55 protein-coding genes (2 of these 55 cut by a window edge) are annotated in these 57094 nt (G+C 63.1%); 33 read left to right on the forward strand and 22 right to left on the reverse strand.

What is annotated here, in order from left to right; genetic code table 11:
• The 4 genes in view from IB235_RS09705 to IB235_RS09720 are tightly spaced (at most 16 nt apart) and all read left to right on the forward strand, a layout consistent with a single transcriptional unit that may run on beyond the window.
• On the forward strand, window positions 1–130 hold the 3' end of the coding sequence (locus IB235_RS09705; RefSeq protein WP_192336539.1) for a creatininase family protein. 581 nt of this gene lie to the left of the window's left edge; only the last 130 of its 711 coding nucleotides appear in the window; its start codon lies beyond the left edge, outside the window; the stop codon is at window positions 128–130.
• A 16-nt stretch (window positions 131–146) separates the two neighbouring features.
• On the forward strand, window positions 147–1118 hold the full coding sequence (locus IB235_RS09710) for an ABC transporter permease (RefSeq protein WP_192336540.1): 972 nt from the start codon (window positions 147–149) through the stop codon (window positions 1116–1118).
• A 1-nt stretch (window position 1119) separates the two neighbouring features.
• On the forward strand, window positions 1120–2016 hold the full coding sequence (locus IB235_RS09715) for an ABC transporter permease (RefSeq protein ID WP_192336541.1): 897 nt from the start codon (window positions 1120–1122) through the stop codon (window positions 2014–2016).
• Window positions 2013–3701 (forward strand): ABC transporter ATP-binding protein, encoded by a 1689-nt coding sequence (locus tag IB235_RS09720; protein ID WP_192336542.1) that lies wholly within the window; start codon window positions 2013–2015, stop codon window positions 3699–3701. The genes IB235_RS09715 and IB235_RS09720 overlap by 4 nt, the downstream gene beginning before the upstream one ends.
• A gap of 1625 nt (window positions 3702–5326) precedes the next feature.
• Here IB235_RS09720 and IB235_RS09725 read toward each other — a convergent pair.
• From IB235_RS09725 to IB235_RS09745, 5 genes are read right to left on the reverse strand one after another with little or no spacing between them, the layout of a single operon-like run.
• Window positions 5327–6835, reverse strand: coding sequence for a tripartite tricarboxylate transporter permease (locus IB235_RS09725; protein ID WP_192336543.1), 1509 nt, complete (start codon window positions 6833–6835; stop codon window positions 5327–5329).
• A gap of 27 nt (window positions 6836–6862) precedes the next feature.
• Window positions 6863–7324 carry a tripartite tricarboxylate transporter TctB family protein gene (locus tag IB235_RS09730; RefSeq protein ID WP_192336544.1) on the reverse strand — a complete coding sequence of 154 codons (462 nt, stop codon included), beginning with the start codon at window positions 7322–7324 and terminating at the stop codon, window positions 6863–6865.
• The gene (locus IB235_RS09735; RefSeq protein ID WP_155039284.1) at window positions 7324–8280 is read right to left on the reverse strand and encodes a tripartite tricarboxylate transporter substrate binding protein; all 957 of its coding nucleotides are present in this window, start codon (window positions 8278–8280) and stop codon (window positions 7324–7326) included. The genes IB235_RS09730 and IB235_RS09735 overlap by 1 nt, the downstream gene beginning before the upstream one ends.
• Window positions 8281–8311: 31 nt before the next feature.
• Entirely contained in the window at window positions 8312–8995 is a 684-nt protein-coding gene (locus IB235_RS09740; RefSeq protein ID WP_192336545.1) for an RraA family protein, read from the reverse strand.
• A 19-nt stretch (window positions 8996–9014) separates the two neighbouring features.
• A complete protein-coding gene (locus IB235_RS09745) occupies window positions 9015–10010 on the reverse strand; it encodes a hydroxyacid dehydrogenase (RefSeq protein ID WP_192336546.1) in 996 nt (331 codons plus the stop codon).
• 91 nt (window positions 10011–10101) lie between these two features.
• Here IB235_RS09745 and IB235_RS09750 point away from each other — a divergent pair, with 91 nt between their 5' ends.
• Window positions 10102–11016 (forward strand): LysR family transcriptional regulator, encoded by a 915-nt coding sequence (locus IB235_RS09750; protein ID WP_225612149.1) that lies wholly within the window; start codon window positions 10102–10104, stop codon window positions 11014–11016.
• A gap of 460 nt (window positions 11017–11476) precedes the next feature.
• Here the strand turns inward: IB235_RS09750 and IB235_RS25845 are convergent, their stop codons facing one another.
• The gene (locus IB235_RS25845; protein WP_370576868.1) at window positions 11477–11752 is read right to left on the reverse strand and encodes a DDE-type integrase/transposase/recombinase; all 276 of its coding nucleotides are present in this window, start codon (window positions 11750–11752) and stop codon (window positions 11477–11479) included.
• Between the two features lie 411 nt (window positions 11753–12163).
• Here IB235_RS25845 and IB235_RS25095 point away from each other — a divergent pair, with 411 nt between their 5' ends.
• From IB235_RS25095 to IB235_RS09770, 4 genes are all read left to right on the forward strand, one after another.
• A complete protein-coding gene (locus IB235_RS25095) occupies window positions 12164–12421 on the forward strand; it encodes a hypothetical protein (RefSeq protein ID WP_225612150.1) in 258 nt (85 codons plus the stop codon).
• A 512-nt stretch (window positions 12422–12933) separates the two neighbouring features.
• Window positions 12934–13509: a hypothetical protein gene (locus IB235_RS09760; protein WP_192336548.1), complete on the forward strand. Its 576-nt coding sequence runs from the start codon at window positions 12934–12936 to the stop codon at window positions 13507–13509.
• A gap of 171 nt (window positions 13510–13680) precedes the next feature.
• Window positions 13681–14196: a DMT family transporter gene (locus IB235_RS09765; RefSeq protein WP_370576869.1), complete on the forward strand. Its 516-nt coding sequence runs from the start codon at window positions 13681–13683 to the stop codon at window positions 14194–14196.
• On the forward strand, window positions 14193–14609 hold the full coding sequence (locus tag IB235_RS09770) for a DMT family transporter (RefSeq protein ID WP_192336550.1): 417 nt from the start codon (window positions 14193–14195) through the stop codon (window positions 14607–14609). The genes IB235_RS09765 and IB235_RS09770 overlap by 4 nt, the downstream gene beginning before the upstream one ends.
• Before the next feature lie 274 nt (window positions 14610–14883).
• Here IB235_RS09770 and IB235_RS09775 read toward each other — a convergent pair whose 3' ends face one another.
• A complete protein-coding gene (locus tag IB235_RS09775; RefSeq protein ID WP_155039290.1) occupies window positions 14884–15351 on the reverse strand; it encodes an Lrp/AsnC family transcriptional regulator in 468 nt (155 codons plus the stop codon).
• A gap of 117 nt (window positions 15352–15468) precedes the next feature.
• Here IB235_RS09775 and IB235_RS09780 point away from each other — a divergent pair, with 117 nt between their 5' ends.
• From IB235_RS09780 to IB235_RS09825, 10 genes are all read left to right on the forward strand, one after another.
• Window positions 15469–17841: a transketolase gene (locus tag IB235_RS09780; RefSeq protein ID WP_192336551.1), complete on the forward strand. Its 2373-nt coding sequence runs from the start codon at window positions 15469–15471 to the stop codon at window positions 17839–17841.
• 249 nt (window positions 17842–18090) lie between these two features.
• Window positions 18091–18891, forward strand: a complete 801-nt coding sequence (locus IB235_RS09785) for a creatininase family protein (protein WP_192336552.1) — start codon at window positions 18091–18093, stop codon at window positions 18889–18891.
• Between the two features lie 4 nt (window positions 18892–18895).
• On the forward strand, window positions 18896–19669 hold the full coding sequence (locus IB235_RS09790) for an ABC transporter ATP-binding protein (RefSeq protein ID WP_155039293.1): 774 nt from the start codon (window positions 18896–18898) through the stop codon (window positions 19667–19669).
• Complete coding sequence (locus IB235_RS09795; RefSeq protein ID WP_225612152.1) at window positions 19650–20516, forward strand: ABC transporter permease; 867 nt, start codon at window positions 19650–19652, stop codon at window positions 20514–20516. Before IB235_RS09790 ends, IB235_RS09795 begins: the two co-directional genes overlap by 20 nt.
• Window positions 20513–21709, forward strand: a complete 1197-nt coding sequence (locus tag IB235_RS09800) for an amidohydrolase family protein (RefSeq protein WP_225612153.1) — start codon at window positions 20513–20515, stop codon at window positions 21707–21709. The genes IB235_RS09795 and IB235_RS09800 overlap by 4 nt, the downstream gene beginning before the upstream one ends.
• Window positions 21703–23082 carry an FAD-binding oxidoreductase gene (locus IB235_RS09805; protein ID WP_192336553.1) on the forward strand — a complete coding sequence of 460 codons (1380 nt, stop codon included), beginning with the start codon at window positions 21703–21705 and terminating at the stop codon, window positions 23080–23082. Before IB235_RS09800 ends, IB235_RS09805 begins: the two co-directional genes overlap by 7 nt.
• Window positions 23083–23115: 33 nt before the next feature.
• The gene (locus IB235_RS09810) at window positions 23116–24126 is read left to right on the forward strand and encodes an ABC transporter substrate-binding protein (protein ID WP_192336554.1); all 1011 of its coding nucleotides are present in this window, start codon (window positions 23116–23118) and stop codon (window positions 24124–24126) included.
• A 96-nt stretch (window positions 24127–24222) separates the two neighbouring features.
• A complete protein-coding gene (locus IB235_RS09815) occupies window positions 24223–24840 on the forward strand; it encodes a TetR family transcriptional regulator C-terminal domain-containing protein (protein ID WP_155039296.1) in 618 nt (205 codons plus the stop codon).
• Window positions 24841–24873: 33 nt separating this feature from the next.
• On the forward strand, window positions 24874–26070 hold the full coding sequence (locus IB235_RS09820) for an NAD(P)/FAD-dependent oxidoreductase (protein WP_192336555.1): 1197 nt from the start codon (window positions 24874–24876) through the stop codon (window positions 26068–26070).
• A 28-nt stretch (window positions 26071–26098) separates the two neighbouring features.
• Window positions 26099–26482, forward strand: coding sequence for a RidA family protein (locus IB235_RS09825; protein WP_192336556.1), 384 nt, complete (start codon window positions 26099–26101; stop codon window positions 26480–26482).
• Window positions 26483–26489: 7 nt separating this feature from the next.
• Here the strand turns inward: IB235_RS09825 and IB235_RS09830 are convergent, their stop codons facing one another.
• The 11 genes from IB235_RS09830 to IB235_RS09880 form a co-directional block, all read right to left on the reverse strand.
• Window positions 26490–27782 carry a hypothetical protein gene (locus tag IB235_RS09830; RefSeq protein WP_192336557.1) on the reverse strand — a complete coding sequence of 431 codons (1293 nt, stop codon included), beginning with the start codon at window positions 27780–27782 and terminating at the stop codon, window positions 26490–26492.
• Window positions 27779–28387, reverse strand: a complete 609-nt coding sequence (locus IB235_RS09835; protein WP_192336558.1) for a hypothetical protein — start codon at window positions 28385–28387, stop codon at window positions 27779–27781. The genes IB235_RS09830 and IB235_RS09835 overlap by 4 nt, the downstream gene beginning before the upstream one ends.
• A gap of 379 nt (window positions 28388–28766) precedes the next feature.
• A complete protein-coding gene (locus IB235_RS25100) occupies window positions 28767–28970 on the reverse strand; it encodes a hypothetical protein (protein ID WP_225612155.1) in 204 nt (67 codons plus the stop codon).
• Window positions 28971–29712: 742 nt separating this feature from the next.
• Window positions 29713–30195, reverse strand: a complete 483-nt coding sequence (locus IB235_RS09845; RefSeq protein WP_192336559.1) for a carboxymuconolactone decarboxylase — start codon at window positions 30193–30195, stop codon at window positions 29713–29715.
• Window positions 30196–30220: 25 nt separating this feature from the next.
• Window positions 30221–30928: a hypothetical protein gene (locus tag IB235_RS09850; protein ID WP_192336560.1), complete on the reverse strand. Its 708-nt coding sequence runs from the start codon at window positions 30926–30928 to the stop codon at window positions 30221–30223.
• A gap of 19 nt (window positions 30929–30947) precedes the next feature.
• On the reverse strand, window positions 30948–31802 hold the full coding sequence (locus tag IB235_RS09855) for an alpha/beta fold hydrolase (RefSeq protein ID WP_192336561.1): 855 nt from the start codon (window positions 31800–31802) through the stop codon (window positions 30948–30950).
• Between the two features lie 96 nt (window positions 31803–31898).
• Window positions 31899–32828 carry an AraC family transcriptional regulator gene (locus tag IB235_RS09860; protein ID WP_192336562.1) on the reverse strand — a complete coding sequence of 310 codons (930 nt, stop codon included), beginning with the start codon at window positions 32826–32828 and terminating at the stop codon, window positions 31899–31901.
• Between the two features lie 16 nt (window positions 32829–32844).
• The gene (locus tag IB235_RS09865) at window positions 32845–34326 is read right to left on the reverse strand and encodes a catalase (protein ID WP_192336563.1); all 1482 of its coding nucleotides are present in this window, start codon (window positions 34324–34326) and stop codon (window positions 32845–32847) included.
• A 27-nt stretch (window positions 34327–34353) separates the two neighbouring features.
• On the reverse strand, window positions 34354–34983 hold the full coding sequence (locus tag IB235_RS09870; protein WP_192336564.1) for an isochorismatase family cysteine hydrolase: 630 nt from the start codon (window positions 34981–34983) through the stop codon (window positions 34354–34356).
• A gap of 105 nt (window positions 34984–35088) precedes the next feature.
• A complete protein-coding gene (locus IB235_RS09875) occupies window positions 35089–35649 on the reverse strand; it encodes a cysteine hydrolase family protein (protein ID WP_192336565.1) in 561 nt (186 codons plus the stop codon).
• Window positions 35650–35679: 30 nt separating this feature from the next.
• A complete protein-coding gene (locus IB235_RS09880) occupies window positions 35680–36510 on the reverse strand; it encodes an alpha/beta fold hydrolase (protein WP_370576872.1) in 831 nt (276 codons plus the stop codon).
• A 273-nt stretch (window positions 36511–36783) separates the two neighbouring features.
• Between IB235_RS09880 and IB235_RS09885 the strand changes: the two genes are divergently transcribed.
• From IB235_RS09885 to IB235_RS09895, 3 genes are all read left to right on the forward strand, one after another.
• Window positions 36784–36984 carry a hypothetical protein gene (locus IB235_RS09885; protein ID WP_192336567.1) on the forward strand — a complete coding sequence of 67 codons (201 nt, stop codon included), beginning with the start codon at window positions 36784–36786 and terminating at the stop codon, window positions 36982–36984.
• A 566-nt stretch (window positions 36985–37550) separates the two neighbouring features.
• Entirely contained in the window at window positions 37551–40358 is a 2808-nt protein-coding gene (locus tag IB235_RS09890) for a winged helix-turn-helix domain-containing protein (RefSeq protein WP_370576870.1), read from the forward strand.
• A gap of 311 nt (window positions 40359–40669) precedes the next feature.
• Entirely contained in the window at window positions 40670–40831 is a 162-nt protein-coding gene (locus IB235_RS09895; protein WP_192336569.1) for a hypothetical protein, read from the forward strand.
• Between the two features lie 181 nt (window positions 40832–41012).
• Here the strand turns inward: IB235_RS09895 and garD are convergent, their stop codons facing one another.
• Together garD and IB235_RS09905 are read right to left on the reverse strand one after the other, a co-directional pair.
• A complete protein-coding gene (garD, locus tag IB235_RS09900) occupies window positions 41013–42560 on the reverse strand; it encodes a galactarate dehydratase (RefSeq protein ID WP_192336570.1) in 1548 nt (515 codons plus the stop codon).
• Window positions 42561–42644: 84 nt separating this feature from the next.
• Window positions 42645–44009 (reverse strand): MFS transporter, encoded by a 1365-nt coding sequence (locus IB235_RS09905; protein ID WP_192336571.1) that lies wholly within the window; start codon window positions 44007–44009, stop codon window positions 42645–42647.
• Between the two features lie 350 nt (window positions 44010–44359).
• On the opposite strand from IB235_RS09905, the gene IB235_RS09910 reads away from it, so the two are divergent.
• Window positions 44360–45097, forward strand: a complete 738-nt coding sequence (locus IB235_RS09910; protein WP_170297634.1) for an FCD domain-containing protein — start codon at window positions 44360–44362, stop codon at window positions 45095–45097.
• A gap of 6 nt (window positions 45098–45103) precedes the next feature.
• Here IB235_RS09910 and IB235_RS09915 read toward each other — a convergent pair whose 3' ends face one another.
• Together IB235_RS09915 and IB235_RS09920 are read right to left on the reverse strand one after the other, a co-directional pair.
• A complete protein-coding gene (locus IB235_RS09915; protein ID WP_192336572.1) occupies window positions 45104–45871 on the reverse strand; it encodes a pyrroline-5-carboxylate reductase in 768 nt (255 codons plus the stop codon).
• A complete protein-coding gene (locus tag IB235_RS09920) occupies window positions 45868–46494 on the reverse strand; it encodes a TetR/AcrR family transcriptional regulator (protein WP_192336573.1) in 627 nt (208 codons plus the stop codon). Before IB235_RS09920 ends, IB235_RS09915 begins: the two co-directional genes overlap by 4 nt.
• A 113-nt stretch (window positions 46495–46607) precedes the next feature.
• Between IB235_RS09920 and IB235_RS09925 the strand changes: the two genes are divergently transcribed.
• The 10 genes from IB235_RS09925 to IB235_RS09970 all read left to right on the forward strand — a co-directional run.
• Window positions 46608–48644 carry an NADH:flavin oxidoreductase gene (locus IB235_RS09925; protein ID WP_192336574.1) on the forward strand — a complete coding sequence of 679 codons (2037 nt, stop codon included), beginning with the start codon at window positions 46608–46610 and terminating at the stop codon, window positions 48642–48644.
• A gap of 68 nt (window positions 48645–48712) precedes the next feature.
• On the forward strand, window positions 48713–49171 hold the full coding sequence (locus IB235_RS09930; RefSeq protein WP_155039317.1) for a MarR family winged helix-turn-helix transcriptional regulator: 459 nt from the start codon (window positions 48713–48715) through the stop codon (window positions 49169–49171).
• Window positions 49168–50271: an FUSC family protein gene (locus IB235_RS09935; protein WP_192336575.1), complete on the forward strand. Its 1104-nt coding sequence runs from the start codon at window positions 49168–49170 to the stop codon at window positions 50269–50271. Before IB235_RS09930 ends, IB235_RS09935 begins: the two co-directional genes overlap by 4 nt.
• 118 nt (window positions 50272–50389) lie before the next feature.
• The gene (locus IB235_RS09940) at window positions 50390–51640 is read left to right on the forward strand and encodes a sorbosone dehydrogenase family protein (RefSeq protein WP_192336576.1); all 1251 of its coding nucleotides are present in this window, start codon (window positions 50390–50392) and stop codon (window positions 51638–51640) included.
• Window positions 51637–52212: a cytochrome c gene (locus tag IB235_RS09945; protein WP_192336577.1), complete on the forward strand. Its 576-nt coding sequence runs from the start codon at window positions 51637–51639 to the stop codon at window positions 52210–52212. The genes IB235_RS09940 and IB235_RS09945 overlap by 4 nt, the downstream gene beginning before the upstream one ends.
• Window positions 52213–52314: 102 nt before the next feature.
• The gene (locus tag IB235_RS09950) at window positions 52315–53217 is read left to right on the forward strand and encodes a LysR family transcriptional regulator (protein ID WP_155039321.1); all 903 of its coding nucleotides are present in this window, start codon (window positions 52315–52317) and stop codon (window positions 53215–53217) included.
• A gap of 121 nt (window positions 53218–53338) precedes the next feature.
• On the forward strand, window positions 53339–54493 hold the full coding sequence (locus IB235_RS09955; protein WP_192336578.1) for an ABC transporter substrate-binding protein: 1155 nt from the start codon (window positions 53339–53341) through the stop codon (window positions 54491–54493).
• 54 nt (window positions 54494–54547) lie between these two features.
• Complete coding sequence (locus tag IB235_RS09960; RefSeq protein WP_155039323.1) at window positions 54548–55531, forward strand: ABC transporter ATP-binding protein; 984 nt, start codon at window positions 54548–54550, stop codon at window positions 55529–55531.
• Window positions 55528–56469, forward strand: a complete 942-nt coding sequence (locus tag IB235_RS09965) for an ABC transporter permease (RefSeq protein ID WP_192336579.1) — start codon at window positions 55528–55530, stop codon at window positions 56467–56469. Before IB235_RS09960 ends, IB235_RS09965 begins: the two co-directional genes overlap by 4 nt.
• Window positions 56459–57094, forward strand: the 5' portion of a protein-coding gene (locus tag IB235_RS09970; RefSeq protein WP_192336580.1) for an ABC transporter permease. It continues 174 nt past the right edge of the window; only the first 636 of its 810 coding nucleotides appear in the window; its start codon is at window positions 56459–56461; its stop codon lies off the right edge, out of view. The genes IB235_RS09965 and IB235_RS09970 overlap by 11 nt, the downstream gene beginning before the upstream one ends.

The raw sequence follows: 57094 nt of genomic DNA on the forward strand, positions 1-57094 counted from the left end.
GCGCAAGCGCACCCGCATTGCCGAGGGCAATTATCACGGCGTCTTCCAGCGCCCGGATGCCGAGATGCTGGCCATCTGGCAGGTCGGCGTTGCCGAGACCCGTCACGAAATCGAACACGGCTGGCACTGACGGCCAGGAGCGCGCTATGGCATCCTTCATCATCCGCCGGTTCGCGCAGGCGCTGATCGTCCTGCTGGTCATGTCGCTGCTGGTCTTTGCCGGCGTCTATGTGATCGGCAATCCGATCGACGTGCTGATCTCACCCGATGCGACACAGGCGATCCGGCAGCAGGTGATCGAACAATATGGGTTCGACCTGCCGATCTGGCAGCAATATCTGCATTTCCTGCAACGGTTGCTGACCGGCGATCTGGGCAGTTCCTTCGTCTTCAACATGCCGGTCGCCACGCTGATCGCCCAGAAGCTGCCCGCGACGCTGGAACTGACGCTGATCGCGGTGCTGTTCGCGTCGGCGGTGGGGATTCCGCTGGGCATCTATGCCGGTTACCGGCCCGACAGCATTGCGGCGCGCGTGATCATGGCGGCCTCGGTCCTTGGATTTTCGGTGCCGACCTTCTGGATCGGGCTAATGCTGATCATGGTCTTTGCAGTACAATTCGGCATCCTGCCCGCCGGTGGCCGCGGCGAGACGCGGGCGCTTTTCGGGGTGCCCTTTTCATTTCTGACGCTTGACGGCTGGTCGCATCTGATCCTGCCCGCGCTGAACCTGTCCCTGTTCAAGATGTCGATGATGTGCCGGCTGGCCGCCTCGGGCACGCGCGAGGTCATGCTGACCGACACGATCAAATTCGCCCGTGCCGCCGGTATTTCGGAACGCACGATTCTGCGGCGGCATGTGCTGAAGCTGATCTCGATCCCGCTGGTCACGGTCTTTGGGCTTGAGCTTGGCTCGACGCTGGCCTTTGCGCTGGTGACCGAGACGATCTTCAGTTGGCCGGGACTGGGCAAGCTGATCGTGGATTCGATCACCTCGCTCGACCGGCCGGTGATGGTCGCCTATCTGATGCTGGTCTCGGCGCTGTTCGTGGTCATCAACCTGTGCGTGGATCTGGCCTATGCGGCGCTTGATCCCCGACTGCGCCACGGGGGGCAGTAAGATGTCGACAGCACTATCCACCGGGGCCGTTTCACCCTTCGCGCAATTTTGGCACGACTTCCGCCGCAACAAGGTCGCCGTGGTGGCACTGGGTGTCGTGGCGCTGATCGTCTTTGTCGCGATTTTCGCGGCGCTGATCGTGCCGCAGGACCCTTATGATCTGAAATCCTTGGTGCTGCGCGATGCCCGCAGGCCGCCGGGTTATGTCGGGCGCGACGGGATGCTGCATCTGCTGGGTACTGACAGTCAGGGCCGCGATCTGCTTTCAGCCATCGTCTATGGGCTGCGAATTTCCCTGCAAATGGGCCTGATGGCGGGCGCCATCGCCTTTGCCATCGGGGCCGTGGTCGGCTGCTCGGCAGCCTATATCGGTGGCCGGCTTGAGGCGCTGATCATGCGCATCGTCGATCTGCAACTGTCCTTCCCCGCGATCCTGCTGGCCTTCGTGGTGGCGGCGATCCTTGGGCAGGGGAAACAGCAGCTGATCCTTGCACTGGTCTTTGCCCAATACGCTTATTTTGTGCGCACCGCCCATGGTGCCGCCGCCGCCGAGCGGCAGAAGGATTACGTTCAGGCCGCGCTTTCCGTGCCAATGGGCGGCTGGTTCGTCATCACCCGCCATATCCTGCCCAATGCCCTGCCGCCGCTGATCGTCGTGGCGACCGTGCAGGTCGCCTCGGCCATCTCGCTGGAGGCGACTTTGTCCTTCCTTGGCGTCGGCCTGCCCGCGACCGAGCCCTCGCTGGGCATGCTGATCGCGAACGGCTTTCAATACCTGATGTCGGGCCGCTACTGGATCGCGATCTATCCCGGGGTGGCGCTGATCATCCTGATCATGGCGATCAACCTTGTCGGCGACCAGATCCGCGACCAGTTGAACCCGAGGCTGCGCAAATGACCGACCTTCTTGAGGTGCGCGACCTGCGCACATGGTTCCACACCGACCGCGGCATCGTGAAGTCGGTCGACGGCATCTCATTCTCGCTGAAACGCGGCGAGATCATGGGCCTTGTCGGCGAATCTGGCTCGGGCAAGTCGATCACCGGATTTTCCCTGATCGGGTTGATAGACAGGCCGGGCCGGATCGAGGATGGCAGTTCCATCCGCCTTGAGGGCCGCGAGCTGGTCGGCCTGCCTGACCGCGACTTGCGCGGCATCCGGGGCAAGGACATCTCGATGGTGTTTCAGGACCCGATGATGACGCTGAACCCGGTGGTCAGGATCATCGACCAGATCGGCATGGCGATCCGCGCGCATGAGCAGGCATCCGACGCCGAGATCCGCCGCCGCGCCGTTGAGGCGCTGGCACGGGTGCGCATCACCGATCCCGAACGCAAGGTCGATCAATATCCGCATGAGTTTTCCGGCGGCATGCGCCAGCGCGTCGCCATCGCCATCGCGCTTTTGCACCGCCCGCGTCTGGTGATCGCGGATGAGCCGACGACGGCGCTGGATGTCTCGGTGCAGGCGGAAATCCTGAAGGTGGTCAAGGCGCTGGTGTCCGAGATGGGCACTTCGCTGATCTGGATCAGCCATGATCTGGCCACCGTGTCCTCGATTGCCGACAAGATCACGGTGATGCGGCGCGGCCAGATCGTCGAAGCGGGGCCCGTGCGCGCGGTGCTGGACAATCCGCAGCATCCCTATACGCAGGCGCTGCTGGACGCGCTGCCTTCCCGGTCAAAACCGGGCGAATTGCTGGCCTCGGGCGCGACCGAGGCGGCGGGTAAGCTGGACCCCTCGACGCTTGGCGGATCGGCCGTGGGTGCGCCTGCCGATCCGGGCTTCGTGACCGCGCAGGGCATCGACAAGACATTCGCCCGCCGAGCCGGCAGCCTGCGGCAGCTGGGGGTCCGGCTGGGGCTGGCGTCTGAACCCGCGCAGGTCCATGCGGTCAAGCAGGCCGCGCTGACCATCGCGCGGGGCGAAATTCTGGGTCTGGTCGGCGAGTCCGGGTCGGGGAAATCGACGCTGGGGCGCATTCTTTGCGGGATCATTCCGCCAACTGCGGGCACAGTGACGATCGGCGGCGAGCAGGTGATGGACGGCCTGCGCAAACGCAGCACCAAGGTCCAGATGATCTTTCAGGACCCCTTCGCCTCGCTCGATCCCCGGCGCAGCATCTTTCAGACCGTGGCCGAGGGGCCGGTCGCGCATGGTCTTTGCACCCGTGCTGGCGCGCGCGCCTATGTCGATCGCTGGCTGCGCGCCGTCGCCTTCGATCCGGCGCTGGCGAACCGCTATCCGCATCAGTTTTCCGGCGGGCAGCGGCAGCGTATCGCGATTGCCCGCGCCTTGGCGATGCAGCCCGAGGTCTTGATCTGCGACGAACCAGTGGCCTCGCTGGATGTCTCGATTCAGGCGCAGGTCATCAACCTGCTGATGGAGCTGCGCCGTCACCTGAACCTGACGCTGCTGTTCATCAGCCACGACTTGTCGGTGGTGCATCATCTGTGCGACCGCGTGGTGGTGATGCGGCATGGCGAGATTATCGAGACCGGCACGGCGACCCAGATCTTCCACACACCAAAGCAGCCCTATACGCGGATGCTGCTGGACGCGATCCCGCGATTGCAGCCGTGATATACCGGCCCAGGCACAGGGATAACAGGGCATGCGAGGTCCGACGCAGACATTCCCCTCCGGCAAGATATGTCATGGGATCGTCGGAATATGCGGTTATTCACACGTAATCCGATAACTGTTTGGTATATGCAGATAACATGGTGTTGTATGGTGAGCGACATTTATTAAAGATAAGGAAATTATCGATTATATGCTCATAGAGCTATGACCAGTACTCCGATCGACTCTAGTTGAGAGAACTTTTAGTCGACCAGCTATAGATTATATGGTGACTCGAATGTGTCTGATTATGTTGCGCCGCAGTGATCTAACCCGGCGTCAAGCGTATCTCCTTCGTGATGCAATCTAAGGAGATACGTATCCGTATAATATCGCATAACCATTTTCAGATTAATCTCATCCACCGTCAGGAATGTCCTTGAACGTGATGTCTAACAGATGCTGTGGCCACTTTCCGCTTTTGATCAGGTCGGCATTCTGCGTGAGGTAGTTCTGGATAAGTGTCATTTTCGAGATCGCGACATCGACCTGATCGCCCCCTCTGGAATTGCCTGAGCAAGGAAGTAGCTACCTTTAGGATACTGTTTTTTGTATCCTTGATGATGAATTTCATTCTCATCACCAAAATAGTGGGCCGTGAGTGTGCCCGCGAGGCTGGCGGCACACAACTTTGATTCTATATAGTATTCGAAACTCGGCCTAGACCTCGTCGGCAGCAGCAGCCTCGCTCCCCTACCCTACTACCACGACCGAGCCCGTTGGCTACCTACATGGGCTAGCCGCACCAGACTTCCCGGCATAGACTTGGCCGCAGCCACCAGCGCCGAACTCAGCAGAGGACAGAACCCTGGAAAAGGCCTTCCGGGCAGCATCAGGCTCGCCCTGGTTGGGAAAGGTCGACCATAATTCATTGAAATGAACGCCACCCACCCGGCACCCGTCGGGGGCTTACGGGGTTATGTCTCGCTTATCATTAAGTATGATTCAGGGCGTGGAAACCGGTAAGTATTGTTGAAGCCCCTGCCCTGGGAAATGGCCACACACCAACTTTTGGTTGCTTCTTTGATGTCGGCAGCTCATGCAAGATCGGTCTGCGAAAAATCGCCACCCTTATGCAGCAGTGGAACGTCGAGCACCTTGGCACAGGCATTGGAGAACCCGTCGCCCATATTGAGTTGCGCTGGATGTCCAACCACCTTCCCATACCGCGCAAGGGCTCTGCTCGCAGTTATCCCGACGTCGGAACTAATGTCGATTTCTAGCGCTCCGAACGCCACAATGAGATCATGAACGAGATCGGTGGCGATCCTGTAGTCATCTTCGCTTGCAGGCTCCTACCCCGCGCCTGAACGCGCATTCGACTAAGGCAAGCACTGCCTCAAGACGCATGATCGGCGGAAATTGCACGTCAGTCCGCCCCGCCTCAATAGCCCACATGAAATCAAGCAAACACCCCCGGTCCGAACTGCCGTGGAACCATGACGGTTTAGTATCGGCGTGACGAGCGAAGTGCAAAGTTCCGCCTCAACTCGATTGAGTGGCCATCGGACCGGTTCTGATAATGGAGAGGGGGCAGACACGGCCCGCCCCCTCATACTTAACCTTGTAACTCGTTTCGCTTCTTAAGCCTCTTCTTCCTGAAAGGCTTCTTCTCGGGTGCGGCGGAAGGAGGGAAGGATCATCAGGGCTAGCAGGATCACCGTGGCAATCAGCATCACCAGGCTGATCGGGCGCTCGACGAAAATGCTGGGATCGCCCTGGGTGATCAGCAACGTCCGGCGCAGGTTCGATTCCAGCAACGGCCCCAGGACAAAGCCCAGAAGCAGCGGCCCCGGCTCGCATTTTGCCTTGCGGAAGGCATAGCCCAGCAGCCCGAAGCCCGCAGCCAGGATCACGTCGAAGATGCGGTTGTTCATCGAATAGACGCCGATGCAGCAAAACAGCAGGATCGCCGGATAAAGCAGCCGGTAGGGCACCGTCAGCAGCTTCACCCACAGCCCGATCATCGGCAGGTTGATGACGACCAGCAGCAGGTTGCCGATCCACATGCTGGCGACGAGGCCCCAGAAGATCTCGGGCTGGTTGGTCAGCACGGTCGGGCCGGGGGTGATGCCGTGGATCATGAAGGCCGACAGCATCATCGCCATCATGTTGTTCGACGGAATTCCCAGCGTCAGCAGCGGGATGAAGGATGATTGTGCGGCGGCATTGTTGGCGGCTTCGGGGGCGGCCACGCCCTCGACCACGCCGGTGCCGAATTTCTCGGGGTGTTTTGAGACCCTCTTTTCCAGCGAATAGGCGCTGAACGAGGCCAGCGTCGCGCCGCCGCCGGGAAGCAGACCCAGAAGCGTGCCGATCCCCGTGCCGCGCAGGACCGCCGCCCAGGAATTGTGGAAATCCTCACGCGTGGGCCACAGGCGCGACAGGTGCGCCAGTTTTACGCCTTCGGAGCCGGTGCGTTCCAGATTGGCGATGATCTCGGAAAAGCCAAAGATGCCGATGGCGATGACGATGAAGTCGATGCCGTCGAACAGTTCGATCGCACCAAAGGTCAGCCGCTCGGCCCCGGTCGCCTGATCCGTGCCGACCATGCCCAGAAGAAGCCCGATCAGGATCATGCCAATGGCCTTCACAACCGGCCCGCTGGCCAGGATCGTCGCGGCCAGAAGGCCAAAGACCATCAGCGAGACATATTCGGCAGGCCCGAAGGACAGCGCAAAGCTGGACAGCGTCGGCCCCGCCACGGCGATGGCGAATGTCGCGACGGTGCCCGCAAAGAACGAGCCGAGCGCCGCCACGGCAAGCGCCGCCCCGGCCCTGCCCTGCCGTGCCATCTGATAGCCGTCGAGTGTCGTCACAACCGCCGAAGCCTCGCCCGGCAGGTTGACCAGCACGGCCGTGGTCGATCCCCCGTATTGCGCGCCGTAATAGATGCCCGACAGCATGATGATCCCCGCCAGCGGCGGCAGGAAGAACGTGATCGGCAGCAGAACGGCGATGGTCGCGGTCGGGCCGATGCCGGGCAGGACGCCGATCAGCGTGCCAAGCAGTGCGCCCAACAGGCAGAAGGCCAGGTTCGCGGGCGTGATCGCCTCGCTGAAGCCGAGAAAAAGCAGGTCAACGAATGTCATTCGATCCTCCCCAGGCGATGACGGTTGTCAGAAGGGCCACAGGGGGACTTGCACGCCCAACCCGTAGACAAAGACCAGGGCGCCGAACAGCGTCAGCCCGGCTGCCAAGGACAGCACGTGGCGCCATTTGCCACCCGGATCGGCAAGCGAGCCTGCAATGACCAGCCACAGCGAGGCCAGTACGAAGCCCGCATGTGTGGCCGCAAAGGCAAAGCCCACAACGGCGATGGTAATCACCAGAAGTGGCCGCAGCCGGATCGCCTCGATCGCCTGTGCGGGCCGTTTCAGGGCAGGCAGCCCGACGGCCAGCCCGACGGCGATCAGCAGCAGGCAGACCACGCGGGGCAGAAAGCCCGGCCCCATCTGCGCAAGCGTGCCGAAGTCGAGGCCCCGGCTCATCCACAGACCAAGCGCGCCGAAGCCGATGAACAGGCCCGCTGACAGCAGGTCGGGCCTGTCGCCTTTTGCGGTGTCCTGAAGGCGGGCCATTACTGGCCGCCCTCGATCATCTTGAAGATTTCGGTAAAGCGCTCCAGCCGTGCAGGCATGTCGGCCTGCCAGTCCTTGCCGGACTTGAAGGACAAGGGCAGCGCCTGTTGCTTGGCTTTTTCCTGAAACTCGGGGTTGGCCAGCGCGGTATCGACGGCGGTAGCCAGCTTTGCGCGGATATCCTCAGGCACGTCACAGCGTGCGGCAAGGCCACGTTCGGACGACATCAACACGTCGAAGCCTTGTTCCTTGGCGGTCGGCAGGTCGGGGGCCAAGGTCGAGCGCTGCTCGGCGAATTGTGCCAAGGCGCGGAAGGACGACCGATCGCTGGTGGTGTATTCGCCGACATTCAGGCCGATCATCGCGACATGGCCGCCCAGCAGCGCGGTCTTGGCCTCGTTCGCGCCGCCAAAGGGCACCGCGGTCAGGTCGATCCCGGCAGCCTGCTCCAGTTGCAGCATCGCCAGATGTTCGTCGGTGCCCACGCCCGTGGTGCCGACCGAGACGGCGCCGGGGTTCGCCTTGGCAAAGGCCACCAGATCGGTCAGCGACTTATACTCAGAACCCGCCTGGACGATGAACGTGCCGGGGTCTTCGACAATGCGGGCGATCGGGCAGATATCGGCGGGATCATAGCGCAGCTTGCGCCCGATCTGCATGGTCAGGAAGCCCGGCGTATTCAGCGACGACACCGTGTAGCCGTCGGGACGGGCCTGCGACAGCGCGGTATAGGCGATCTCGCCCGAGGCGCCGGGACGATTCAGCACCGGGAACTGCGCATCCAGCTCGGTCTCAAGGAACGGCGCCAGAGTGCGCAGCATGATGTCCGTTCCGCCGCCGGGTGCAAAGGCCACGATCAGCTCGATCGGGCGGTCTGTCGGCCAATCGGCCAAAGCGGCGCCCGTCCCGGCCGCCAAAAGGGTCGCGGTCAGGACCGCAGTCTTCGTGATCGTCATGATTGTCTCCTCCCAGAAATCTCGCCTGCGCTCAGTTGCCCTCGGGCATGGCGCAACCCAGTCGTTTCAACGCGGCATCCACCCAAGACCGGTCGTTGGTCCCGGCCTCGATAGCGGCCATCTGTCTGGCCTCGGCATCCTGCTTTGCGGCGGTCTTTGCATAGACCTCTTCGGCCGCGTCAATGGGCACGGCAAGAACACCGTCGCTGTCACCCAGCATCAGATCGCCCGGATGGATCACCATGCCATCCAAGGCAATGGGTACGTTGATCTCTCCGGGGCCGTCCTTGTAGGGGCCGCGATGCGTGATGCCCACGGCAAAGACCGGCAAGTTCATCGCGATGAACTGGTCCGCATCGCGGATCGCACCGTTCAGCACAAAGCCCGCGACGCCGCGACGGATCGCATAGGCCAGCATCAATTCGCCCATCAGCGAGTTGGTCAGATCGCCGCCGGCATCGACCACGATCACGTCGCCCGGCTGCGCCATGTCGATGGCCTTGTGCAGCATCAGGTTGTCACCCGGCCGCGCCTTGACGGTCAGTGCCGGACCCGCCAACACGCCCTCGCGGTGCATCTTGATCAGCCGAGGCCCGCCGGCAGTCATGCGATGCATGCTGTCGCTGACATTGGCGACGGGCAGTCTGGCGAATTTGGCGACCAGATCGCTTGATACGCTGCGTTCGCGGTTGAGGATGCGAAATCCCGTGGACATGAACTTTCCCTCCCAGATGTCAGGCGTCTGATTTGCTGTGCGCCAGCGCCGGGCCGTTGATGATGCGGGCGGGCGGCACCGGGCGACCCGCCAGAATGTCGATGATGCCTTGGGCGGCCTCGACGCCGACGCGGGTATTGGCGGCCTCGGTCACGCCGCCGATATGCGGGGTCAGGACCAGACGCGGTTCGGACCAGAATGGATGGTCGGCAGCGGGCGGCTCCTGAGCAAAGCTGTCGAGACCCGCCCCGGCGATGCGCCCTTCGGCCAGCGCGGCGGACAAGGCAGCCTCATCGATCAATGCGCCGCGGGCGGTATTGATGATGATCGCGCCGGGCTTCATCAGGGTCAGCCGTTCAGCATTGATCATGGCCCGCGTCTCGGGCGTCAGGGGCGCGTGCAGGCTGATGACGTCGCAGCGCGACACCAGATCGTCCAGGCTTTCGATCCGGGTGACGCCGGTTTCCATGAACGCCGCATCGGACGCGAAGGGGTCATAGGCATAGACCTCCATCCCGAAGGCCTTGGCAAAGACCGCCGTCTGCCGCGCGATAGCACCAAAGGCGACCAGCCCGATGCTGGACCCCGCCAGTTCGCGCCCCTTGAAGCCCGGCTTTTCCCAACGGCCCGCGCGCAGTCCCGCATCCAAAGGCACCAGCTTCTTGGCCACCGCGAAAAGCAGCGCCATCGCATGTTCTGCCACCGACACGGCATTGGCGCCCGTCGCGACCAGCACCGGCACGCCATAGCTGCTGGCCAGCGCGATATTGATATTGTCCACGCCGACGCCGTGCTTGGAAATGACGCGCAGATCCGGCGCGGCCTCGAAGACGGGGGCATCGATGCGGCCCATACGTGAGATGATCCCCACGGGACGCGCGCCACGGACGGCGTCGATCAACCCATCGCCCTGGCTGTAGGCGGGCACATAGACAGGTTCGAGACCTGCTGCCTCAAGCAACGTGACCGCGGTCGGCGCAAGGCTCGGGCCGGTTATCAGAACTTTGTCGGTCATTTCTCCCCCTTGGTCAGCGCAGGCATGGCCGCGCCGATAGGTCAGAGTGAATACCAGTAGATTTTCTGAAAAAAAGCGCTTAATTCTTGATATGATCTTAAGGAAATCTGGAATAGTGGACACGCGTCAGCTTAAGACACTGTTGGCCGTCGTGGAGTTCGGCAGCTTTTCGCGTGCAGCGGATGCCGTTCACCTGACGGTTTCTGCCGTGAGCCAGCAAATCCAGGCCCTCGAGCAGGAAGTCGGGGCGTCCTTGTTCGACCGGACATCGCGGCCCGCACGCCTGACGGCGGCCGGGCAGCAGATGGCGGAACTTGCCGATCAACTGGTCCGAGCGGCTGAAAACGCCATCGACGCGATTTCGGGTCGCAAGCTGATCGGGACGCTGTCGATCGGTTCGGTGCGCACCAGCGCCCTGTCGCTGCTGCCGCGCGCCATGGTCAAGATGAATGCCACACATCCCGACCTGCACATCAAGCTGCGGGTCGCCTCATCAGAGACGCTGTTGCAGGATGTCCTTGCCGGTCGTATCGACGCGGCCATGATCGCCGAGCACGGAAATTTTCCGTCTGCTCTGCGCTGGCGCCCCTTCCTGCGAGAGCCGCTTTGGGTCATCGCGCCCCCGGGATCGCCACCCTTGTCCGCCAAGACGTTCCTGACGACCTATCCGTTCATCCGGTTTCGCGCGAATGTGCCGCTTGCGCATATTGTCGACCTGGAACTTGCCCGCCTCAACCTGACATTGAACGAGGTGGCCGAAATCGACACGATCGCCGCCATCACGTCTTGTGTCGCCAATGGTCTGGGCGTCTCTGTCGTGCCGCAAGTGGCCATCGACGACACCGCCGCTGAACTTGTCCGGACCCCCTTTGGCGATCCGCAAATGTTCCGGCAGATCGGTCTGGTCGAGCGCCGCAGCGCTTCGCGGGTCGTGCTGATCGCGGAACTTCACAGACTGCTGGTCGAGATCTGTGGTCCGAACGGAGTTTCGAGCGACCCCCAGTAACAGCGGCCATTCTGAGATACTGTATGCCCTTCACCCGCGACGGGCGGAGCAAACGTATTGGACCTAGCAAGCTGCGGTGCTGCGGCCTGATACCTTCCCGACTGGAAACTATAGGTCGCCCTGTTCCGCGCGACCTCCGACTGGCCCAGACGGCCATAACTGGCCGGGCTTCATCTGCACCCTTGAGCATAGCCACGAAGGCTCAGGCCTATGGACGTGCTTAAGCTGTCGGGGTTTTCGCCCATTTTGCCGCTTAGCTAAGCGCTGGCATGGGTTTCATGTCAGGCGGAGGCTTTGAGGTGCTGGCTGGAGGTATCCTAGGCCTCAGCGGGCGTCAGCAGCCCATGCGATAAGTGAGGACGTCTTTCGATGTAATAGCTGATCCAACGCCGATCCTCCTGCGCGCTTCCGATCCGGTCTCGAAGGCGTTCCGGTAGACGCATTCGTATTTGAGCGACCGCTAAAGCCTTTCGATCATCCGGTTGTCGATCCAGCGACCGCGGTCATCCATGGAGACGTACACCTTGGCGCCCGGCAGCATCTCGATGCACTCGGTGCTGGTGAATTGCGAGCCCTGATCGGAATTGACGATCTCGGGTCGGCCGTATCTGGCAAGCGCCTCTTGCAAAGCCCCGACGCAAAAGCCCGCATCCATGGAGTTGGAACGCTGCCAGCTCAACACCTTGCGGCTGTGCCAATCCACGATGGCCACCAAGTAAAGGAACCCTCGGCGCATGGATGTAACTCGTGTCGGTGCACCAGACCTGATCGGGACGGGTGATAGCCAAGCAGTTGAGCAGGTGAGCCGTCAGGCCGCCATCGGTTCAAGGCCGACGGCGAACGGATAAATCCTGTGCTTCGGATGCTTCTTGCTGGTCTTCGGCGCCTGATAGATCGGAACCGCTCCGGACGCTTACGCGGTCCCACAGGGGCAAGGTCGTCCTTCACCATCAGCCACACCAATCGATGGCTCTCTTGCATGTGGCGGGCCATTTGGCGCGCAACATGAATCAATGCGTCCCAAGGAATTGTCGGTCGGTGATCGCCATGAAAGTTAGGTCTCGGCGCTTTCTCCGCGTGGTTGATCGTAGAGCCCGGTGCGCACCGGTGGCTGCAGGCTGCATAGCCGCCGGACGCTGAGATCGGGATGATCCTGCCTGTGGAGAGTATGAGACGGGAGGATGCCGACAAGAAATCCCGCTCAATGGCCGACGGGCTGGTCTTGGCATGCAGCTTCTCGACCTCCTTCTCGGAGAACTCCGGCACGGCGAACGAGGCACCGCGGAATGACGCTGCCATGTTCTCGAGCGCGGTGCGTTTCCAGCCGCTGACCATCGTCGTGTGCATATCGTTGAACGGCTCTCTCGGACCGTCGCCCACCGAGCTCGGATCGGTGGTGCCTTGATGGGCGACTGTTCACCGTTCAGCGTTGGCCAGTTCAGCCGTTGTCAGTTCCTCGCGGATGGTTTCCAAGGCCACCTTCGCTTTGAACTCTGCAGAAGAGCGCTTGCGTTTCGTCATCTCAGCTCGGCCTCTTCGTCAGGCGCTAAAGCTAAACGACCCGTCCGAAATTCCCCGACCGCGTTTGGTAGCCGCCGTTCGAGCGCGCCCGAGAGGCTTGTGCGTCGCTGTGGCGTGGCACCGGGTCCGCTGCATCGTTGGCGGCGGCTCATGCTCCAAGCATGTTTCGACGGCAAGCTGATCACCATGCGATCCAACCCGCGCTGGTGCTTGGATGGATGCGAGATCATCGGGCGGAGGGGTGCCAAGGGCCTCCCACTCTAAAGTGCGATTACATCCAGATCACGCCATTGCAGGACGCCGACATGGTCCTCGGGTTGCTCAGGGGATGGATTGAGGATTACAACGACGTCCACCCGAACTCTGGTGAACGGGGCAAGACCAATAAGGGCTTTTATGGCAATAACGGCATTCGTTTTCGGTGTACTGGCCTTACTGCTTGCGCCTGGTCCGACCAACACCCTCATGGGGCTTGCCGGTGCCCAGGGAGGCCTCTCCCGTGTTGTTCGCCTGCTCCCTGCGGAACTCGCGGGATATGTTACAACTATACTGCCGCTGTCATTTCTTGGTGCCCAGCTTTTCCAAAGCTTTCCGGGCTTCGGCGTAGCCCTCAAGATTATCGCAGCGATCTGGATCGCGCTGCTCGCGATCAGGCTTTGGACGTCGTTATCACTTGGCAAGGGTGAGAGGGAAATCAGTGCCACGCGTGTCTACATCACAACGTGCTTGAATCCCAAGGCGCTTATCTTTGGACTTGTCCTGCTGCCTTCCCCAGAAAGCGCAGAGTTCGTACCCCGATTTGCGCTGTTTGGGGCGATGGTGATTGGTGTTGCGATGATATGGGGCGGCCTTGGTATGGCGACGCAGCTATCCGCCGCCGGAACCAAAAGACTGGCGATACTGCAACGGGTAGCGTCTGCATGGTTGCTGTTCGTATCGCTGTCACTCATGTTCAACATCGTACGGACCTGACCGGCAGCTTTGGTGCTGCTGATGTGCCGGCGAAGGCCGCTGCAGGGTATCAGTGCTCCATCTTTGCCGTGGCATGCCGCATGTAACGTCGTGTTGCGCCACTTCTGCAAGGGGTTGCCTTTGCGGTGGAATTGGCCAACCTCAAGCCCGCTCAACAGCGAGGAGATGGATGTGTCACACGAGCGCCCGCCCTCGCCCGTTCAGGATGTCCCGGCCCCGGCTCGGCCGCTTGAGATCGTGGCCGCCCTTGGCACGGGCGGATTGCTGACGCTGATGCTGCTGTCGAACAGCACCATGGCGGCGCATACCACGCCGCTGTTTTCGTCGCTCACGGCGCATGCGGTCGGAAGCATCATCGCTGCGCTGGCCCTTTGCGCAGTCTGGCTTTTGCGGGGGACCGCGCGTGCCCTGCCCCGCCAAAACCGTGCGCCGTTATGGGCCTATCTTGGCGGCCTTTCAGGCGCGCTGACTGTGATGCTGACCTCGGCCAGTGCAAATTCGGCGCTGGCATTGACCGGAACGCTGGCCATAGGCCTTGCCGGGCAGGTCGTTCTGGCACTGATTTTCGACCTGTTCGGGGCGATGGGGCTGGAAAGGCGGCGACCGCGAAAGCAGGACCTGATCGCGTTGCTGGCCATCATCGCAGGAGCGCTGATCATCATCCTTGCGCGGGGATTGGGGCAATGAGCGTGATGATCCTGCTGGCCTTTCTGGGTGGGGCGCTGGTGACATTGTCGCGCCAGATCAACGGGCGGCTGGCGGTCGAGACATCGGCACTGCAATCCTCGTTCTGGAACCACTTTGTTGGCTGCGCTGCACTGGCGGCGGTGACAGTTCTTGCAGGCAGCTTCTGGCCCGAGGGGGCGGCCACGGCGCCTTGGCTGGCCTGGATCGGCGGTGCCCTTGGCGTCGCCTTTGTGGCCAGCGGCAGCTGGCTGGTCCCGCGCCTGGGGGCGGCCATGACAGGTGGGCTGCTGGTGGCTGGGCAGATGCTTTCGGGGGTGGTGCTTGACCTTGTCCGGGGGGCGGACGCCATCCTGTGGATGCAACTCGCAGGCGTTGCGCTGATCCTGACCGGGGTAATTCTCAGCCGCCGATGATCACGGGGCATGGAAAGCGAATGTCGCGAGTGCTTCCCGCCAAGGCGGCGGTTCAGAAGGCTGGATGCGACACCGCGCAGCCTGCGGTCAGCTGAAATTTACACCCGCAGGGTTCGCGAGAAACTACCGGTCGCCTTCACCGCCAAAGGACAGCGCAATGGCGTTGACGGCCAGTTCGGCCAGCGAAATGCCCTCAAGGGCATCGCAACATTGCCGCCAAGCTTCCAAGGGTGACGCGCTACCGCATGTAAGTATTTCATGTAAAATTAATTATTTACGGCATCCTTGATATGCCGCCTTTCACGCGACGCAGTGGGATCGAACTCTCGATCGTCGAAACACCTGGAACCCGCGTCAGCCGTCCCGTCAGAAAGCTCTCGAAGTCAGCCAGACTGGCGGTGACCACCCGCAGCAGATAATCGCGGCTGCCGGTCATCAGCCAGCAATCCACAACCTCGGGAAAGGCGCGCACGGCGGTTTCGAACTTGGCCAGCGCCTCATCAACCTGCCGATCAAGCTGGACCGAGACAAAGACCGATACCCCATAGCCAAGGGCGGTCTCATCCAGCAGCGCGGCGTAACCGGTGATGACGCCGCTTTCCTCCAGCGCGCGGATGCGGCGCGCGACTGGCGAAGGGCTTAGGCCCACCTGATCGCTGATCTCCTGCACGGAGGCACGCCCGCTTTTATGCAAATGCCGCAGGATTCTTGCATCAATCCCGTCGATCTGGACGTTTGTCATAAGTCATTTCCATACTCGCACAGCTTTCCGCCAAGAATAGGCGCGGCATTGGCCGGAAACAGCGAAAAAATGCGTGGGCCGGGTGTTAAAGTCGAAGGCATCCGCGAAAGGAACGCCATGGCACAATCACATCTGAAGACCATCGAGCAGCGCCTGCTTTGGCTATCGCACTGGATGATCCATCAGGCCAACCACATCAGGCCCAAGCAGGACGGCATCAAGATCGGCGGCCATCAGGCTTCGTCGGCCTCGATGGTGTCGATCATGACCGCGCTTTATTTCTCGGCGCTGCGGCCCGAGGACCGCGTGGCCGTGAAACCCCATGCCGGGCCGGTCTTTCACGCGATGCATTACCTGATGGGCAATATCTCGCGCGAGAAGATGCAGGATTTCCGCGGTTATGGCGGGGTGCAAAGCTATCCCAGCCGCACCAAGGACGTGGATGACGTGGATTTCTCGACCGGCTCGGTCGGCTTGGGGGTGGCGATCACCTCTTTCGCGTCAATGGTGCAGGATTACATTGCGGCGAAGTCGTGGGGTCAGGATCGGCCGATGGGCCGGATGATCGCGCTGATGGGCGATGCGGAGCTGGACGAGGGCAATATCCACGAATGCCTGCAAGAAGGCTGGAAGCACGGCCTGCGCAATACTTGGTGGATCGTGGACTACAACCGTCAGTCGCTGGACGGGGTGGTGCATGAGGGGCTTTGGGAGCGGATCGAGGGCGTCTTTTCGGCCTTTGGCTGGGATGTGGTTCGGGTCAAATACGGGCGACTGCAGCGCGCGGCCTTTGCCGAACCCGGGGGCGAGCAGTTGCGGCGATGGATCGACGATTGCCCGAACGACCTTTATTCGGCGCTGACCTTTCAGGGTGGCGCGGTCTGGCGCGAGCAGTTGATGAACGACCTTGGCGATCAGGGGCCGGTCAGCGCGCTGATCAAGCGGCGCGATGATGATGAGCTTGCGGCCCTGATGGAGAACCTTGGCGGCAATTGCGTCGCTACCATGGCCGAAACCTTTGCCGCGATCGACCACGACCGCCCCACCTGCTTTCTTGCCTATACGATCAAGGGCTGGGGCACGCCGATTGCCGGTCACAAGGACAATCACGGCGGGCTGATGACCAAGGCCCAGATGACCGACTGGCAAAGCCGAATGCGCATTCCGGTAGGTCAGGAATGGGAGCCGATGGCAGGTGTCGCGGACCCCACCACGCTGCGCGCCTTTCTGGACAAGGTGCCCTTCTTTGCCGCCGGTAATCGCCGCTTTGCCGATGCACGCATTTCCGTTCCTGCGATCGAACCACCTGCCGAGCGCAAGATCTCGACCCAGCAAGCATTCGCCAAGATCCTTGACGATCTGGCCCGTGGCGACAGCGACCTGGCCGAGCGGATCATGACCACGTCTCCCGACGTGACCGGCACCACCGGGCTTGGGCCCTGGGTCAACCGCCGCAAGCTGTTCGCAAGGGATGCGCGCAACGACATGTTCCGGGCACGAAACATTGCCTCGACCGCAAAATGGGATTTCGCCCCGCAGGGTCAGCATGTCGAGCTGGGCATTGCCGAGATGAACCTGTTCCTGCTGCTGGCGGCGGCAGGTCTGTCGCATTCGCTGTTTGGCAAACGGCTTCTGCCGGTGGGCACGGTCTATGACCCCTTCGTCTGCCGCGGTCTCGATGCGATGAACTACGCCTGCTATCAGGATGCCCGCTTCATGATCGTGGGGACGCCTTCGGGCATCACGCTTGCCCCCGAGGGCGGCGCGCATCAGTCCATTGCGACGCCGCTGATCGGCATGGCGCAGGACGGGCTTGCGGCCTTTGAACCGGCCTTTGCCGATGAGTTGGCAGTGATCACCCGCTGGGCCTTCGACTACATGCAGCGCGAGGGCAAGCCGGACCTGTGCGAGCGGACCTGGCTGCGCGACGAAACCGGCGGTGCGGTCTATCTGCGCCTTTCGACCAACCCGATTGAACAGCCGGGTCGCCGCCATGATGACGCCTTTGTTCAGGGTGCGATCGACGGTGCCTATTGGCTGCGCCCGCCCGGACCCAACTGCGAGGTGGTCATTGCATATCAGGGCGTCGTCGCCCCCGAGGCCATCGCCGCCGCCGGCATGATTGCCGAGGCGCGCCGCGATGTGGGCGTGCTGGCCGTCACTTCGGCGGATCGGCTGAATGCGGGCTGGAATGCGGCGCAGCGCGTCCGTGCCCGAGGCAATCCGCGCGCCATCAGCCATGTCGAGCGCCTGCTGCGGCCGCTGTCGCGGGATTGCAGCCTTGTCACGGTGATCGACGGTCATCCCGCGACACTGTCTTGGCTGGGCTCGGTCCATGGGCATCGGACGATCTCGCTTGGGGTCGAGCATTTCGGCCAGACCGGGACCATCGGCGATCTTTATCGCCATTTCGGGATCGATGCGCAAAGCATCGTGGACCGGGTCGCAGGTCTGACGCCGGGGGCATGGATCAGCGCCCGTTCGGCCTGAAGGCATCGAATTTTCCGACCCTGCCAGCCCCGCGCCCATCGGTGCGGGGTTTCGGTTTTCCGGCATCAGGCGCTTGCCTTGGCTTACGCCAGAACAGGGCATTTTCCGGACAGATCTGCATCGAAAACAAGCTTCGGAAAAATCCTGATGGTCGGTTCGCAATTTTCATACCAATTGGTATGATCAAATGGTATGAAAATTGGCAGGACGCCACGAAGCCTGTCTTTCGCGGCGCAGCATGGGGGACAGATGAAACGTTACTGGGCGGACCATTCGAGCCTTGAGTTTTCGCAGCTTGATCGGTCCAGGCTGATCGCCGTGCTGCCCCTGGGCGCAATCGAGCAGCACGGACCGCATCTGCCGATGTCGGTCGATACCTGTTCGGTGGATGGCATCTGCACCCGGCTGGCCCGAGATCTGCCTGCGGAAAGCCCGGTGGTCTTCCTGCCGACCCAGGCTGTCACCAAAAGCAACGAACATCTGGCTTTTCCCGGCACTTTGACCCTGTCGCCCGAAACGCTGATCCGGGTCTGGACCGAAATCGGCGCCTGCGTGGCCCGTGCGGGCGTGCGCAAACTGGTGCTGCTGAACGGGCATGGCGGCAATGTTCCGGCAATGGACATCGTCGCGCGCGAATTGCGTGTGTCGCAGCAGATGATGGTTTTCTCGCTCAACTGGTACGCGGCGGGCATGCCCGAGGGGCTCTATTCGCCCGTCGAACTGGGTCACGGCATCCATGCGGGCGACATGGAAACCTCGGTCATGCTGGCCTTGGACCCCGACAATGTCCGCATGGACCGCGCCCGGAACTTCCGGTCGCGACTGCAGGACCTGCGCGAGACCCATCCCTCGATCGCGCTTTCCGGGCCGGCGCGGCCGGGCTGGATGATTCACGACCTGAATCCGGCCGGTGCCTGCGGTGAGGCGCATCTTGCCAGCGCCGACAAGGGCCACGCCACGCTGGACCACGCCACAGGGCGGCTGATCGACATTTTCCACGACATCGACCGGACGCCGCTGTCATGGCTCGATGCTAGCCCCGAATGGTGAGCCAATGACACAGCCAGCCCAGATCACCCTGTCCCATGTCGAAAAGCGTTTCGGCAATGGAACGCTGGCCCTGCGCGACATGAACCTGAGCATCCGCGAAGGCGAATTCGTCAGCTTCCTTGGCCCCTCGGGCTGCGGGAAATCCACCGCTTTGCGGATGATTGCGGGACTGCTTGAGCCAAGCGGCGGGACGATCACCGTGAATGGCCGCGAGGCAGGCGATGGCGGCGATGTCAGCTTCGTCTTTCAGGACGCGACGTTGATGCCCTGGGCCACGGTCTTCGACAATGTGATGCTGCCTCTCAAGCTGCGGGGCCTGGGCCGGGCCGAGGCGCGCGCGCAGGTCGAAGAGGCGCTTGGAATGGTCGGGCTGACAAAATTTGCCAGCTCCTATCCGCGCGAATTGTCGGGGGGCATGAAAATGCGCGTCTCGATCGCGCGGGCGATGGTGACAAAGCCCCGACTGCTGCTGATGGACGAGCCATTCGCCGCACTGGACGAAATGACCCGCTTCAAGCTGAACAACGATGTGCTGGAGCTATGGCGCAAGCAGGGTCTGACGGTGGTCTTTGTCACCCATTCGGTATTCGAAAGCGTCTACCTGTCCAGCCGCGTCGTCGTCATGGGCTCGCGTCCGGGCCGGGTCGTCCATGACCTGCCGATGCCCGAGGGGCCGCGGGATGAGCATTACCGAACGACTGCCCGCTATGCCGAGACCTGCCGCATCGTCACCGAGGCACTGGAAGGGACCATGGACCATGTCGACATCAACCACTGAAAGCATGCCCGTCGCGATCACGCCCACGGCCCCGTCCGCCGACCCCGCATTGCGCCGCGCGCGGCAGGAACGCCGGTTGCGACTGCTGCTGCCGGTCTGTGCCATCTCGTTTGCGCTGCTGACGTGGGAATTTCTGGTCTGGTACAACGAGGTCCCGCATTATCTGATCCCTGCCCCCAGCCTGATCGCCCGGACCCTGGTCGAAAACTTCGGTTCGCTGATGGGCAGCGCCTGGTTCACGGTCAAGCTGACGCTGATGTCCTTGGCGCTGGCCATCTCGGGTGGGGTGGCATTGGGCATGATCTTTGCCCTTTCCCGCCCGATCGAGATGAGCCTGTTCCCCTTTGCCGTGATCCTGCAGGTGACACCGATCGTCGCCATCGCGCCCCTGATCCTGATCTATGTGCCAGATACGTTCTGGGCATTGTTGATCTGCGCATGGATCGTCGCGTTCTTTCCGATCCTGTCGAACACCGCCATCGGATTGCGCAGCGCGGATCACAACCTGCGCGACCTGTTCACGCTTTACCGTGCGACGCCGTTGCAGCGCCTGCGCTACCTGCTGATCCCCTCTGCCCTACCCTATTTCATGGCCGCGTTGAAGATCGCGGGCGGGCTTGCGCTGATTGGCGCGGTGGTGGCGGAATTCGTCGCGGGCACCGCTGGCCAGAATACCGGTCTTGCCTCGCGCATTCTGGAATCCAGCTTCCGCAACGAAATCCCGCTGATGTTTGCCGCGCTATTTCTGGTCTCGGCACTGGGGATCGTGATTTTCCTGGTCACGTCCTGGTTGTCCACCGCCGTGCTGGGTCACTGGCATGAGAGCGAGATCAAGCGGACGCGATGACCAGCATGCTGCAACGTATCGTCACCGATCTGCAGGGCGTCCGGTTGGCCGGTCGCGCGGGGCACTGGGACCTGAGTGTCGCGGATGGCCGGATCGCGGGGCTACGCCCCTCGGAGCGGAACGGGGGTGGGCTGATCACCCCGCTTTTCGCCGATCCGCATGTGCATCTGGATAAGACCTACACGCTGCAACGGATGCCGCGCCGCGCCGGATCGTTGCATGACGCGATCGAGATGATGGCCCAAGATGTGCCGAACTGGACGCCCGAAGACATCCGGCAGCGCGCCCAACTGGCCCTGTCCCGTGCCTTTGCCCATGGCACCGGGCGCATGCGCAGCCATATCGACTGGCATGACGACCGCCCCCCCGCCGCATGGCAGGTGCTGGTCGATCTGGCGCAGGAATGGCAGGGGCGGATCAAGCTGGAATTGGCCTCGCTGACGCCGCTTGACGCATTCGCCACGCATGGAGAGGCGATTGCCCGCCGGATTGCGGCTTCGCGCGGCGTTCTGGGTGCCTTTGTCTATCGCAATGACAATCTGGCCGAGGGCGTGGCGCGGGTCTTTGATCTGGCCGAGCGTTTCGATCTGCCCCTTGATTTCCACGTCGACGAGGGCACCGATCCCTTGGCGCAGGGCTTTGACGCCATCCTGACCGAAACCGAGCGTCGCGGCCTTTCAGGTCGGGTGCTTTGCGGTCATGCCTGCGCATTGTCGGTGCGCCCGGCGGACGAGGTCGGGCAGCTGCTTGACCGCGCGGCGGCGGCGGGTCTGGGGCTGGTCGCCCTGCCTGCCTGCAATGCATGGCTGCAGGACGCGACGGGCGTGCGTACCCCGCGCCTGCGCGGCATCGCCCCGATCCGCGAGGCCCGTGCGGCGGGCATGCAGGTCATGTTCGGCTCGGACAATGTCTGCGATGGCTTTTTCCCGCATGGCGATTACGACCCCGCCGATGCGTGGCGGCTGGCCGTGCTGCTGGGCCATCTTGAGCCCGAGGACTGGCTGGACGCCGTGACGACGCTGCCCGCTGGCTGGTCCGGTGGTGCCGCGCCTCTCACTGAGGGCGCAGCCGCAGATTTCATCCATTTCGCCGTCAACAACGCCGATGAACTGGCCAGCCGTCCGACAGCAGGCCGCACGGTCTGGCGCGACGGCAATCCCATTGCCCCCCTGAACGGAGCCATCCCATGCTGACCGAAGCACGCCCGCCGCGCGCCGCTGCCCTTGCCGCGTTCAAGGCCGAAATGGACGGAATCCGCGTCCATGACGATGAAAAGACCCTTGAACTGCGCTCGCGCGATTATTTCTGGTACAGCCCGATCCTGAACGAGCAGCTTGAGGATTGCCGGGGCGAGCTTGTCGTGATCCCGACCTCGCAGGAGGAAGTGTTCCGCGTGGCATCTGCTGCTGCCCGCCACCGTCTGCCCGTGACCATTCGCGGTGGCGGCACGGGCAATTATGGCCAATGCGTGCCGTTGGATGGTGGCGTGATTCTGGACATGACGCGGCTCGACAAGGTGATCGAGATCACGCCGGGCCATGTCCGGGTTGAAGCCGGGGCAAGGATCTCTCGGCTTGACGACGCCGTGCATGAGACCGGGCAGGAGCTTCTGATGTATCCCTCGACCCGGACGCTGGCGACCATCGGCGGTTTCATCGCGGGCGGCTCGGGCGGCATCGGGTCGTTTCGCAACGGCATGCTGCGCGACAATGACAACGTGACCTACGCCCGGATTGTCACCGTCGAACCCGAGCCGCAGATCATCGAACTGCATGGCGAGGCGATCAACAAGATCCAGCACGCCTATGGCACGAACGGCATCCTGGTCGAGGTCGGCCTTGGCCTGACGCCCGCGACCGAGTGGGTGCATGTCGCGGCCTTGTTCGACGGCTATGACGCCGCCTTGGATTTTGCGACCGGGGTACAGGATCAGGGTCTGGACCTTTACCTGCTGACCTGTGTCGAGCGCCGTTTCTCGGCCTATTACCGCAAGCTCAAGGATCATTTCCCGGCGGATCGCGACGCCGTCTTCGCCATGGTCGCGCCTGCCGATCTCTCGCGCTTTCGCACCGAGGTCGAGAACGGCGGCGGCGCGGTGACATTTGCCCTGACCAAGGAGGAAATCCACCAGCAGGGCCTGCAACCGGCCTATGAGCTGGGCTGGAACCACACCACGCTGCAAGCGCTGAAGATCGACAAGGGCTGGACCTATCTGCAGGTGGCATATCCCCACCCCTTCGACCCCGCGCTGGTCCTGCGCCAGATGCAGCGACATGGCGACGAGTTGTTCTGGCATCACGAGATGGCCCGCGAACAGGGCCGCGTGCAGATCTTTGCCCTGCCGCTGGTGCGCTATCGCGGCAAGGACGAGATGTACGCGCTGATCCGCGAGCTTGAGGCCGATGGCTGCACCATCTTCGATCCGCATGTCTACACGATCGAGGATGGCGGCATGAAAACCATCGACGACACCCAGATCGCCTTCAAGAAGCAGGCCGATCCTTACGGCCTGATGAACCCCGGCAAAACCCGCGGCTGGACGCCTGAAATGGCGCTGGCCGAATGAACCAATAACCAAGAATACCGACAGGAGAGTCCCATGATCAACGGCAAGACCCTGATGCTGGCGCTGGCAGCCTCGGTCATCTCGACCACCGCATTTGCCCTGGACAAGGTGAAGTTCGGCACCAACTGGTTGGCCCAAGGCGGCCATGGCGGCTATTATCAGGCCGTCGCCGATGGCACCTACGAGAAATATGGCCTTGAGGTCGAAATCGTTCCCGGCGGTCCGCAGGTCAACAACCGGCCCATGCTTCCGGCGGGAAGGCTGGACTTCCTGATGGGCGGCAACCTGCTTCTGTCCTTTGACAACGTGCGCAACGGCATTCCGACAACGGTGGTCGCGGCGATCTATCAGAAGGACCCGCAGGCGCTGATGGCGCATAAGGGCAGCTATGCAAGCTTTGCCGATCTCGCCAAGGCGCCCAGCGTGCTGCTGGCCAAGGACGGGCAGTTTTCGTATTGGAAATGGATGGTCGACGCCCATGGTTTCCGTGACGAGCAGGTCCGCCCCTATAACTACAACCTTGCGCAGTTCCTGCAGGACAAGCAGATGGTCCAGCAATCCTATGCCACAGCCGAGCCGCTTTACGCCGCCGAGCAAGGCGCGCCGGTCGATGTCTTTCTGCTGGCCGATCAGGGTTGGTCGACCTATGCCAGCACCATCGAGACCCGCCAGCAGCTGATCGAGGAAAACCCCGAGCTGGTGGAGCGCTTCGTCAATGCCTCGATCGAGGGCTGGTACAACTTCCTCTATGGTGACCGCAGCAAGGCCTATGACGCGATCATGGCCGCCAACCCGGAAATGACCAAGGCCAAGCTGGATGCCGAGGTGCAGCAGATGATCGATCTGGGCATCGTTGACAGTGGCGATACGCTGGAAAAAGGTATCGGCGCGATGAGTGAGGACCGCCTTGCCGCCTTCCAGAAGCTTGCCGTCTCGGCCGGATTGATCGACGAGGGCGCGGTTGACATTGCCAAGGTCGCCGACCTGCGCTTCGTCAACAAGGGGACCGGTCTGGACATCCGCAAGACGCTGGCCGGTCATTGATTGCCCGCGGGCAGCGACAATCGCTGCCGCCCGGACCATGAACACCATCTGTCGGGACGCTACTCCGCGTCCCGCAGGTCAGACAGCAGGAGAGCCATGTCCAGCGCGAAACAAAGGCGGGAAGCGATCCACGACAGCATCCGCGATGCGGCTGTGGTCGAATTCGCACGCAATGGCCTTTCGGGGACGTCGACCCAGGCCATTGCTCAGGCCGCCGGTATCACCAAGGCGCAACTGCATTATTACATCACCTCGAAAGAGGATCTTTATCAGCAGGTTCTGGGTGACATCGTGACCCGCTGGAAAGAGATCTTCTTTCTGTCCACCTCGGCGCCGGACGACCCCCGCATCGTCATCGCCGACTATGTCCGGCGCAAGATACGCCATGCATTGCACCACCCCGAAGTCGCGCGCTTCTTCGCGCGCGAGATCGCTCGCGGCGCCCCTGAAATGGCGCGGCATTGGGGTCCGTTGCGCCAATCCGTGGATGAGGCCACGGCCATCATTCAGGGTTGGATCGATACCGGACGTATCCGTCCGCTCGATCCCCTGCTGTTTCAGATGAACCTTTGGGCGGTGACCCAGCATTACGCCGAATACGAAACCCAGGTCCGCATGTTGATGGACAGGCCCGCGCCGACGCTTCTGGACGAAACCCGCATCGTCGAAGAGGCGACCGCGCTGTTTCTGGGCCGTTGCGGACTTCTGGACTGAACCAGTTCCTCACCCCGCAAGACGGAGGACGCCTTGACCCATGTCCTGATCCTTGGTGCCGGTCAGGCCGGCGCCGCACTGGCCGCGCGCTTGCGCAGCCTGGGCCATGACGGGCCCATTACCCTGGTCGGGGACGAGGACGCGCCCCCCTATCAGCGCCCGCCGCTGTCGAAGAAATATCTGCTGGGTGAAATGACGCGCGAGAACCTGTTCCTGCGCCCTGAGCGCTTCTACACCGAACAGGGCATCACCTTGCGGCGGGGTCGCCGCGCCATCGCCATAGACCGGGATCGGCATCGTGTCGATCTGGACGGGGAATGGCTGAATTACGACCATCTTGTCCTGACCACCGGCACCCGCGCGCGACTTCTGCCTGCCGCAGCGGGCGGAGATCTGGCACAGGTCCATGCGCTGCGCGGGCTTGCCGATATCGACCGTCTGGCACCCGAACTGCGCCCCGGACGGCGTGTGCTGATCGTGGGCGGCGGGTATATCGGGCTTGAGGCCGCGGCCGTCTGTCGTCGGCAGGGGCTGGATGTCATTCTGATCGAGGCTGCGCCGCGCATTCTGCAACGCGTCGCGGGCGAAGAAACCGCGGCTTTTTTCCGCGACCTGCATCGCGGCCATGGCGTCGAGATATTGGAGGGAACCGGCCTGACCGCGCTGCATCCCGGTGCGCCCGTTCGCGCGGAACTCTCCGATGGCAGTCACCGTGAGATCGACTTCGTGATTTTGGGTATCGGGGTTCTGGCCAATGACGAATTGGCGTCGGATGCCGGGCTGGCTTGTGATGGCGGCATTGTCGTCGATGCGCAGGGTCGGACCTCGGACCCGCGGATATGGGCGGCCGGCGACTGCACCCGCCTGCCCTGTCATGGCAGGATGATCAGGCTGGAATGCGTCCAGAACGCCATTGATCAGGCCGAGACCGTCGCCGCCAACATTCTGGGGGCCGAGCAGGATTACCATCCCAAGCCTTGGTTCTGGTCGGATCAGCATGACATCAAGCTGCAGATTGCCGGTCTAAGTGATGGCCATGACAGCGTGATCACCCGACCGGGGGCGACAGGGCAATCGCATTGGTATTTCGCAAGCGACAGGCTGATCGCCGTAGATGCGATGAACGACCCCCGCGCCTACATGATCGGCAAGCGCTTGATCGAAGCAGATCGCTCACCCCTGCCCGATCAATTGCGCGACCCCGGTTTCGATCTGAAAACCCTGCTCTGATCCCCATCCCCGCAAGCCAAGGACCGCAATGACCCTGACCCCGCTTCTGCCCGCCTCGATCGCCCCGCCGTTTGGAAACTATTCCCACGGGATCGGAACAGAGACGCTGGTGGTCACATCAGGCCAACTGGCGCTTGCCGCGGATGGCTCGGTGCCCGCCGGGATCGAGGCGCAGGCCGAACTGTGCTTTGCCAATATCGCCGCCATTCTGGCCGAAGCGGGGCTGGATTTCAGCCATGTGCTGCGCTTTTCCACCTATGTCACCCGCCGCGAGGACATGGCGCCCTATATGGCGGTCCGCGACCGCGTGCTGGCTGGGCTGCCGGTAAAGCCTGCCTCGACCCTGCTGATCGTTTCCGGCTTCACCCGCCCCGAATTTCTGATCGAGATCGAAGCGCTCGCCTCTCGCTAAGCCGAATTCACGGCTCCTGAGTCGAAGGTTCATCGCTGGGCGCAAAACCTCCTTCGCTGTTTTCTTGGCCTTCGCGCGATGCATTGATCGCGGCTTCAAGCACCGGCCCCCAGGCGGCAAAGAAAGCCTCCGGTGGTGGCATGACCGAGACGACGACCTCGCAGCCGTCATAGGGTGGCGTGTCTGAGGCCGCCGCGAAGGTCACCCGCTGCCACGGTCCCGTTACGTCAAGACCACTGGCCGCAAGGCCGCGGGCGGCGTCGGCGGCAGCCGCCAGCAGCGCAAGGTCACCGGGTTCGTCCTCGACAAGCGTGACGGCAAGTGTGGCGCCTTCCGGGATCACTCCCGCAAAACTACCACCAGCCGGTCGCGTCATGGGGTCCACGTCAAACTGCCGCTCGGGACTGTCACCCAGCGACGGATCGGGCACAGGAAAGACCGCGTAGGGCACAGCCGGTCCCCCCGCATCAAGCTTGGCCCGTCTGAAGCAGACGATCGGAACCGGCCCGTCCCCATCGGCAAAGCGTTCGACCAGATGCAGCGACGGGATTTCGGTTTCCTCGGAATACCCCCCTTTCAGGGCCACCTGGACCGGGATGCCGCCGTCGCCAAGGACACGTATCGCGGCAGCAACACGGGCGACCAGATCCTTGTAGCCCACTCCGGCCAGAAGTCCGGCGGGCTCGTCACCGCCGCGATAAAGCCGCGCCGCCTCTTTGTCGGACTTGCCCGGCGCGACCTCCAGATCAAGAACAAGCCGTGCAAGGAACAGGTTGTCACAGGGATCGGCAAGCAGCGCCATCAATGCGTCGTCGTCGGGCATCGCGGGCAGAAGCGGACCGTCCGGTCCCATGTAGCGCATGGCGGCAGCGGTGACCGCGACCCTCGCCGTCGAAAGACGGATCTGGCCGATCCCATAGGACCAGTCTGGCCAGTTTCCCGAAATGTCGCGCCACAATCGGGCGATGGACAGTTCAAGGTCACGCCGCCACGCCGGACGCGCGTAGCTCTCGGCGGTGGCGATGCCGATCGCCAGCGGCGTCCGTCCACAACGGGCAACCGCGCCGGTATCGACGAAGGACCAAGGGTCGTCCGGCCCTCCCTCCTCCGGCTCCATCAGCCGGACCAGACCGACACGATGCATCGAGACGACCGCAAGGCGTTCGGCCGGAGACAGCGTCATGCCCTTTGCAACCTCATCCGCGTCCGAAGCGCCAAGATACAGAAACGGCGCAAGCGCTATGGCAAGCGCCAGCGCAATCACCACCGGCGCGAAAAGACGCCAGAGCGCCCGCCTCACTTCGACCCCGAGATGAGAAACGCGGCCACCCCGGCGGTGAACGCCGCACCGATCGAGCTGAGGATCGGGCGCATCAGCGGGTGATCCGCGACGGTTGCCAATGTCAAAGGCGGCCATTCTGCCGAGCGCGTCATGACGGCTTCGGCCGCCTCCGCGCCCGCCCGCGCGAACAGCGCATAGCCCGCGAAATAGACAAAATAGGCGATGAGAAACAGAAGTCGCTGCGGGGCTAAAGCCGGGTCGATCAGCAGGTCCCACATCAGGATATAGGGCCAGGCCATCAGCAGCGCCGAGAGAAAGGCCGCATATGTCAGGGTCAGGTCCAACTGCTCATCAACCAGCCGGTCGAGCCTCGCCGCGGACCCCCGTAACGCAGTCTGGGCGATCCGCGCCTGATAGATCAACGCGGCGAGCGCAAAGGCCACCACAAAGGGCAGCGCAAACTTGATCACGAGCGACTGCAGCCTGAGCACCGAGCGCTCATCGAACAGGAATGACGAGAAGGTGAAATAGAAGCGATCAGGCAGAAGCAGTGCAGCCGTCTTGATCGCCGCCAGATTCAGGAATGTCGCAACCAGAAACAGATGCGGATGGATCGACTTCATTCTGCCCTCTCTGCATATGCAAAGTGCGAATTGTCGTGCCGAGTCGCGCTGATGCGCCGAACAATGCCCGCAGGTTAACACATCTGGCCAACGACCGCTCGGACGATGGCGTCGAGAACCCCGCGCAATGCAGGAGAAGACGGCGTCTGGCACTTAAACAGCCTTGGGTTGCGTCTGGTGGCCCGACGCCGTGCGGACGGCGGCTTTTCCAGTTCACCGCACACAGCGGCTGCGTCGCCGTCATCCCGCTTTGGGCGTCGGTCGCCTTTCCGCGAAGCCGAATGACGACAAGCTGCAGGTGCAGCTGGCGAATTTTTCACAACACCGCCCCAAGGGCCGAGGAAAGTGAACAGCCCCGCGCGAATGGATGGTGGTGTCTTCAGTTGCCGATCCGAGGGCCCTTTGTTCGGGCCATGCGCACCAGCGTACCATCGCGCGACATCGCCTCGTGGAAGCCCACCATAACGACAATCAGCACGCCCGGCACCCATAGCAATCGCCATGTAAAGACCGCCAAGTTCGACCAGCCATCCGATATCGGGCGTGCGGAAAAGATCTCGAAGCCGAAAGATGCAAAACCCATGGGCCCGCATCAAGGCGATGACCGGCACCAGCAGCATGACGAGCTACAGCATGCCATGGCCTACCGCTGCCGCCTTGCCCAGCAACCCACCTCCATGGCTCGGTCGATTGCGTCGGTTGGCCCGCGCCCAGATCACCCGCGGAGCGATCAGAACCAGAAGGACGGGTCCGACAGGCTGATGCGATGTCACAAATGGCGATAGAAACGGCTGGCGGCCAAAGATCGACTGCAGCCCATCCCGAGAAATTGCCAAGCCAGCGATGCTCCTGTGCATTAACCGTGTCACGCGGCCATAGACCTCGAGCGTATCGAATAGCAATGTTCTTATCTCGGTCATGTCTAACTCACGGCGCTGGCCTGCTCTGGGTTCTAGGCTGTGAGAGCCTGAGAATGGCAGATCGTGTCCGCATGGTTCCGCGCCGCAGCAGGTGGATCTCGACGCGGCGACCATCGTGCCGCCATGGTCACGGAAGACATCCCGGGCGACGGACAGGCCCACTCTCGGTCGGGCAGCTGTTCTCGCCGCGCCCGACAGGCTCGCAAACCTTGAGCAATAGTGCGGCTGGAACGCCCGGACCTGTGTTCTCGATGTGGATCAGGGCGACATCTTGGCCGTGCGCAGTCATGGTCGCGCCTTGGCCCTTGAGAAGGTCTTTCGGTTGCGAGGCATGGCTGACCTTGCCTGACAGTTGGGCGCGGATCGCGGGGGCGGTGGGGAGGACGGCGATCCGCGCCCTTTCCCTCATGCCGCGCGTGTCAGTTTCACGCCGGGAAAATTGACCGGCACGTCCTGCGCGACATTGAGGTAATCGGCAAAGAGATTAAGGGCGACATGGGAGATGATCTCGGCCACTTCCTCATCGCCCAATCCCGCAACCCGCAGGGCATCGACATTCGGGGCGGCGATACGTGGGTCGGTCGAGCGACCCGCTTGTGCCTCGGCAATTTCGACGCTGCTGGCACCGGCCTTGCGGCCGACGCCCTTATGCGTGGCAAGGCAGTAGGTGTAATTGTTGCGGTCGGCGATCTGCTCACCCAGCTTCGCGCCGCGCCGGCCAGAACGAAGCGCGGCGAACGACCCCCACATGCTGCTCGGCGCGGCTGGGGAATTGGCGACTGCCTTGAGCATGTCTGGGACCATGCCAAAGGCTCGCCTAATCCGGGAAAATTGTTCGGCGGTGATACCCATCGCACTGGACGGGTCGATCAGACTGATCCGGCTCATCTGCGGTCCTTTCATCTGGAAATGGTCAGTCCAAGGGCGCCACCTTGCCCGGCAGGCTCAGATTGCCCGAGGCCACCTTGAAGACATTGCTGACGCAAAGCAGGGGCGCGTGCAGGTTGCCATTCACCTTCAAACCCGCCGTGACCCCGTCATATGAGGCCCCGGCAATCCCGCCGATCAGTTGCAGCGGGATTTCGACATCCACCGCGTCGCCCTTGAAGGTCGTCGGGTATTCGGGGCTGTCGATCAGCAGCGGCACGCCCGGCCATGTCGCGGGCAGCTTCGGCTTGGCCCCTTCGGGAATGTCGATGACCTTCAGCCCGCCGCCGCAGGCCTTGTCCTCGGCCAAAACGACCCAATGCGGATGCCAGATGTCGCGATTGACGCCGCCATTGGCCGCATCGTCGAAATCGGGGTGAAAGGTCACGGCCAGCGCGACGATGCCCTGCTTGGCCTCGAACCCGATCTCGGCGCTGTCGAGCGAGGTCGGCCAGACATAGGCATAGACATCCGAGCCCTCGAACTTGCCGGTTGCGGCTGGTTTTTGCGCGCCGGCCTCGCCCCGGACGCGGGTCGAGAAAATCGCCGTCTCGTCCTTGATCGAAATCTTGGTCTCGATGATGTCGAAGGCCGCCTGCACGGCCTCGGTCGGCTCGGATTTAACGGAATGGGCATGGACCTGCCCGACCGAGGCAAGCAGCGCAAGCGAGGCGCAAAGATGGATGCGGGTCATCGGGCTTTCTCCCTGTAGGTCACTGGTTACGCACGAAACTGGCAATGATATCCGCCGTAAGCTGCGGATGCTGGTGCTGCGGCCCGTGCCCGGCCTGAGGGAAGGTGACCAAGGTGACGCTCGGCAGGACCTCGTTCAGCGCAAACCAGTTCTCGACCGGGAAGATGATGTCGTGATCACCGCCGATATGCAGGATCGGGACCCGCGTCGATTTCAGCATTTGCAGGACCGGCTCGGCGGGAAATGCCGGGCTTTTCGGACCATGCGCAAGCAAGGGACGCGCGAATTCGACCGGAACCGGGGGCGACAGATCCTCTTTTCTGCCCTCGATCCGCGCCTGAGACCGCACCGCAGCCGCGCGGCTTTTCTCGGATTTCGGCTCAAAGAACAGCGCGGTGATATCCTCGATCGAATAGCTGTCCTTACCGGCGAGGTCATAGAAAAGCTGCTCGGCCAGTTTTACCAGATCGCCCGGCGGCGTGGTGCCAATCAGCGCAAGATGGCTGATCCGGTCGGGATAAAGGGTCAGCGCGGCCTGCGCGGCCATGCCGCCCAGGGACCAGCCGCCCAGAACGACATCGCGCAGACCCAGCCCCGCAATCAGGTCGCGGGGATCGGCGGCCATCTCGACCGGGTTATAGGTCGGGGTTCCGTCCGAAAGACCCAAACCGGAATAGTCAAAGACGATGACCTGAAAGCCTTGCCCAACCAAGGCCTCCAGAAAGGCCGGGTCCCAGAGGTCCATCACCCCGCGAAAACGGTGGCATAGAATGATCGGACGCCCCTTGCCCATCGCGCGATAAGCGAGCGTCCGGCCATTGACCGTCAGGTAATCAGTGGGCGAGGTCGTTGCGGAAATCTGCTGGATATTCATATCTTTCCTCCGATCAGCGGGGGATTGGGACAGGCAGTTCAGCCAAAGCCTAGCTTTTGCCGGTGGGGGCGTATTGTAAGCGATTGCTGCGTCGGATCAGACGCGGCGCGCCCTTAGCCACCTGCCCGGAGGCAGCCCGACAATATTGCGGAAGTATCTGGTGAAATGCGCCTGATCGTAGAAACCGACCGCCAGCGCGACATCGGCAAGGGTCGATTCCGGTTCCTGCAACAGCGCCTGCGCCACGCGCACCCTTTCGCGGATCTGCCAGATATGGGGCGATACCCCCAGCGAGACCTTGAAGGCGCGGCAGAAATGAAAGGGCGAAAGCTGGACCAGATTGCACAACTCGCTCAGCCGGATGTTTTCGGTCAGGCGGGCGTGCATGTATTCGATGATCAGCCGCCGCTCGGCAGGTGACAGCCCGCGCGGGCGATCCTCATGCGGGCGCTCGATCCGGGCCAGGTTTTGCAGCAGGGCCAGCGCCAACATGTCGTCCCGCAGGGTCTCGGGCTGTTTGCCACCTTCGCAAGCCGCCTCATATTGGCGGGCGATGTGCAGCAGCGCCGGATCATGGAACATGTAGCGGGGGCGGAAATCCGAAGGCTCATAGCCTTCGCCAAGCTGACGGCCCAGATTGGCGACGTCGAATTGCAGGACCAGCCAGCGCAGCGGCCCCGAGGGGTGATCGAAAAATCCCCATTGCCGCGCACCGGGTGCCGCAACGGTCATCTGATGCGGCGTATCATGCGTCGGGACGGGTCTGCGGCGGCCATGCGGGCCGATCATCACGCGCGCATCGGGTTGCGACAGCATGACGATCAGCCGCGAACAATCCGCCTCATCGGCATTGACCGAGGGGCGCAGGCACGAGGCCTCGACCACCTTGGCACTGAGAAAGGTCCATGCCGAGACCGACCTGATCCCATAAGAGATCCCCTCATGACGGATCGTCGAGACCTGCTGCCAGGCTTCGGGGCCAAAGCTTGGCTTTGCCTGCGCTGCTCGGGCAAGACTGGGGCGCATGCGATCTGGCCCCGGTTCACGGACCGACTGACGCCAGCCGGTCCCGCGCAGCGTCATCGGCCACGGGATCTAAGGAAAGTGCGGCGGCGATGCCTGCGCCATAGGCCGGATCGGCCCGCGTGCAATTCGCGACATGGCGTTGCCTGACCTCAATACCCACCCCGGCCATGGCGCGGGCGGTGTTCTGGAACAGGCGCTGGCGCTCGTCCAGCGTCATCAGGCGGAACAACGCGCCGGGCTGCTCGAAATGGTCGTCGGTCAATCTGTGGTCGTAATGATCCACCGCACCTTCCAGCGGCAGCGCTGGGTCCGCTTGTCCCTGACTGGTCCATTCATCGACCGAGTTCGGCCAATAGGCGATGGTCGATCCCGCATTGCCATCGACCCGCATCTGTCCGTCGCGATGATAGGAATGGACGGGACAGCGCGGTGCGTTGACCGGGATGCTCATGTGATTGACGCCCAGCCGATAGCGTTGCGCATCGCCATATGAGAAAAGCCGCGCCTGCAGCATCCGGTCGGGCGAAAAGCCGATGCCGGGCACGACATTGGCCGGGCTGAAGACGGCCTGCTCGACCTCGGCAAAGACATTTTCGGGGTTGCGGTTCAACTCCATCACCCCGACCTCGATCAGCGGGTAGTCACGCTTGGACCAGACCTTGGTCAGATCGAAGGGATCGTGGCGATGGCTGCGCGCCTGTGCCTCGGTCATCATCTGCACGCAAAGGGTCCAATGCGGGAAATCGCCACTTTCGATGGCGGTATACAGGTCGCGCTGATGGCTTTCGCGGTCTTCGCCGATCAGGGCTGCCGCCTCGTCATCGCGAAGATTCTGGATGCCCTGCCCGCAGCGCCAGTGGAATTTCGTCCAGACCCGTTCATTCGCGGCATTGATCAGGCTGAAGGTGTGGCTGCCGAAGCCGTGCATATGACGATAGGAACGCGGGATGCCGCGATCGCTCATCACGATGGTCACCTGATGCAGGGCCTCGGGCAGCAGCGTCCAGAAGTCCCAATTGCTATGGGCGTTGCGCATCCCGGTCCGGGGATCGCGCTTGACCGCGTGGTTCAGGTCGGGAAAGCGCAAGGGATCGCGAAAGAAAAAGACCGGCGTATTGTTCCCGACAAGATCCCAATTGCCCTGTTCGGTATAGAATTTCACCGCGAATCCGCGAATGTCGCGCTCGGCATCCGCTGCGCCACGTTCACCCGCGACGGTCGAGAAACGCGCGAAGACCGGCGTCTGTTTTCCGATCTGCGAAAACAGCGCCGCACTGGAATGGCGCGTGATGTCGCCGGTCACGGTGAAGGTTCCATATGCGCCCGAACCCTTGGCATGCATGCGGCGCTCGGGGATCACCTCGCGGTCGAAATGGGCCAGTTTCTCGATCAGCCAGATATCCTGCAACAGCGCGGGACCGCGACGGCCAGCAGTCTGGATGTTCAGGTTATCGGCCACCGGTGCGCCATTGGCATGGGTCAGGGGCTTGTCGCTCATGTCATCCGCCCTTTACTGGGTCGAGGTTCAGACGCTGTCGAGCGCCGCGATGAATTCGTGACTGGTCAGGATCGCATGCGCATAGGTCGGGCCGTTCACCTCATGCGCGTTGTGCAGCGCCTCGGGGCTGGCGGCGGCGGTCGCATCGCGGATCAGCGTCACGTGATAGCCAAGCTCGGAGGCGAAGCGCCCGGTGGCTTCGATGCAGGTATTGGCGATCAGCCCGATCAGGACGACATGCGTGACCTTGCGCTGTTTCAGCAGCAGATCCAGATCGGTATTGGCAAATCCGCTGGCCCCCCAATGTTCCTTGACGACGATCTCGCCCGCCCGGGGTGCAAAATCGGGAAACCATTCCGCGCCCCAACTGCCCTTGGCAAAGACCTGATGATGCGCGGCCCCCAGCTGATAGGGCGTCGGATGATCCCAGGTCTCGAAATCGCCCTTCTCCCATTGGTGATGCGGGACGATGAAGACATGCAGGTCGGCTGCCCGCGCCGCTGCAAGAACCTTGCGCAGGTTATCGTGCAGACCCAGACCGGTCGCGACCTGTTTTACCAGGGGCCATAGCTTACCGCTCTCGGCCAGAAAATCGTTGTAAGGATCGACGAACAGCAGCGCCGTTCGGCCCGGATCATAGGATGGGGGTTGGGACATCTGCGGCAGTCCTGTACGGCGAAATTTCGGGAAAGTCTGGTCCCGCGCATTGCCAAGGGAAATTCTACGACCGTGTGGCGGGGCCAAACCTTCGGATAGGCCGGATCAGGCGGCCTTGGCGGCTTGGCCCAGATATTCATCGGTCGAAAGGGCCTTGGCATAGGCGAATGACAGCGCCGACATGAAGGCGGCATGGGCCATCGCTGCCGGGACGCGGGTGCCGTTGAATTCCAGATCGCGAGAGGCGCAGGCGTCATGGACCAGCACCACAGCATAGCCGAAATCGGCCGAGGCGCGCGTCGCCGCATCGACGCACATATGGCTCATATTGCCGCAGATCACCACTTCCGAGATGCCGGCTCCGTCAAGATGGGGCTTCAGATCCGTGCCCAGATAGGAATTGATCTGATGCTTCAGCACGACATGCTCGCCCTCAATCGGTGCGACGGACGCGTGGATTGCGGCCCCCTTGCTGCCGGGACGAAAGAAGGGGGCGGCGGCGCTTTCGAATTCGTGGCGGATATGCACGACCAGATCACCCGCTGACCGCGCCGCGGCGATCAGGCGCGCGGCATTCGCGGCAGCCTCCTCGACCCCGACCAGCGGCCAGTCGCCATCGGGGAAATAGTCATTCTGGATGTCTATGACGATCAGGGCCTTGGGCATGACGCGCACCTCGCATTCGGGATGGGTTGATCAGCTTTGGAAGAAGGCAAGCAGGTCGGCATTGATCACGTCGGGATGCGTCGTGCACATGCCGTGATCGAAACCGGGATAGGTCTTGAGCACCCCGTTTTTCAGCAGCTTCGCAGAAAGCGGGGCCGAGTCCGCATAGGGCACGATCTGATCGTCATCGCCATGCATCACAAGGACGGGGACGCTGATCGCCTTCAGGTCCTCGGTGAAGTCGGTTTCGGAAAAGGCCTTGATGCAGTCGTAATGGGCCTTGGCCCCGCCCATCATGCCTTGCCGCCACCAGTTCTCGATCACGCCCTGACTGGGCGCCGCGCCGGGGCGGTTGTAGCCATAGAACGGCCCCGAGGGCACGTCCTTGAAGAATTGCGCCCGATTGGCAAGGAAGGCCGCGCGAAAGCCGTCGAATACCTCGATGGGCAGGCCACCGGGATTGGCCTCGGTCTTGACCATGAGCGGGGGGACCGCGCCGATCAGCACGGCCTTTGCGACCCGGCCCGGCTTTGCCCTTGCGACATAGCGCGCGACCTCTCCGCCTCCGGTCGAGTGGCCGACATGGATTGCACCCTTCAGGTCAAGCTGGTCGGTCAGCGCCGCGACATCGGCTGCATAGGTGTCCATCTCATTGCCAGTAAAGGTCTGGGTCGAGCGGCCATGTCCCCGCCGGTCATGAGCGATGACCCGGAACCCCTTGTCCAGAAAGAACATCATCTGGCTGTCCCAGTCATCCGACGACAGTGGCCACCCGTGATGAAAGACGATGGCCTGAGCCTCTCGCGGGCCCCAGTCCTTGTAGAAGATTTCGGTGCCGTCGGAGGTCGTGACATAGGACATGATGAAATCTCCCTGTTTGGTGGTGGCATCGGCGAGGGCCGGAAAGGGTGGCAGCATAGTTGCGGTCAGCGCCGCGCCACCTGCGATCAGGATACCACGCCGCGTGGCGTCGGGGAAAATCGGTGGATTGCGGGTCATGGGCACCTCGGGGCTGTAGGGCGGTGGGATGCGGCTTGGTCATGCTGGGCAGTACGGGGCGAACTGACGAGTAAATCGTCGCAAAAAATTGCAAAGCAGCGTCATGCCGGGACAAGGCGATAGGTGCCGTCGCGGATGGCCTTGGTGATCGCTACGCGGTTCCAGATGCTCTCAGGGCGCGCGGTCGAGCAGTTTCCGCCGGTTTGCGAGCGCCCGCTTGATGCCAAAGCCGAGATCATCACTCAACAAGAACCGCCGATCCTCGACCGGCAGATTTTCCGGCTTCGCGCTTGGACCAAAGACATGCGGCCGACATCGTCATGGGTAATCGGGTAGCCCCGCTTACAACAATCACCCAAGGTCTCGCCCGACTTGTCGGGCAAAGGCCTGGGTAAGGATGGGCTTGGTGAGATGAACCGGCTCGATCCCGGCCCTCTTGAGGTTGTCGGCCAGCCGCCTGATGCGGGGCTGGAAATTCCAGCCCGCACGGTTGTCGATCAGGACTCCCGCGCGGATCAGCGGGACATTTGCTTGCACCCACGTCCCGAATCCACCGACCCCAAATGTAGCCGAATTCGGCCCGCTCCTCAGGAGTGGCATTGGGCAACAGCATCTCGGGTGACAAGTCTAGGAAACGCCCTTAAAGGCCCGAAATTCAGCCAAATTCGAGCCTGTCAAACGCCATCATCCCCTGCGTGAGATTATCGCCGGCAAGAGGCTGCGGTCGTTGCAGTGGACGATTTGCAATAGCCACGCCATTCCGCGCATTGGCGATCAAGAGGGGCGAATAAAATAGGGCAGCAGGCGATTCCACGCAATATCGTACTTCGGAAGGGCGACAGCGCTGCGCATGGCCATTAGCATTCCACCATCGATCCCTGATTTCGGTAATGAGGTGAGTGGTGGAAGGCGCGTTTCAGTCCTCCGGAACGGGATATGAGGTCCGCTTCGGAGAGTATCGTTTCCTTCCCGGCTCGGGCGTCCTGTTGCGGCAAGACAGCCCGGTCAGGATTGGCAGCAGGGCCAGGATGCTCCTGCGGACGCTCGCGCAGAACCCAGGAGAGACGATCGGCTATGCCGAGCTGATCTCCTCGGCCTGGCCCGGAATTCATGTCGATGAAGCGAACTTGCGCGTGCAGATGTCGGCGCTCAGGCGGTTGCTCGACGCCGGGTCGTCGGGGCCGTCCCATATCTCGAACACTCCCGGTCGGGGATATGCACTGACCTGTCCGCCAGTCCCCAACCCTGGAAATCAGCTTGGGGCCGGCTTGAACGCAATGGGCCTGATCTCGCCCCTGTCCTCGATGATAGGCCGGGGTGAGGATGTTGCCATTGCCCTTGACCGCCTGCAGCGGCATCGTTGCCTTAGCATTGTGGGACCGGGTGGGATCGGCAAGACCCGCCTTGCTGTCGAACTGTGCTGGTGCCTTGCCGATGACGATCAATTTCGGATCTGCTTTGTCGATCTGGCGCCGCTTGCTTCTGCCGATCTCGTGCCGGCAGCCATCGCCGCGACGTTTGGTGGGACGGGCGATCCGCATAACGCGCCTGAACAGCTTATCCTTGCGGCGGTCAGGGCGACCCCGACCCTGCTGGTCCTCGACAATTGCGAACATGTGCTGGAGGTGACTGCTGCGCTTGCCGGACGCCTGTTGCTGCAAGCGCCGGACCTGCGCATTCTGGTCACGAGCCGCGAGCCGTTTCTGATCGATGGCGAGGCCGTCCTGCGTCTTGGCGGACTTGAGCTACCCCCCGAAGGCAACATGCCCCCGTCGCTTGTCGAGGCGCTCAACTATCCGGGCATCGAACTGCTGGTCGAACGGGCGATGGCCGCGCAAAGCGTTTCTTTCTCGGATCAGGATGTGCCCGCGCTGGTCCAGATTGCGCGTCGCCTGGACGGCATTCCACTTGCCATCGAACTGGCTGCCGGTCGGATCGAGGCGATCGGCGTCGAGGCCCTTGCCCATGCGCTTGAAGGGCAGATCAGCCTTCTTGACGGCGGCAAGCGCACGGCATTGCCGCGTCATCGCACGCTGGCCGCAACGCTTGAATGGAGTTTTGACCTGCTATCCGAGGATGAGCGGAACCTGCTGGTGATGCTCAGCGTCTTTCAGGGCGAATTTCAGTTGGAGGCTGCCGGGCAGGTTTCAAAAAGTGAATTCGAGAGCCTTCTGCGGCTGGTCGCCTCGCTGGTCACGAAATCCTTCGTGATCGTCAGCCGCTCGGGCCAATCGGTGCGCTACCGCCTGCTGGAGACGACGCGCGCCTTTTGCGCCTCGCGTCTGGCGGACAGAGCGGATGCGCCCGAAATCCAGCACCGCCACGCCGCACATCTGGTCACCGAACTGGCGCAGGCCATCCGGATCGGCGGCACCAATGCAGAGGGCAGAGGTGACCACAATGCAGAATTGCGCCGGATCGCGGCCGATATCCGCGCGGCCATCGCCTGGGGATTGCGCGAGGGCGGAGATGCACGGCTTGCGGTGCAACTGATCGTCGAGAGTGGCCCGATGTGGCTGCGGCTTTCGATGCTCAAGGACTACGCTCTGGTCATCGAACGGGCGATCGACATTTTCGCGAACCATCCCGATCTTGACGAAACCGATCTGGTCTGGCTTGCGCCCAGCCTGCACAAGGCCTGGTACAATTCACTGGGCCTGTCGCCAAAGGTTCAGCCGATGCTGATCAAGGCCATCGATGTGGCACATCGGACGGAAAACCGAAGCTGCCATCTTGACTGTCTCTGGGCGATGTTTGGGACCCGCCTGACCCAAGCCAGATATGGCGATGCTCTGATCTATGCCCGCGAATTCCAGCAGGTCGCAGAGGCCTCGGGCGATACGGCGCAGATCGCGATGGCACATCGCATCGTGGCGCTCAGCATGTGGCGGGACGGGAATCTTGCCGATGCCGCGCGTCATGGACGGGCGGCGCTGCGATCGAATGCGCAGATGACGGCCCATGTCCAACTGGACCTGATGTACAAGCAGGGCGTGACGTCGCGGGCGAACATGTCGAACCTGCTATGGCTGACCGGTCAGGCCGATGCCGCGTTGGATCTGGCACATGAGGCGGTGACGGTCGGGTTGTCGGGCGATCTGCTGGGGCTGGCCTATGGCCTGGGAATGATGATCATTCCGCTGACCTTCTGGGTCGGGGACATCGAACAGGCCGAGTCGCTTTCCGCCCTGCTGATGAAGATCTCGGCCGAGAACGATTACAGTTATTGGGGGCGCTGGGGTCGAACCTACCAAAGCGCGGTCCACCGCCTCAAGCACGGAACGGCGGCGCCCGACGATGCCATCATTGCTTACGCGGACGAGTTGGACGGGCTGCACCGCCATATCCTGGCTACGATCCTGCCGGGCCTTCCCATGGCATGGATCACGCAGATGGACGGAGAGGAAAAGCGGCACTATCCCCATTGGAGCACCGCCGAATTGCAGCGTATCGCAGCGGTGCAGCTTCTTTCCGGCGGTGATGCCGAGGGTGCACGCGCGCAGTTGGAATTCGCGTTTGAGACAGCCCGTAGTCAAGGCGCCATGGCTTGGGAGCTTCGCATTGCAACAAACCTGGCCGAACTGGACCTGCATAGCGGGTATCAGACCCTGGCGCGGGACAGACTCTTTGAGAGTCTCAGGCGCATGACCCAAGGCACGAAAACTCAGGATGTAAGGCAGGCGAGGCGGCTGCTGTCGGCCATAAAGTGAAGCTCGGCGGCGGCTTTACTGCTGTTTGGGCAGGAAAGGCTGACCGGATCTTCAAGCATTCCGTGGCCAGAACTGATCACAGCCAACTGGTGACCAATTGGGGAATGCCGCAGCGCTGAAGATCTATCAAGGATCGTCGGTAGATACCCGCAACGCTGCGTTGCCATTGCAAACGGCCAAGAATGACACGTCGCCAAGGGCTAAGCGCCCTCGCTGGTCACCTCCTTCCGCGTGGTGTCATTTTTGGGATGGCCTGAGATCATGGTCAGGTAGTTTGAGCGGTGATGCTGGGAATAGGGGCGATCTCCTCCATGACGATCTGGGCGAAGGCCTCGTCCATCGATGGCGCGGCGGGCAGCCGCTATAATACCTTCCTGCCCGAGCACCTGCTGAAGATCGCGACCATGTATCACCTGCCCGACGATCAAGGGCGCATCGGCGGCGCGCTACGTCTGCAAAGCACCTCGGATTGAACGGCGTCTTTGATCCACGTCTGGCCGAGTCCCCGATCCGTCAGGGCGGTTACGGCACTCTCGACCTGACCGCAGGCTATGCAACAGAACGATTGGGCTTCTGACCATGAATACCCCCGCCCAATAGAAAAACCCCGCCCTGCGCCTGCAGGACGGGGTGATTATTGCCGGGTTTCCCGGATCAGGTCACGGGGGCGGGGTTGAAGACGGCCAGCGCGTTATGGATGCCCCAGACATCCGACCACGGCTTCTTGCGGCCGCTGGCCACGTCAAGGATCAGCTCGAACAGTTGCTGGCCGACCTCCTCGATGGTGGCCTCACCGGTGGCGACGGGGCCGGCGTCGAAATCCATCAGGTCGTGCCAGCGTTTCGCCAGATCGGTGCGGGTCGCGACCTTGATGACCGGGGCTGCGGCCAGACCGTAGGGCGTGCCACGACCGGTGGTGAAGACCTGAAGCGTCATGCCCGAGGCCAGCTGCTGCGTGCCGCAGACGAAATCCGAGGCAGGCGTCGCTGCAAAGATCAGGCCCTTTTTCGTCACCCGCTCACCCGGTGCCAGCACCTGCGAGATCTTGCTGCTGCCGGATTTCGCAATCGAACCAAGAGCTTTCTCGACGATGTTCGACAGCCCGCCCTTCTTGTTGCCGGGCGAGGGGTTGGCGCTGCGATCGGTACGACCCTGCGCCAGATAATCGTCATACCATTTCATCTCGCGCAGCATGGCGCGGCCGGTTTCCTCATCGGCGCAGCGGGGCGTCAGCAGGTGGACCGCATCGCGCACCTCGGTCACTTCCGAGAACATAACGGTGCCCCCTGCCCGCACGATCAGGTCGGCGGCATAGCCAAGCGCCGGGTTCGCGGTCACGCCCGAAAACGCGTCCGAGCCGCCGCATTGCAGACCGACGACCAGTTCCGAGGCCGGGACGGTTTCGCGGGTGCGGCGGTTCAGCTGCTCCAGCCGTTCCTCGGCCATGGCCAGAATGCCGTCGATCATCGCCTGAAAGCCGGTGAAGCCCTCATCCTGCAGGCTCAGCACATTGCGCATGGCTTGGTCCGAGGGCAGTTCCGGCATCAGGGTCTCGGGGCGCAGCTTCTCGCAGCCAAGGCCGACGACCAGAATCTCGCCACCGAAATTCGGGTTCCGGGCCAGGTTCTGCAGGGTGCGGATCGGGACCACGGCCTCGGGGGCGTTGATCGCCACGCCGCAGCCGTAAAGATGGTTCAGGCCGACAACGTCATCGACATTGGGGTATTTCGGAAGCAGGCGTTCCTTGATGATGCGGACGGCATGATCGACCACGCCCGCCACGCAATGCACCGAGGTCGAGATGCCCAGCACGTTGCGGGTGCCCACGGTTCCGTCGGCATTGCGGTAGCCCTCGAAGGTATAGCCTTCCAGCGCAGGCAGATCGGCGGGAACCTTGGTCGCCAGCGGCAGGCTTGCCAGTTCCGGCGGCGTCGGCAGTTCCAGCAGCAATTCGTTGACCCACGATCCGCGCGGCAGGGCCTTGATCGCATAGCCGATGACCTCGCCATAGCGGGTGATCGCGCCGCCTTCGGGGATGTCGGCCAGCGTGACCTTATGGGCCTGCGGGACGTGATCGATCAGGGTGATGTCACCCATCTGCGTCCCGGCGGGCAGGCCGCCGGAATTGACGACGATGGCCACGTTGTCGCTGGGGTTCAAACGGATCGAACGGGGGGCTTCCATGGCTACCTGCTGGTTCATCTCGGGCTCCTCGGGTTGCGCCGGAACCGGCGCAGGAATGTCACGTAAATGGCGGCAACCCGAGGGCCGCCGCCAAGACTGTCATCACGCGTTTTGCGCGACCAGCGATTTTTTCAGCTCGACCCGCTCGATGCGGCCGACAAAGACCAGCATCATGAACAGGGCGACTGCAGCGCTAAGACCGACAAAGACCAGCGCGCTGTTGAACGACCCGCCGCTGGCCTGCACCAGATAGCCGATGACGATCGGCGTCACGATGCCGGCCGAGTTGCCGAAGGTGTTGAACAGGCTGCCCGAGATGCCGCCGGCTTCCTTGGGCGAGGTATCCGACACGATCGCCCAGCCCAGCGAGCCCACGCCCTTGCCGAAGAAGGCCAGCGACATGAAGAAGATGACCAGCGCGTTCGAGTCGACATATTCGCAGGCCAGCATCGACATCGCCAGGAACATGCCGATCACGATCGGCGTCTTGCGGGCGACGGTCAGCGAATAGCCGCGTTTCAGCATCTGGTCCGACAGCCAGCCGCCCAGCAGCGCACCGGCAAAGCCGCACAGCGCCGGCAGCGAGGCGACAAAGCCCGCCTTCAGGATCGACATGCCGCGTTCCTTGACCAGATAGATCGGGAACCAGGTCAGGAAGAAATAGGTCAGGATGTTGATGCAGAACTGGAACATATAGACGCCCAGCAGCATGCGGCTGGCCAGCAGTTCCTTGATGCATTTCATCGTGTCGACGGTCTTGGGCTTCGCCGCGGATGCGGCATAGTCCAGATCGACCAGCGCGCCGCCCTCACGGATATAGTCAAGCTCGGCCTGATTGACGCCCGGATGCAGGCGCGGCGGGAAGATGAACTTGCCCCAGACCGCAGCCAGCACGACGCCAAGCGCGCCGATGATGTAGAACACTGCCTCCCAGCCGAAGGTGTGGACGATGAAGCCCATCAGCGGCGCGAATGCGGCAGTGGCGAAATATTGCGACGAGTTGAAGATCGCCGAGGCAAACCCGCGTTCCTGTTTCGGGAACCAGGCCGAGGTCAGCCGGGCATTGCCGGGGAAGCAGGGCGCTTCAGCGGCACCGACCGCCAGACGCAGGCCGAACAGCAGCGCGACAGCGGCGCCACCGGTCAGGAAGCCGACCAGGCCTTGCGCCATGGTAAAGACCGACCACAGCAGCAGGCCCCAGAAATAGACTTTGCGCGAGCCGTGCTTGTCCAGCATCGTGCCCATCGGCAGCTGCGCCAGCACATAGGACCAGGCAAAGGCCGACATGATGTAGCCCATCTGGACCGAGGACAGGCCGAGGGCTGCGCTCATGTCCTTGCCCGCCATCGACATGGTCGCGCGGTCGGCATAGTTGATCGTGGTCGCGATGAAGAGCATCGCAAGAATGCCCCAGCGGGCATTGGTGCGCCGGGCCTCTGCCGCAGCAGAGCCCAGATGTGTGGACATATCCAAAGGCTGTTCCTCCCGAGCCTGTATCAGTTCCAGACGACCTGAGCGGTGCGGGTCGCGCATTATCCGCTGGATCAGGGCGCGGGGATTCGTCCCGTCGCAAGCCGTTGAACCGGTTGGATTTTCAGGTCGCCATGCAGTTACATGTCATACAACTATGCGATTCACCGCCGGTTTGACAATACAAATAATACAAGTTGGCGGGACGCCGCCCGCCATCCCCTGCCGCAGCCCCCTTGCCACAGACCCTGCCCCGCACAAGGTGCGCCCCTACACATGGCGCGCGCGACGGACTATCTTTCGCCGCGGAGGAGGCGTCGCACCCGTCGCGACGCAAGGAAATACAAGTGGAAAGCAGATTGAGGGACGACAGGACCATCCCGGACGAAAGCGCGCGCGGCGCAGGCGCAGCCACGCTGGCCGACCAGATCTATGACGAGATCCTGCACCTGATCCTGAACAAACCCCTGCCCGAAGGCAGCCGTCTGCCGACCGAGGCGCAGTTCTGCCAGATGTATTCGGTATCCCGGACCGTCGTGCGCGAGGCCCTGTCGCGGCTGAAGATCGACGGCATCGTCACCTCGCGTCAGGGTCAGGGCAGCATGGTGCTGCGCAAGCCCAATGCGGGCGTGCTGGATTATCCCGATATCGGCAGCATCGCCACGATGCAGCGGCTGTTCGAATTCCGGCAGGTCATCGAATGCGAGGTCGCGGGTTTTGCGGCGACCCGCCACACGCCCGAACAGCTGGCCCGGATCGAGGCCGCGCATCGCGCCGTGGACGTGGCGCTTGCCGCCGGTGCGCATGGGATCGAGGAAGACCGTCTGCTGCATCTGGCAATTGCCGAGGCGGCGCATAACGCCTTCCTGCTTGCGGCTTTGGCCTCGGCCGGGCCACAATTCGTCAAAAGCATCGAATTTGCCCGCAGCTTGTCAGGCAGGCTCAGCCCCGGCCGCATCGCATTGGTCAGTCAGGAACATGCCGCCATCGTCGAGGCGATCCGTGCCCGCGATGCGGAAGCCGCGCGGGCCGCGATGGCAGAGCATCTGACCCGCACCCGCACCCGCGTCTTCCTTGAGGAATAGGGCGGTTCAGCCGCCCAAGCTTGCCGCCTTGCGGGTCGCCGCGGCAAAACCTTCCTGAAGCGCAGTGTCAAAGCCCAGCCGCTGCGCCTCAAGCAGGCCAGCGGCGGTGGTCCCGGCATAGTCGACATAGCTTTGCACCATGGCCTCGGCCTCGGCCATGCGGCCCGACAGCAGGCGCGCGGCGTCGCAGATGACGGCCTCGGCGGCGTGTTCGGCGACCGAGCGGGGCAGCCCCTGATCGGTCAGATAGCGCATGATCGCCACCGCCATCAGCGCCGGATAGGCCGGACCGGCACCGGGCACGGCGGTCATCAGGTCCAGCTGCGATTCCTCGGTCAGTTCTTCCTCGCGCCCGATGGCCGACAGGATCGCGGCGATCCGCGCCCGGTCCTGCCGGGTCACGTCCGGCCCCGCCACCCAAGGCGAATAGGACGCCCCGATCTCGGCCGCGGCATTGGGGATGGCGCGGACGGTGCGCGGCCCGATGGCCGCGATCGGCACCCCCGCCATCACCGACAGCACCAGCCGCCCCTGCCCCGCGAAATCCAAGCCCGGCCAGTCCTGCGGGCGCACCGACAGCACGACGACTTCACTGCGCTCGACCAGATCGCGGCAATCGCGCGCCCATTGCACCTTGTGGCCGAAATAATCCTCGCGCGGGCCAGAGCGGTTCAGGATCACCAGATCCTGCGCCTCGACCGTCTCGGTCGCCAGCAGCGCCCGCCCCAGTGCCGCGCCGATCCAGCCGGTGCCGCCAATGATGCCGATGGTCATGAGGCCTCCTCCAGTCCCGCCCGGAACCGCGCCAGTTCCGCCGCATCGGGGCGGCGCCCGGTATAGATTTCGACGTAATGCGGAATGCGTTCAAGCCGCGTGGTCAGGCTTTCGCGCGTCTGCATCGAGATATAGCCGATCTGAACCAGATAGACCGTCCGCGCCCGGACATCGGCGTCCTTCGGGTCATGGCCCCAGCGCATCAGCAGGGATTCGATCGCGGATAGCCGCGCGGCATCGGCCTGCTGCAACCGGGTCATCATCGCCCCATCGCTTAGCGCCCAGCTGCGCGCGGCGAATTCCAGCCTTGCGTCGAAACGCTCGCTCAGGAAGCAGCCGATCATGTTCAGCATCGCCTCGGTCTTAGTCGCGGCAAAGGCATGGCTGGCGGCGACCAGCGGCGCGGTGGTGCGTTCCGCCCACAACCCGGCCAAGGCGTCCAGCAGCGCCGCCCGATCCTTGAAAAACCAGTAGAACGAGGTCCGCGACAGCTTCAGCCGCGCCGCCAGGGGCTGGATCTTGACCGCATCGACACCGTTTTCGATCAGCGCGTCATAGGCCGCACTCAGCCACAAATCGGGCGAGCCGCGCCAGCCGGCATCCTGTTCCTGAACGCTATCCATGCCTCCAGACTAGGGCCGCCCGCGCGCTTGGGCAAGAAAATGTTCAGTCATGAACGAAAACTTGACACATGTGAACAGTTTTGGAATCCTGCCTTCAGCAACCGGAGGCCGACATGTCCCGCGACCCGCTTCTGCAGCCGTTCCAGCTTCGTCATCTGACGCTGCGCAACCGCATCATGATCACATCCCACGAACCCGCCTATGCCGAGGACGGGATGCCCAAGGAACGCTACCGCGCCTATCACGTCGAACGGGCGCGGGCGGGCGTGGCGATGACCATGACGGCGGGCTCGGCCAGTGTGGCGCGCGACAGCCCGCCCGCCTTCAACAACATCCTTGTCTGGAAGGATGAGGTCGTCGGCTGGATGCGGCAGCTGGTCGATGAATGCCACGACCATGGCGCGGCGGTGATGATCCAGCTGACCCATCTGGGGCGGCGCACCCGCTGGGATACCGGCGACTGGCTGCCCGTCCTTGCCCCCAGCCACGAACGCGAGGCCGCGCATCGCGCCTTTCCCAAGCGGATCGAGGATTGGGACATCGCCCGCGTCATCAGCGATTTCACCGATGCCGCCGAGCGGATGAAGGCCGCCGGCGTCGACGGGATCGAGCTTGAGGCTTACGGCCACCTGCTGGAACAATTCTGGTCGCCGCTGACCAATGATCTGGACGCGCCCTATGGCGGGTCGCTGGACAACCGGCTGCGCTTTGCGATGCGGGTGCTGCAATCCATCCGCGACCGCTGCGGGCCAGATTTTATCGTGGGCCTGCGCTATACCGGCGATCAGGACCTGCCCGGCGGCATGGGCAAGGCCGAGGGGCTGGAGGTCAGCCGCAAGCTGCGCGACAGCGGGCTGGTCGATTTTCTGAACGTGGTGCGCGGCCATATCGACACCGATCCCGGCCTGACCGACCTGATCCCGATTCAGGGCATGCGGAACGCCCCGCATCTGGATTTCGCCGGAGAAATCCGCGCCGCGACCGGGATGCCGACCTTTCACGCCGCCAAGATCCCCGATCTTGCCACCGCCCGCCACGCCATCGCCAGCGGGCGGCTGGACATGGTCGGCATGACCCGCGCCCATATGGCCGACCCGCATCTGGTCCGCAAGCTGGTCGAGGGGCATGAGGACGACATCCGCCCCTGCGTCGGCGCGAATTACTGTCTGGACCGTATCTATCAGGGCGGCATGGCCTTGTGCCTGCACAACCCCGCCACCGGCCGCGAACTGACGATGCCACATGTCGTGGCCCCCGCGCCCTCCCCGCGCCGCGTGACGGTGGTCGGTGCCGGACCGGGCGGGCTTGAGGCCGCCCGCGTCGCAGCCGCCCGCGGCCATCAGGTGACAGTGTTCGAGGCCGCGTCCGAGCCCGGCGGCCAGATCCGCCTGACCGCGCAGGATGAAAGACGGCGCGAGATGATCTCGATCATCCGCTGGCGCTACGACCAATGCATCAAGGTGGGCGTCGGATTCCGGTTCAACACCTATGCCGAGACCGACACGGTTCTGGAAAGCGACCCCGATATCGTCGTCATCGCCACCGGCGGCCTGCCCCATACCGAGGTGCTGGCGCAGGGCAATGATCTGGCCTGCTCGGCTTGGGACATCCTGTCGGGTGATGTGAAGCCGGGGCGCGAGGTGCTGGTCTTTGACGATGCGGGCGATCATGCCGGGCTGATGGCCGCCGACCTGATCTCGGCCAGCGGGGCGCGGGTGGAAATCGTCACTCCCGACCGCAGCTTCGCCCCCGAAGTGATGGCGATGAATCTGGTGCCCTATATGCGCGCGATGCAGGGCCGCGACACCACCTTTACCGTGACGTGGCGGCTGGTCGGGTTGGCACGCGAAGCCAACCGCATCCTTGCCACGCTGGGCAGCGATTACGGCCCGGTGACCCGCGAAAGGCTGGTCGATCAGGTCGTGATCAACCACGGCACCCGGCCGCTGGACGAGCTGTATTTCGATCTGAAACCCCTGTCCCGGAACTTGGGAGAGGTCGATTACGAGGCCTTGGTCGGGGGCGACCCGCAGCAGCTTTCCGCCAATCCGCAGGGCCGCTTCCAGCTGTTCCGCATTGGCGATGCGGTCTCGGCGCGCAATACTCATGCGGCGATCTATGATGCATTGCGGCTGATGAAGGATCTGTAGCCTGCACTGAAAAGGCATCAAAATATAATTTGAATTGCAAATCAATTTAAATTCGCCATATTGGCGGGATGACACAGGATTCCCCCTCGGCTCGTTCGCGCTTCGGCATTCGTTTTTCGCTTCTGGCCCGGCGCTGGCGGCGTGCTATCGACCTGCGGCTGGCCGCGGCTGGCCTGTCTGACGCCAGCTGGGTGCCGCTGGTCCATCTGCGGGAAACCGGCGGCGGCATCTCGCAAAAGGAACTGGCGGCGCTGGTGGGCGTCGATGGCTCCAGCCTTGTGCGGGTGCTGGATTTCCTGTGCCGCGAAGGTCTGGTCGAACGTCGCCCCGACGCGAGCGACGGCCGCGCCAAGCTGATCCACCTGACCCCCGCCGGTGAGGCCCGCGTCACCGAGATCCGCCGCGAGCTTGGCCGCGCCGAGGACGAATTGCTGGCCGATCTGGCCGATACCGACATTGCCGCGATGCTGGGCCATTTCGACCGGATCGAGGCCCGGATGGTTTCCCCGACCGAGGGCAAGCGATGACCCAGACCCTGTCCCGCCGTGCCGCCACCCGCCATCTGCTGCGGCCCCTGCATCTGCGCGACAGTCTGACGCTGGCGCGGCAGCCGTCGTTGCGCAATGCGGCGCTGGCCGGGTCTCAGGCCGCGCTGACGCTGGCGATCACCCTGCCGCTGGTGCATCTGTCGCCATGGCACGGGCTGACCGGCTTTGCCGCACTTGGCGCGCTGGTCGCCCTGTTTGGCCGCTTCGCGCCCGAAGGGCAGCGCAGTCGGGTGCTGCTGCAAAGCGGTGCGCTGCAGGTTCTGGCGGTGCTGTCCATGTCGCTGGCGGTCTGGCTGGGCCTTTCGGCCAATGGTCAGTTGGCCTTGCTGGCGCTGACCAGCGGGGTGCTGTTCTTTGCCACGACGACATGGCGACTGGGACCGCCGGGGGTGCTGATCTTTGTCTTTGCCGCCGGGGCCGCGATGGGGCATCCGGTCACCCTGCCCGAGATATTTGGCCGGGTCGCGGCGACCGGTCTGGTCGCGGTCCTCGCTTGGGCGGTCTGCACCCTGACCGAGACGCTGCGCCATGCCGCCGGGCCCGACCGGCCCTTGCCGGTCGAACCGGTCCGCCCGCTGGGACATCGACTGACGGCCTCGGCGCGGGTGGCGCTTGGCGCGGGGATCGCGGCATTTGCCAGCGACATGGCGGGCGCGGCGCATCCGGCCTGGGCGGCGATGGGGGCGATCGTGGTCATTCAGGGACCGTTCCTGCATGTCAGCATGTCCCGCGCCCTGCAGCGGATGGCGGGGACGGTTGCCGGGGCGCTGCTGGTCTGGCTGATCCTGCAGGCTGACCCTTCGTTCTGGGTGATGATCGTGGTGCTGGCCATGCTGCAAATCACCACCGAGCTGATCATCGGCACGAACTACGGTCTGGGCCAGATCCTTGTGACGCCGATGGCCCTGTTAATGAGCTATCTGGCGATGCCGCAGGCCTCGGGCGCGGCGATGGCGTCGGAACGGGTGCTGGACACGCTGGCGGGCGTGGTGATCGGCATGCTGGTCGCCATCGCCCTTTCGACGCTGGACGACCGGGCGCATCTGGCCCGCCATCACGACGCGCGCATGGCGGGCTGATGCCTAAACCAAAAGTCGCAGTTCATCCGCGTTGACAAAATCGTGATCTCTCCCGCACCCTTCCGTTGGTTTCCAGCGGGAGAGGAGCCCGCGCGGAAACGCTTCAGGAGGGGGGATCATGACTCGCAAGGGACTTCTTGCCGGGCTTTGCCTTGGCACGCTTCTGTCCGGGCCGCTGGCCGCGCAGGACAACATGGACAAGCTGACCAGCATGAAGCGCACGGATGCGACCTTTACCACCGTGCCGCAGGACGATGACCGCGCGACGGCACTGAAGGACATCGTGCCGTTCATCAAGGTGCCCGACGGGTTCGAGGCCAGCCTGTACGCCGTCGTGCCCGATGCGCGCTCGATGGCGGTGGCGCCGCAGGGCACGGTGACCTTTGTCGGCACGCGCAAGGACAAGGTCTGGTCGGTGGTCGATCGCGACCGCAACCGCATTGCCGATGAGGTCAAGGATTTCGCGCCCTCGGTCACCTTCGACCTGCCGAACGGGCCCTGCTTTTCGCCCGACGGCTTCCTGTTCATCGCCGAGCGCAACCGCGTCCTGACCTTCCCGGCGGCCGAGTTCTTCTTTGAGGGGCCGGACCCCGCTGTCGGCGTCGTGGTGGACAAGGGCAAGCTGATCCCGGCCGAGGAAGAAAGCTTCAACCACACCGCCCGCGTCTGCCGGGTCGGGCCGGATGGCAAGCTGTATATCTCATTGGGGCAGCCGCATAACATCCAGCCGGTCGACAAGCATCAGATGTATGACGAAACCGGCATTGGCGGCATCATCCGCATGAACAAGGACGGCACCGGGCGCGAGGTCTTTACCCGCGGCATCCGCAACTCGGTCGGGCATGACTTCAACCCGGCCAATGGCGAGCTGTGGTTCACCGACAATCAGGTCGACGGCATGGGCGACGACATCCCGCCCGGAGAGTTGAACCGCCAGACCAAGCCCGGCGAGCATTTCGGCTTTCCCTGGGTGAATGGCGCGGTCGAGATCCCCGAATACAAGGACGTGCCGCGTCCCGAAGGTGTCGAATTCACCGCCCCCGCCGTGGAAATGCAGGCCCATGCCGCCGATCTGGGCATGCGCTTCTATGTCGGGAAATCCTTCCCCGAGAAATATCACGGCGGCATCTTCTCGGCCCAGCACGGGTCGTGGAACCGCACCAAGCCGGTCGGCGCAAGGGTGATGTTCACCCCCGTCGATACCGAGGGCAAGGCCGGCACGCCCGAGGTCTTTGCCGAGGGCTGGCTGGACGAGGAAACCGGCGAATATCGCGGCAGGCCGATGGACATCGCCTTCCTGCCCGATGGCTCGATGCTGGTTTCGGACGATTTCGCCGGGGCAATCTGGCGGATCGCCGTGAAAAAATGAGAGGGATGCTTTCCCTTGCTCTCGGCGGGCTGCTGCTTGCCGGGGGCGCGCTGGCCGATCCGGTGGGCAACCGGGCTGACGGGCGCAAGCTGGCCGGCCAATGCCGGACCTGCCACGGGCTGGACGGCAAGTCCCAGATGCCGGTCGCCCCGAATATCGGCAGCGAATCCGAGACCTATATCCGCGCGCAGCTGACCGCCTTTCGCGATGGCAAGCGGGTGAACGAGATGATGACCATCGTCACCCGCAGCCTGAACGACCAGCAGATCGCGGATCTGGCCGCATGGTATGCGGGCCATCGGATTACCGCCACCATGACCGCCGATCCGGCGGGCGCGCCCGAGCAATGCGTGACCTGCCACGGCGCGGACGGTATCAGGCTGATCGACGAGGCCCCGAACCTTGCCGGTGAGAACAACATCTATATCGACACCCAGCTCAAGGCCTTTCGCAGCGGTTCTCGTCCCAGCGAGATCATGGCCCCGGTCGCGGCCGAGCTGACCGATGCCCAAATCCGCGCGGTGGCCGATTGGTACGGGGCGACACAGATCGCCATCGAGACGGTCGAATAAGCCCCGCTGCGGCCCTATCCGGGTCGCGGCGGGTGGCGCGGGGCTTGACCCGCTGGGGTCGGGCTGCTTCATGGCGGGGACCACATCGCGAAAGGGGCGGCAATGGCCTTTACCATCAGGCAGTTGCGCTATTTTCTGGCCGCCGCCGAAAGCGCCTCGGTTTCCGGGGCGGCGCAGGCCTTGGCGATTTCGCAATCCGCCGTGACCGAAGCCATCCGTGATCTTGAAGCCGATCTGGGCGTGCAACTGTTCGAACGCCATCCGCGCGGTCTGGACATCACGCCCCGTGGTCACCAGTTCCTGCGCCATGCCCAGACCATCCTCGCCTCGGTCTCGGATGCGCGGCAGGCGATGGTGGCCGAGGCCAAGCAGCTGTCGGGCAAGCTGAATATCGGCGTGACCTCGCTGGTGGCGGGCTATGTCATCTCGGACGTGCTGGCGCGGTTCCGTCGCGCCAATCCGGGCGTCGAGGTCGCGGCGCTTGAGGATTCGGGCGAATATCTGGAACATCTGCTGATCGGCGGCGAGTTGGACGCGGCGGTCATGGTCACCTCGAACCTGCGCGACCGGCTGGCCCTGCAGGCCGAGATCCTTGAGGTCTCGCCCTATCAGCTATGGCTGCCGAACGGGCATCCGCTGGCTAGCCAACCCTCGGTGTCGATCGAGGATCTGGCGCAGGAACCGATGATCATGCTGCGGCTGGACGAAACCGAACAGCCGACCCGGCGCCTGCTGGACGCATTCGGGGCAAGGCCGCGCATCGCCTTTCGCACGCGGTCGGTCGAGGCCGTGCGCTCACTGGTGGCGACGGGCGCGGGGATCGCGCTGCTGCCCGCGCTGATCTATCGGCGCTGGTCGCTGGAGGGCGATCCGATCGTCTCGCGCGATGTGTCCGGCGCGCTGCCGGTGGTGCAGGTGGGCGTGGTCTGGCGCAAGGGCGCGCCGCTTTCGCCGGCGGTGCGCGAGTTCATCCGTACCGCCCAATCCCAGCGTTTCCGGCGCTAGAAGCTAGCTATCGGTTTTTCCGATAGCGCCCTTCTGACAATTGAATTTGCGAAAACGCACTTGTGCGCACATGCTTTCCCGCAAGGGGCCCCAAAGGTCTCGGATCAACAGGGAAAACAACATGAACAAGCTGCTGAACGCGCTGGCCTCGGGTCTGGCGCTGGTTGCTGCTGGCGCATTGCCGGTCTCGGCCGAGATGCTGACCAAGCTGGGTGAGCCGGAAGGCGCGCTGTCGATCGTCGCTTGGCCGGGCTATATTGAGCGCGGCGAGACCGACAAGGCCTTTGACTGGGTCACCAAGTTCGAAGAAAAAACCGGCTGCAAGGTCGAGGTCAAGACGGCGGGCACCTCGGACGAAATGGTCTCGCTGATGAACCAGGGCGGGTTCGATCTGGTCACGGCCTCGGGCGATGCCTCGCTGCGGCTGATCGCGGGCGAGAAGGTCCAGCCGATCAATACCGACCTGATCCCCAGCTGGAAAACCGTCGATGACCGCCTGAAGGACGCGCCTTGGCACACGGTCGACGGCACGCATTACGGCACGCCCTTCATGTGGGGCCCGAACGTGCTGATGTACAACACCACCATCTTCAAGGAAGCGCCGAAAAGCTGGGACGTGGTCTTCCACGAGCAGACTTTGCCCGATGGCAAGTCGAACAAGGGCCGCGTTCAGGCCTATGACGGCCCGATCTACATTGCCGACGCGGCGCTGTTCCTGATGAAGCACAAGCCGGAACTGGGCATCACCAACCCCTATGAGCTGAACGAGGACCAATATGCGGCGGCGCTGGAGCTGCTGAAGGGTCAGCGCCAGCTGACCTCGCGCTATTGGCATGATGCCATGGTCCAGATCGACGACTTCAAGAACGAAGGTGTCGTGGCCTCCAGCACCTGGCCCTTCCAGGTGAACCTGCTGGCCGCCGACAAGGCCCCCGTCGCCAGCACCATCCCCGAGGAAGGCGCGACCGGCTGGGCCGATACCTTGATGCTGCATACCGAATCCAAGCACGCCACCTGCGCCTATCTGTGGATGGAACATTCGCTGGCCTCGAACCTGCAATCGGACCTGTCGGTCTGGTTCGGCGCGGTGCCTTCGGTTCCGGCCGCCTGCACCGATGGCCGTGGCCAGCAGACCGCCGAGGGTTGCAAGACCAACGGTTACGAAGATTTCGACAAGATCTGGTTCTGGCGCACCCCCACCTCGAAATGCGAGGCCGGTGGCTGCGTGCCCTATCAACGCTGGGTGTCTGACTACATTGCCGTCATGGGCAGCTGATACCATCCGGTCCGGGCCACGCGTGCCCGGACCCCCTTCTTCAGGAATACGAGTATGACAGAAGCTGTGAGTTTTCGCGGCGTGTCGCGCTATTTCGGATCGGTCCGCGCCGTGGACGGCGTCGATCTGGACATCCGCGACGGCGAGTTTTTCGCCATGCTGGGGCCGTCAGGCTCGGGCAAGACCACCTGCCTGCGGCTGATCGCCGGGTTCGAGCAACCGACGGCAGGTGACATCAAGATTTACGGCGAACAGGCTGCGGGCGTGCCCCCCTATCGCCGCAACGTGAACACGGTTTTCCAAAGCTACGCGCTGTTTCCGCATATGAATGTGCGCGACAACGTGGCCTTCGGTCTGCGGGTCAAGGGCGCGGGAAAACCTGAGCGCCACAAGGCCGCCGAGGACGCGCTGGCCATGGTGGAACTGGCCGGGTTCGGCGACCGCCGCGCCGGTGAACTGTCCGGGGGCCAGCGTCAGCGCGTGGCCTTGGCCCGGGCGCTGGTCAACAAGCCCAAGGTGCTGCTGCTGGACGAACCGCTCGGCGCGCTGGATCTGAAGCTGCGCGAGCAGATGCAGGAAGAACTGCGCAGCCTGCAACGCGCGCTTGGCCTGACCTTTGTTTTCGTGACCCATGATCAGGATGAGGCTTTGTCGATGGCCGACCGCGTCGCCGTCTTTGCCAATGGCAAGATGCAGCAGGTCGGCACCGCCGAGGACATCTATCGCCGTCCGAACAGCCGCTTTGTCGCCGATTTCGTCGGTTCATCGAACGTGGTTCCCGCCGATTTCGTCGGCGCGGGTCCGCATGATCGCTGGGCCAGCCTGCGCCCCGAGGATATCCGTCTGGACCCGCTGGGCCATGAGGCAGTGGTCACCTCGCGCGCTTTCCATGGCCGCGTGATCAAGCTGGGCCTGAAGCTGGGCAATCAAAGCCTGACCGCGCTGATCCCCGCGACCGAAACCCTGCCGCAGCCGGGCGACAAGGTTCGCGTCGGATGGGACCGCGCCCGCGTGCATGTGATGGGGAATGGCGCATGAGCGCCGGGGCCATCCTGCCCGCGCGTGGCGGGCTAGCGCCTCGGCTGTTGGACTGGATGATGCGCCACCCGGCGATGTTCACCTTCCTGCTGGTGCTGCCGATCGTGCTGTGGCTGGGCATCGTCTATATCGGCTCGCTGATCGCGCTCTTGATGCAAAGCTTCTTTTCCATCGACGAATTCTCGGGCGTGGTGAAGCACGAATTCACCCTGTCGACCTATGCCGAGCTGCTGCGTCCGGCGAATTTCGACATCATCCTGCGCACCGTGGTCATGGCGGCGGCGGTGACGCTGGCCTCGGCCGCGATTGCCTTTCCCATCGCCTATTACGCGGCGCGTTACGCCAAGGGGAAATGGAAGGCGCTGTTCTATATCGGGATCATGCTGCCCTTGTGGTCCAGCTACCTGGTCAAGGTCTATGCCTGGAAACTGGTTCTGGCCAAGGAAGGCATCCTGACCTGGATCTTTGAAAAGCTGCATCTGATGTGGCTGCTTGACGGGGTTCTCGCCCTGCCGGTGGTGGGAGGCAACTCGTTGTCGGTCAGCTATCTGGGGACCTTCATCGTCTTCATCTATATCTGGCTGCCCTATATGATCATCCCGGTTCAGGCCGCGCTGGAACGCGTGCCGGGCGCGATGATGGAGGCCGCATCCGATCTGGGCGCGACGCCGGGGCAAAGCTTCCGCATGGTGCTGTTCCCCTTGGCGCTGCCAGGGATTGTCGCGGGTTCGATTTTCACCTTCGCGCTGACCTTGGGCGATTACATCATCCCGCAGATCATCGGCTCGGGTCGGCTGTTCATCGGTCAGGCGGTCTATGTCCAGCAGGGCACCGCGGGGAATATCCCGCTGGCCGCGGCCTTTACCGTCGTCCCCATCGTCATCATGGGCGTCTATCTGTGGGGCGCACGCAAAATGGGGGCCTTTGATGCACTCTGATACCCGCGCACCTTTGCCGCTGAAGATCGCCGCCATTGGCGGGCTGGTCTTCCTGCTGGCACCCATCGCGCTGATTTTCGTCTATGCCTTCACCACCGAGGAAAAAAGCTTCCAATGGCCGCCGCCGGGCCTGACGCTGAAATGGTTCGGCGTCACCATGGGCCGCGCGGACGTGTGGGAGGCGCTGTTCCTGTCGCTGCGGGTTGCCGCGATCTCGACCGCGATTGCGCTGGTGCTGGGCACGATGACGGCGGCGGCGGTGGCCCGCACCCGCTTCTTCGGGCGCGAGACAATCTCGCTGCTGGTCATCCTGCCCATCGCCTTGCCGGGGATCATCACCGGCATCTCGTTGCGCTCGGCATTCTCGCTGCTGGATATTCCGTTCAGCACCTGGACCATCGTCTTGGGTCACGCGACCTTCTGCATCGTCGTCGTCTATAACAACGCGGTCGCGCGGTTCCGCCGCACCTCGGGCGCGCTGATCGAGGCCGCGATGGATCTGGGCGCGGATGGGTTGCAGACCTTCCGGCTGGTGATCTTGCCTAATATCGGCACCGCACTTCTGGCGGGCGGGATGCTGGCATTCGCGCTGTCCTTCGATGAGGTCATCGTCACCACCTTTACC

Origin of the sequence: Paracoccus sp. PAR01, from assembly GCF_014851995.1 — a bacterium.
In the GTDB taxonomy this organism is placed as follows: Bacteria; Pseudomonadota; Alphaproteobacteria; order Rhodobacterales; family Rhodobacteraceae; genus Paracoccus; species Paracoccus litorisediminis.

Coding starts and splice junctions, on each gene's coding strand:
- IB235_RS09715 (WP_192336541.1), top strand. CDS start 1,120: ATGTCGACAGCACTATCCACCGGGGCCGTTTCACCCTTCGCGCAATTT.
- IB235_RS09850 (WP_192336560.1), bottom strand. CDS start 30,928: ATGACCCGCATCCATCTTTGCGCCTCGCTTGCGCTGCTTGCCTCGGTC.
- IB235_RS09875 (WP_192336565.1), bottom strand. CDS start 35,649: ATGCCCAAGGCCCTGATCGTCATAGACATCCAGAATGACTATTTCCCC.
- IB235_RS09730 (WP_192336544.1), bottom strand. CDS start 7,324: ATGGCCCGCCTTCAGGACACCGCAAAAGGCGACAGGCCCGACCTGCTG.
- IB235_RS09725 (WP_192336543.1), bottom strand. CDS start 6,835: ATGACATTCGTTGACCTGCTTTTTCTCGGCTTCAGCGAGGCGATCACG.
- IB235_RS09865 (WP_192336563.1), bottom strand. CDS start 34,326: ATGAGCGACAAGCCCCTGACCCATGCCAATGGCGCACCGGTGGCCGAT.
- IB235_RS09905 (WP_192336571.1), bottom strand. CDS start 44,009: ATGTCCACACATCTGGGCTCTGCTGCGGCAGAGGCCCGGCGCACCAAT.
- IB235_RS09885 (WP_192336567.1), top strand. CDS start 36,784: ATGGCCTTGGTGATCGCTACGCGGTTCCAGATGCTCTCAGGGCGCGCG.
- IB235_RS09960 (WP_155039323.1), top strand. CDS start 54,548: ATGACAGAAGCTGTGAGTTTTCGCGGCGTGTCGCGCTATTTCGGATCG.
- IB235_RS09815 (WP_155039296.1), top strand. CDS start 24,223: ATGTCCAGCGCGAAACAAAGGCGGGAAGCGATCCACGACAGCATCCGC.
- IB235_RS09895 (WP_192336569.1), top strand. CDS start 40,670: ATGACGATCTGGGCGAAGGCCTCGTCCATCGATGGCGCGGCGGGCAGC.
- IB235_RS09780 (WP_192336551.1), top strand. CDS start 15,469: ATGGCACAATCACATCTGAAGACCATCGAGCAGCGCCTGCTTTGGCTA.
- IB235_RS09915 (WP_192336572.1), bottom strand. CDS start 45,871: ATGACCATCGGCATCATTGGCGGCACCGGCTGGATCGGCGCGGCACTG.
- IB235_RS09855 (WP_192336561.1), bottom strand. CDS start 31,802: ATGAATATCCAGCAGATTTCCGCAACGACCTCGCCCACTGATTACCTG.
- IB235_RS09945 (WP_192336577.1), top strand. CDS start 51,637: ATGAGAGGGATGCTTTCCCTTGCTCTCGGCGGGCTGCTGCTTGCCGGG.
- IB235_RS09785 (WP_192336552.1), top strand. CDS start 18,091: ATGAAACGTTACTGGGCGGACCATTCGAGCCTTGAGTTTTCGCAGCTT.
- IB235_RS09710 (WP_192336540.1), top strand. CDS start 147: ATGGCATCCTTCATCATCCGCCGGTTCGCGCAGGCGCTGATCGTCCTG.
- IB235_RS09750 (WP_225612149.1), top strand. CDS start 10,102: ATGATCTTAAGGAAATCTGGAATAGTGGACACGCGTCAGCTTAAGACA.
- IB235_RS25100 (WP_225612155.1), bottom strand. CDS start 28,970: ATGGGTTTTGCATCTTTCGGCTTCGAGATCTTTTCCGCACGCCCGATA.
- IB235_RS09760 (WP_192336548.1), top strand. CDS start 12,934: ATGGCAATAACGGCATTCGTTTTCGGTGTACTGGCCTTACTGCTTGCG.
- IB235_RS09735 (WP_155039284.1), bottom strand. CDS start 8,280: ATGACGATCACGAAGACTGCGGTCCTGACCGCGACCCTTTTGGCGGCC.
- IB235_RS09920 (WP_192336573.1), bottom strand. CDS start 46,494: ATGGATAGCGTTCAGGAACAGGATGCCGGCTGGCGCGGCTCGCCCGAT.
- IB235_RS09740 (WP_192336545.1), bottom strand. CDS start 8,995: ATGTCCACGGGATTTCGCATCCTCAACCGCGAACGCAGCGTATCAAGC.
- IB235_RS09925 (WP_192336574.1), top strand. CDS start 46,608: ATGTCCCGCGACCCGCTTCTGCAGCCGTTCCAGCTTCGTCATCTGACG.
- IB235_RS09955 (WP_192336578.1), top strand. CDS start 53,339: ATGAACAAGCTGCTGAACGCGCTGGCCTCGGGTCTGGCGCTGGTTGCT.
- IB235_RS09795 (WP_225612152.1), top strand. CDS start 19,650: ATGTCGACATCAACCACTGAAAGCATGCCCGTCGCGATCACGCCCACG.
- IB235_RS09800 (WP_225612153.1), top strand. CDS start 20,513: ATGACCAGCATGCTGCAACGTATCGTCACCGATCTGCAGGGCGTCCGG.
- IB235_RS25095 (WP_225612150.1), top strand. CDS start 12,164: ATGATCCTGCCTGTGGAGAGTATGAGACGGGAGGATGCCGACAAGAAA.
- IB235_RS09950 (WP_155039321.1), top strand. CDS start 52,315: ATGGCCTTTACCATCAGGCAGTTGCGCTATTTTCTGGCCGCCGCCGAA.
- IB235_RS09965 (WP_192336579.1), top strand. CDS start 55,528: ATGAGCGCCGGGGCCATCCTGCCCGCGCGTGGCGGGCTAGCGCCTCGG.
- IB235_RS09810 (WP_192336554.1), top strand. CDS start 23,116: ATGATCAACGGCAAGACCCTGATGCTGGCGCTGGCAGCCTCGGTCATC.
- IB235_RS09720 (WP_192336542.1), top strand. CDS start 2,013: ATGACCGACCTTCTTGAGGTGCGCGACCTGCGCACATGGTTCCACACC.
- IB235_RS09870 (WP_192336564.1), bottom strand. CDS start 34,983: ATGTCCCAACCCCCATCCTATGATCCGGGCCGAACGGCGCTGCTGTTC.
- IB235_RS09745 (WP_192336546.1), bottom strand. CDS start 10,010: ATGACCGACAAAGTTCTGATAACCGGCCCGAGCCTTGCGCCGACCGCG.
- garD (WP_192336570.1), bottom strand. CDS start 42,560: ATGAACCAGCAGGTAGCCATGGAAGCCCCCCGTTCGATCCGTTTGAAC.
- IB235_RS09935 (WP_192336575.1), top strand. CDS start 49,168: ATGACCCAGACCCTGTCCCGCCGTGCCGCCACCCGCCATCTGCTGCGG.
- IB235_RS09940 (WP_192336576.1), top strand. CDS start 50,390: ATGACTCGCAAGGGACTTCTTGCCGGGCTTTGCCTTGGCACGCTTCTG.
- IB235_RS09790 (WP_155039293.1), top strand. CDS start 18,896: ATGACACAGCCAGCCCAGATCACCCTGTCCCATGTCGAAAAGCGTTTC.
- IB235_RS09770 (WP_192336550.1), top strand. CDS start 14,193: ATGAGCGTGATGATCCTGCTGGCCTTTCTGGGTGGGGCGCTGGTGACA.
- IB235_RS09775 (WP_155039290.1), bottom strand. CDS start 15,351: ATGACAAACGTCCAGATCGACGGGATTGATGCAAGAATCCTGCGGCAT.
- IB235_RS25845 (WP_370576868.1), bottom strand. CDS start 11,752: ATGCGCCGAGGGTTCCTTTACTTGGTGGCCATCGTGGATTGGCACAGC.
- IB235_RS09825 (WP_192336556.1), top strand. CDS start 26,099: ATGACCCTGACCCCGCTTCTGCCCGCCTCGATCGCCCCGCCGTTTGGA.
- IB235_RS09930 (WP_155039317.1), top strand. CDS start 48,713: ATGACACAGGATTCCCCCTCGGCTCGTTCGCGCTTCGGCATTCGTTTT.
- IB235_RS09860 (WP_192336562.1), bottom strand. CDS start 32,828: ATGCGCCCCAGTCTTGCCCGAGCAGCGCAGGCAAAGCCAAGCTTTGGC.
- IB235_RS09835 (WP_192336558.1), bottom strand. CDS start 28,387: ATGAAGTCGATCCATCCGCATCTGTTTCTGGTTGCGACATTCCTGAAT.
- IB235_RS09845 (WP_192336559.1), bottom strand. CDS start 30,195: ATGAGCCGGATCAGTCTGATCGACCCGTCCAGTGCGATGGGTATCACC.
- IB235_RS09880 (WP_370576872.1), bottom strand. CDS start 36,510: ATGTCCTATGTCACGACCTCCGACGGCACCGAAATCTTCTACAAGGAC.
- IB235_RS09805 (WP_192336553.1), top strand. CDS start 21,703: ATGCTGACCGAAGCACGCCCGCCGCGCGCCGCTGCCCTTGCCGCGTTC.